Consider the following 55413-nt stretch of genomic DNA (forward strand, 5'->3'; position numbering starts at 1 on the left):
TCAGTGCCTGGGGCTACGGCGGTGCCTTCGCCCTGGCGGGCAGCATCGGTCTCGCCTCCGCGGTCCTCGCGTGCTTCCTCAAGGCGCCTGGCCGGGCGGAGCAGGGGGGCGTCCGCACGGCCACAGGCGCGGTCGCGAGGGAGGCGCTCTGAGCAGGAGGTGAGGGTTCGGCCCTGCCGCGCGGGGGGCAGAGCGCCGGGGTGTCCCCGCGCGGTGCCCACCGCACTGGGCCGCCCACACTCCTGACGACCACTTCTGGTCTCCCAACTGTCGCCCCGGTTCGCCGGGGCGACAGCGTTTTACCCGGCTCCGTTCTGCCCGAGCATCGACCCTGAGAGGCGATCGAGCATGTTGACATCGACACCTTCCGGTCCACGCCCGTCCACCGGTTCCCCTGGCCAGGAATCGGTCATCGACTCCCTGGTACGGGCCAACCGCGCCTACGCCGACGCGTTTCGCGACCCCGGAATGGATGTCCGTCCCGTCCTCGGAGTGGCGGTCGTGGCCTGCATGGACGCCCGAATCGACCTGCACGCCGCGCTCGGCCTCGAGCTGGGGGACTGCCACGCCATCCGCAATGCCGGTGGAGTGGTCACCGACGACACCATCCGCTCCCTCACCATCAGCCAGCGCGCCCTGAACACCCGAAGCGTCGCCCTCATCCACCACACGGGGTGCGGCCTGCAGACGCTGACCGAGGAGTTCCGGTACGAGCTGGAGCGGGAGGTCGGGCAGCGCCCGGCCTGGGCGGTGGAGTCGTTCCGGGACGTCGACCAGGACGTACGGCAGTCGATGCGGCGGGTGCGTACGTCGCCGTTTCTGCCGCACACCGACGACGTGAGGGGCTTTGTCTTCGACGTGGCGGCGGGTCTGCTGAGGGAGATCCCGGACCTCGACTGAGCGTCCCCGCGGCTTTGCGCCTTTCGAAGGGGAGTTGGGGGCCGTGGTCGTCCGACGCGTAGCACTGCGGACACCAATAGCATACTGTATGCAATGCAACGGTGCCTCACTGGTCCGCGATCCGCGGCCGAGGCCATCGGGACCGCCCGCCCGGGGCGGATCGGACATCGCACCTGAGGGGGCGCCCCGTGTCGTATCCCAGCGCACTGCATGACGTCCTGGACCACGTCATCGCTCCGGCCGGCGAACTGGCGCGCCAGGAAGGGAAGTTCCCGCGCGAGGCGGTCATGGCCCTCGGCCGGGCCGGGCTCCTCGGGCTGACCTGCTCGGCCGAACCTCCCGGTGGTGGCGCCGACTTGGCACGAGCCGCCGAGGTCGTCGCCCGGGTCATGCCCGTGTGCCCGGCCACGGCCGCGGTGCTCCAGTCCCACTACGCGGCGGCCACGGTGGTCGAGGCGTACGGCGGCCGGTGGCTGCGGGGTGAGGTCGCGGCCGGCCGCCATCTGTGCACCCTCGCGATGGTGGAGGACGGCGCCGGGGGAGCGGTGCGCTCGACGGCAGGGCGGACTGGAGGCGTGGTGGCGCTGCGGGCACGCAAGCGTGATGTGGTCGCCGCAGGCGAGGCGGACAGTTATGTCTGGTCGTCGCAACCTGTCGCCTCGGACGGTGGCCTGACACTCTGGGGCGTTCCGGCCCACGCTCCCGGCCTGTTCGTTCCGGCGCGCGCCACCGGGGCGCCGCTTGCCAGCGCCACGTCCACGGTGGTCGCGGACCCGGTGCGCGTCCCGGCCGAGGCGATGCTGGGGGCGGACGGCGAGGGTTTCGGGATTCTGCTCGGCGGCGTGCTGCCGTGGCTGCTCGAGCTGTGCGCAGTCGTCGGGTACGACGCGGTGCACCCCTCGCTGGGCGCGCTGGCGCGATCCGCTTCCGGGACCGCGCGCTCCGGCGACGGTCAGGCGTTCGCGGCCTCCGCCGCGATGGCTTTGCGGTAGGTGCGGGTGCGCTCGGTGTGCTTGCGCATGATCTCGCCGGCCCGCTCCGGGTCGCCCTTCGCGATCGCCTCGATGAGGCGGGCGTGCTCGTTCCAGGAGCCCTTGGAGCGGGAGTTGGCGATCGGGGTGTAGTACCAGCGCACCTTGCGCCCCACCTGTGCGATCAGCTCGGCGAGCACGTCGTTGCCGCCCACGGATGTGATGTAGGTGTGCAGGGCCGTGTTCGCGGCGACCAGGCGGTCGGTCGTACTCTCCGCCAGTGCGTCCACGCCCTCCTGTTGGAGCTGCCACAGGCGCTCGATGTGCTCGGGCTTGGCGTGCTGCGCAGCCAGTTGTGCGGAGTAGGTCTCCAACACCGTACGGACGTCGAGGAGTTGGGTCGCCTCCTCCTGTGTGGGGGCATGCACGAACGCGCCCTGGGCGGGCCTGAGGTCGACCCAGCCGTCCGTGTGCAGGCGCTGCAGCGCCTCGCGCACGGGCTGCCTGCTGACCCCCAGATGCTCGGCGAGATCCGATTCGACCAGATGCTGGCCCGGTTTCAGGGTGCCGCTGATGATCAGTTCTGCCAGGGCATCGGACACCGCCTGGCGCAGTGGCGTCGGGCGGGCGACGCGTCGGGCGGAGGCAGCCGTCAGGCCTTGGCTCATGCTTCTCCTGTTCCGCCCCCGAGCTCACCGAGTCGGCGGCTGTGCCGGCCGTAACCCCCGGGCGGACCGCGCGGCGGCCGATTCAGGATACAGGTTTTCGTATGCAGAGGGGTGTCCCGCGACGGCCTAGCGTGATGTCCCACAGGGGCGGAGGGTGGTCGAGCATCGGATCAACCCGGCGCGGCCAACAGCGAATTCGACGGACCGTCGAGGCGGATCGGTAGACGTCTCCCGTGGGATTCTGTATACAGAAGCTTGTATGCATCAGGGTTGCATGCTTCGCTAGGACTGTTTGGCCCCTTGCGCCGTGCGCGCGAGGGGAGGTCGAGGTGCCCCTGTGAACGCGAACCGTGGTGCTCGGACCGGACCCCCAGGTGCCCGTGCCCGTACCCCTTCCACGGCCCTGACGAAAGGCCGCACGACCATGAAGATCCGGACCAGTGATCCGACGGTGGAGCAGGTGGTGAGGAAGATCGCCGCCGCCCATCACGAGCAGCGTGGCGCGCTGTTGCCGATCCTCCACGCCGTGCAGGCCGAATTGGGGCATGTGCCCCAGGAGGCCGTACCGGTGCTCGCCGACGAGCTCAACCTCTCGCGGGCCGACGTGCACGGAGTGGTGAGCTTCTACCACGACTTCCGCGCCGAGCCCGCGGGCCGCCGTACCGTCCGCGTCTGCCGCGCCGAGGCCTGCCAGGCCCAAGGTGCGGGGTATCTCGTGGAGTACGTACGGCAGATGGGGCTCACCCTGGGCCGGACCGCCGAAGACGGTTCGGTCACCGTCGAGCAGGTCTTCTGCCTCGGTAACTGCGCCCTCGGCCCCGCCGTTGAGGTGGACGGACGCCTGTACGGCCGGGTGGACACGGAGCGGCTCGGCGCGCTGCTCCACGGAACCGAACAGACGCGGCGCGACGGCGTCGGCGCCACGCCCGACGGAAGCGAGGCACCCCTGTCATGACCCAGCATCCCGCACAGCCCCATGTGCGGATCTACGTCCCCCGCGACTCGGCAGCCCGGTCCGTGGGCGCCGACGAGGTGGCCACCTCAATCCAACAGGCCGCCGACAGCGCCGACTTGACCATTGATCTCGTACGCACCGGATCGCGCGGCATGCTCTGGCTCGAACCGCTCGTCGAGGTCGCCACCGAGCACGGGCGTATCGGCTACGGCCCGGTGACCCCCGACGACGTTCCCGCACTGCTCGCAGCCGGCCTGGTCGACGGGGCCGAGCACCCCCTGAGTCTCGGCCCGGTGGACGAACTGCCGTGGCTGGCCCGGCAGAACCGGGTCACCTTCGCGCGCGTCGGCGTCATCGATCCGCTCGACGCCGACGACTACCTGCGCCACGGTGGTCTCACCGGGCTGCGCACCGCGCTGAAGCTCACGCCCGCCGACGTGGTCGCCGAGGTGACCGACTCGGGCCTGCGTGGGCGAGGCGGGGCGGGCTTCCCCGCAGGCATCAAATGGAAGACCGTCCTCGACTGCCCGGGCGAGCTGAAGTTCATCTGCTGCAACGCCGACGAAGGCGACAGCGGGACCTTCGCCGACCGCATGCTCATGGAGGGCGACCCGTTCCTGCTCATCGAGGGCATGACGATCGCCGCGCACGCCGTCGGCGCCCGTGAGGGCTACCTCTACATCCGCTCCGAGTACCCGGACGCGGTCGCCACGATGCGCGCCGCCATCGACACCGCCCGCGACCGCGGCTGGCTCGGCACCTCGGTCCTCGGCACACCGCTCGACTTCGATCTGCATGTGCGGGTCGGCGCGGGCGCGTACATCTGCGGCGAGGAGACCTCCATGCTGGAGAGCCTGGAGGGCAAGCGCGGCATGGTCCGCGCGAAGCCGCCGATCCCCGCGATCGAGGGCCTGTTCGGCAAGCCGACCGTCGTCAACAACGTCCTGACGCTCGCCACCGTCCCCGTCGTCCTCGCCCAGGGCGCCAAGGCGTACCAGGAGCTCGGCGTGGACCGCTCCCGCGGCACCCAGGTGTTCCAGCTCGGTGGCAACATCGCCCGCGGCGGCATCGTCGAGACCGCCTTCGGTATCACGCTGCGCGAACTCATCGAGGAGTACGGCGGTGGCACGCGGTCGGGCCTGCCGGTGCGCACCGCGCAGGTCGGCGGGCCGCTCGGCGCCTACCTGCCGCCCTCCTCGTTCGACCTGCCGATGGACTACGAGGCGTTCGCCGCGGCCGGGGCGATGGTCGGGCACGGCGGCATCGTGGTCTTCGACGACACCGTCGACATGGCCGCCCAGGCGCGCTTCGCCATGGAGTTCTGCGCGGCCGAGTCCTGCGGCAAGTGCACCCCGTGCCGGGTCGGTTCGGTGCGCGGTGTCGAGGTGATCGACAAGATCGTGGCGGGGGAGCAGAGGGACGAGAACCTGGCGCTCCTCGACGACCTGTGCGAGCTGATGACCGAGGGCTCGCTGTGCGCGATGGGCGGACTGACCCCGCTGCCCGTGCGCAGCGCCCTTGCCCACTTCGCGGACGACTTCCTCGGTGAAGCCGCCGCCGGCACGAGGACGGAGGGCACGGCATGACACTGCTCAAGGAACCCGATCACGGCACCCCGGAGCGACCGGGGGAGGCCACGGTGGCGCTCGAGGTGGACGGCATGCCGGTGAGCGTGCCGGAGGGCACCTCGGTGATGCGTGCAGCCTCGCTCGCCGGCGTCGACATCCCCAAACTGTGTGCCACCGACTCCCTGGAGGCCTTCGGCTCCTGTCGCCTGTGCGTGGTCGAGATCGACGGCCGGCGCGGCACGCCCGCCTCCTGCACCACCCCGTGCGCCGACGGTATGCAGGTGCGCACCCAGACACCCAAGGTGGAGAAGCTGCGCCAGGGCGTCATGGAGCTCTACATCTCCGACCACCCGCTGGACTGTCTGACCTGCCCCGCCAACGGAGACTGCGAACTGCAGGACATGGCGGGCGTCGTCGGACTGCGCCAGGTGCGCTACGGCTACGAGGGGGAGAACCACCTCGATGCCGAGAAGGACACCAGCAACCCCTACTTCGACTTCGACGCGTCCAAGTGCATCGCCTGTTCCCGCTGCGTCCGCGCCTGCGGCGAGGTCCAGGGGACATTCGCCCTGACCATCGAGGGACGCGGTTTCGACTCCAAGGTGGCGGCGGGCGCGGGGGAGTCCTTCATGGACTCCGAGTGCGTCTCCTGCGGAGCCTGCGTGCAGGCGTGCCCGACGTCCACGCTCCAGGAGAAGTCTGTCGTCGACCTCGGCATGCCGACCCGCTCGGTCCTCACCACCTGTGCGTACTGCGGCGTCGGCTGCTCCTTCAAGGCCGAACTGCGCGGCGACGAGCTCGTCCGCATGGTGCCGTACAAGGACGGCGGCGCCAACGAGGGCCACGCGTGCGTCAAGGGCCGCTTCGCCTTCGGCTACGCCACGCACCCCGACCGCGTCCTCAAGCCCATGGTGCGCGAGAAGATCACGGACCCGTGGCGCGAGGTCGAGTGGGACGAGGCCATCGCCACCGTCGCGCGCCGGATGCGGGCTCTGCAGGACACGTACGGGACGGGCGCGGTCGGCGCGATCACCTCCTCGCGGTGCACGAACGAGGAGGTGTACGTCGTCCAGAAGATGGTCCGGGCCGCCTTCGGCAACAACAACGTCGACACCTGTGCGCGCGTCTGCCACTCACCCACCGGATACGGGCTCAAGCAGACCTTCGGCGAATCAGCGGGCACCCAGGACTTCCGCTCGGTCGCCGAGGCCGACGTCATCGTGGTGATCGGCGCCAACCCCACCGACGGACACCCGGTGTTCGCCTCCCGGATGAAGCGCCGTCTGCGCGAGGGCGCCCGCCTCATCGTGGTCGACCCGCGCCGCATCGATCTCGTACGCTCGCCCCACATCGAGGCCGACCACCATCTGCAACTGCGACCGAGCACCAACGTGGCAGTGGTCAACGCCATGGCGCACGTGGTGGTCACCGAGGCGCTCGTGGACCGGAACTTCGTGGCCGAGCGGTGCGAGGGCTACGAGGAGTGGGCCGCGTTCGTGGCCCGCCCCGAGAACAGCCCCGAGGCCGTCGAACCGGTCACCGGGGTTCCGGCCGACGAACTGCGTGCGGCCGCCCGGCTGTACGCGGGCGCACCCAACGGGGCGATCTACTACGGTCTGGGCGTCACCGAGCACAGCCAGGGCTCGACCATGGTCATGGGGATGGCCAACCTCGCGATGGCGTGCGGGAACATCGGCCGCGACGGCGTGGGCGTCAACCCGCTGCGCGGCCAGAACAACGTCCAGGGCTCCTGCGACATGGGCTCCTTCCCGCACGAACTGCCCGGCTACCGGCATGTCTCCGACGACGCGGTGCGCACCGTGTTCGAGGACCTGTGGGGCGCCGCCCTGCTGCCCGAGCCGGGGCTTCGCATCCCCAACATGTTCGACGCGGCCATCGACGGCTCCTTCCGCGGCCTGTTCGTGCACGGAGAGGACATCGCGCAGTCCGACCCGAACCTGAAGCATGTCACCGCGGCCCTGGAGGCGATGGAACTCGTCGTCGTCCAGGACCTGTTCCTCAACGAGACCGCCAAGTTCGCGCATGTGTTCCTGCCTGGGGCGTCGTTCCTGGAGAAGGACGGAACCTTCACCAACGCGGAGCGCCGAATCAACCGGGTGCGCGCGGTGATGGCGCCGAAGGCGGGCAAGCACGAGTGGCAGATCGTCACTGAGATCGCCACCGCCATGGGGTACCCGATGGCATACGACCACCCGAGCCAGATCATGGACGAGATCGCCTCGGTCACCCCGACCTTCGAGGGCGTCTCCTTCGCCCTGCTCGACAAGCTGGGCAGCATCCAGTGGCCGTGCAACGCCGAGGCGCCCGAGGGCACGCCCGTCATGCACATCGACGAATTCGTGCGCGGCAAGGGCAAGTTCGTCGTCACCTCGTACGTGCCGACGAATGAGCGTTCCACCCGGCGCTTCCCGCTGGTGCTCACCACCGGGCGCATCCTCAGCCAGTACAACGTCGGGGCACAGACACGCCGCACCGGCAACGTCGCCTGGCACCCCGAGGACGTACTGGAACTGCACCCGCACGACGCGGAGGACCGCGGGATCACCGACGGTGATCTGGTCACCCTCGCCAGCCGGGTCGGCCGCACCACGCTGCGCGCCCTGGTCTCCGACCGGATGCCGACCGGCGTCGTCTACACGACCTTCCACCACCCGGTCACCGGCGCCAACGTGGTGACCACGGAGAACTCCGACTGGGCAACCAACTGCCCGGAGTACAAGGTTACGGCCGTCCAGGTCGCCCTGGCACCGCGGGGGCACGAAGGGGCCACCGCGGCCGCCGAGGCCCCCGTGGGCGCCCTGACGGCGGGAGACTGACAGACATGGACGCAACTGAGCCGTCCGAGCGCCGCATGGCCAATGACATCGCCGTGAACCTCGCCCATCTGCCCACGGCGCAGGCGGCCACCGAACTGGCCGGACACATCGGCAGGTTCTGGGACCCGCGGATGCGCACCAGGCTGCGCGCGCTGGTGGACTCCGACGCGCCGGGCGTGCACCCGCTGGTCGTCGAGGCGGTGAAGCTGCTGCGCTGACGGTGGGGTCGAGGGCGCGGCCCGCTGCGGTGTGACGCAGCGGGCAATGTCTCGAACAGCCCCGCGGGGAGCCCCCGCGGGGTCCTTCGGCATGCCCGGAAGCAGTCGTCCCGCTCGGCTGCGGCGCGTAACTGCACGGTCCCCAAAGGTAGTTGAGTAATGCACTGGTCAAGCTTCATGCCGCCCCACTGGACACACGATTTCGGTTCTCCATACCGTATGCAATCACCGGTCAGGCTCCCTGCGCCGTGATCGGCAGGTCAGTTGTCTGTCATACCTCGCCACGGCCCCGAACCCGCCGCGCCGAGGACGAACCACCAGGTCACCGCCTGCACGCCGGCGGATTCCGGGATGCCGCCCCGGACCCGTGACGCGCCGACGGCGTACCCCCTACCCGCGCCCGGCGAGAGCCCGGGCGCGCACCGTGGAGGGGAGTCGCTTTCACCCACCGCACGAAGAGCAAGGCCCCAGGGGGCGCACGCCAAGCTCTTTTTCAGGCTAGGGAAGGCACACATGTCAGTAACACCGCAGGCGACTTCCTCCTCGTACCGAGAGGTCACCGATGCCAACGGACGCGTCTACCGCGTCGGGGAGAGTGACCGCTCCATCCTGGGCAGGCCTCGGGCGTGGATGGTCTGGCTCCCGTGGATCGCGATGATGGGCGTCAGCGTCTACGAGTACGGCTACAGCTCGGCGGAGTCGACCCTCGAGCACGCCCATGGCTGGACCCTCACCGAGGCCTTCTGGATCGCCAGTATCTGGGCGGTCTTCCAGGCGGGAATCGCCTTCCCCGCGGGCAGGCTCCGGGAGACCGGAAGGCTCTCCGCCAAGACGGGCATGCTCCTGGGAGCCGTACTGTCCGGACTCGGCTTTCTCTCCATCTCCCACGTCTCGAACCCCATTGTGGTGATACTCGGCTACTCGGTGCTCGGTGGCGCCGGCTCCGGACTTGTCTACGCGACCTGTATCAACATGGTCGGCAAGTGGTATCCGGACAACAAGGGCGCGCGGACCGGCTTTGTCAACGGCGGGTTCGCCTACGGCACGCTGCCGTTGATCTTCGTCTTCAGCTACTGGTTCCACGCCGACAACTACCGGCTGGTACTCGATCTGATCGCCCTGGGCATGGTCCTCCTCGTGGGTGGCTGCGGCTTCTTCTTCCGCGACCCGCCCAAGAGCTGGTGGCCGCACGACGTGGACCCGCTCAACCGTGGCGGCGGCGAGGACGCAGAGCGTGTGGCGCGACGACTGCGCAAGAACCCGCCGGCCAAGGGGCAGTTCACCCCGATGCAGGCGATCAGGACCGGGCAGCTGCCGCTGATGTGGTTCGCCCTTGTCTGCATCGGCGGCGTCTCGCTCTTCGGCATCAACTTCCAGGTCCCCTTCGCCAAGAGCCTCGGCTTCGGGCCGCTGATCGCCGCCTCTTCGGCGGGTGTGCTCGCCGTGGTCAACGGTGTGGGCCGGGCCGCCGTGGGTTGGCTGTCGGACACCCTGGGCCGCCGGCAGACCCTGACGCTGGTCCTCGTGATCGCGGGCGTCGCGCAGTTCGGCGTGCTGTGGTCCGGGCAGGCCCACAACGAGCCGATGTTCCTGATTTTCGCCTTCGTCAACGGCTTCGGCGGAGGCGCCTTCTACCCGCTGTTCGCGGCACTGGTACCGGACTACTTCGGGGAGAACAACAATGCCACCAACTACGGCCTCGTCTACAGCGCCAAGCTGGTCGGCGGTGTCGGCGGCGGTGGCTTGGCCGCGTCGGTGATCAGCGCCTGGGGCTACTCGGGCGGCTACTACCTGGCAGGCGGCATCGCCTTCCTGTCGGCTCTGATCACCCTGTTGCTGCGCCAGCCCGGCCGCCCCGCGGACCAGGAGCGGCCCCCCGTGCAGGCCGTCGGCGACAGCCGCGGGCTGACCAGCGCGTCGAACTGAGCGAACGCCCGGGCGCAACTTCGCGCCCGGGCCCGCAGATCGTGCGCGGGTGCTGACAGAGCGTTGGGCGGCGGCGGCAGTCGTCCGGCGAGGCGCCCGTGGCACAGGCCGGGCCGGACGGTGGGGTGCGCTCCCTGCTCCGTCCGGCCCGGTCGATTGGTGTGTCAGGTGCCGCAGTTGAGGTGAGCTCGGCCGGAGCCGCCGCGGTCACGCCCGGGCTCGGGGTGCCGCGGTCAGCTGCCGGCAGTAGAAGTCGGTGGTCGTCCGGGTGTGATGGTGCATCAGTTCCTCGGCCCGGTCGGCGTCGCCGGCCGCGATGCGGTCGATGATGTCGGCGTGCTCGTTCCACGCGTCCTTGCCGCGTGGCCGGGCGATGGGCATGTAGTACCAGCGCACCCGGCGGTCGACCTGCCGGATCAGCTCGGCGAGGATGGGGTTGCGCGCGAGCTCGGTGATGAAGCCGTGCAGCGCCGCGTTCGCCTCGACGATGCCGCGGGCGTCGTCAGCGGAGAGCGCGGCTATTCCGGCGGCCTGCAGTTCCCACAGCCGCGTGATGTCCGGACCGGTCGCGTACTGTGCGGCGCCGCGCGCCGAGTGGGTCTCCAGGACGGCGCGGACGCTGAGTAGCTGGGTGGCCTCCTCGACGGTCGGGCTGTGCACGAATGCGCCTTGCGGGACGCAGTTCCACCCATCCGTCGGCCTGGAGGCGCAGGAGTGCCTCGCGCACCGGTTGGCGGCTCACGCCGAGGTCCTCGGCGAGTTCGGCCTCGATCAGATGCCGGCCCGGCTGGAGTACACCCCCCACGATCAGCTCGATCAGGACGTCGTAGACGGCCTGGCGCAGGGGCGCAGGCCTGTTGACGGGTGTCGTCACGGTGGCTGGGAAAGTGCGTGGCTCGCGCATGGGCTCCCTGGTGGTGGGCTGCGGGGAGGTGCTGGTGATGGGGCGAGAGGAAGCGCGTTCAGCATATAGGCGTCTGTATGCAATCTGTGTACGTCAGGCAGGTGCGGGCTGTTCCGCCGGCCGACGTCCGGAGCCCGCTGCCGGGCTCGGGTCGCTCGCTGCCAGTTCGCGCAGGATCGCTTCCACGCTCTGTTTGGCGTCGCCGAAGAGCATGCTGCTGTTCTCCCGGAAGAACAGCGGATTCTGCACACCTGCGTATCCGGAGGCCATGGACCGCTTGAACACGACGACGTGCTCCGCCTCCCACACCCGCAGCACCGGCATCCCCGCGATGGGGCTGGCGGGATCGTCCATCGCCGCCGGGTTGACGGTGTCGTTGGCGCCGATGACCAGGACCACCGAGGTGTCGGCGAAGTCGTCGTTGATCTCGTCCATCTCCAGGACGACGTCGTACGGTACGCGGGCCTCGGCAAGGAGTACGTTCATGTGCCCCGGCAGCCGCCCCGCCACGGGATGCACCCCGAAGCGCACGGTCACGCCGCGCTCCCGCAGACGGCGCGTCAGCTCCGCCACCGGGTGCTGTGCCTGGGCGACCGCCATGCCGTACCCCGGGGTGATGATCACCTGCGTGGCGCCCACCAGCACGTTTGCGGTGTCCTCGGCGCTGATCTCCCGGTGTTCGCCCTGCTCCTGCTCGCCGCTGGGTGCGGCCTCGACGCCGAAGCCGCCCGCGATGACGGAGATGAAGGACCGGTTCATCGCCCGGCACATGATGTACGACAGGTAGGCGCCGGAGGAGCCGACCAGTGCCCCGGTCACGATGAGCAGGTTGTTGTCCAGCAGGAAGCCGGCCGCGGCGGCGGCCCAGCCCGAGTAGCTGTTGAGCATCGAGACCACGACGGGCATGTCGCCGCCGCCGATGGAGGCGACAAGATGCCAGCCCAGGACGAGCGCGAGCACGGTGACGGCGATCATCAGAGCGAGGTTCGGGCTGACGGTGAACCAGACGGTCAGGGTCACGAACGCGAACACGGCGCCGACGTTGAGCAGGTTCTTCCCGGGCAGGGTCAGCGGCCGGGACTTGATGCGCGCCGACAGTTTCAGGAACGCGATCACGGAACCCGTGAAGGTGACCGCGCCGATGAAGATGCCGATGAACACCTCGGCGTGATGGATCCGCAGCAGCGACCCGGCCAGCTCCGTGGAGCCCGGCCGCTGTGCCTCGACCTCCAAGTAGCTGTTCCAGCCGATCAGTACGGCGGCGAGCCCGACGAGGCTGTGCAGCACGGCGATCAGCTCGGGCATCTGGGTCATCTCGACCCGGCGGGCCTGCCACAGGCCGATCGCGCCACCGATCGTGCCCGCGACGGCGATCAGCGCGATCGAGCCGCCGGAGACGGAGCGCCCGGCGACGACGACGGTGGCGACGAGTGCAAGCGCCATTCCCGCGACGCCGTAGGCCACCCCCGCCCGGGCGGTGTGGTGCCGGGAGAGCCCCGCCAGGCTGAAGACGAACAGCAGTGCGGCGACGATGTCTGCGGCCTGGGCCGCCGTGGATGCATTCATCGAACCTCAGCCTTTCGAGAACATGCCGAGCATGCGTCGGGTGACGGCGAACCCACCGAAGATGTTCACGGTGGTGAGCAGGATGGCCACGAAGGCCAGCACACTGATGGCCAGGGGCGGGTGGCCGAGTTGGAGCAGCGCCCCCACCACCACGATCCCTGAGATCGCATTGGTCACTGACATCAGCGGGGTGTGCAGCGCGTGGTGGACCTTGCCGATCACGTAGTAGCCGATGACCACTGCGAGCGCGAACACCGTGAAGTTGGCCGCGAGTTGGGCGGGCGAGACGGCGATGAGCGCGAACAGGGCGAGCATCCCGAGCCCGATCAGTCCGTAGCGGCCCGCGGGTGACAGGCGCCGCGGCGGCGCCGGATCGACCGGTGACGCCGGTGAGGCGGGGGCCTTCGCGGGCGCTGCCGAGACCGCGACGGGGGGCGGCGGCCACAGCGTCTTGCCGTCGCTCACCACGGTCACCGCCCGCTGTACGACGTCCTCGAGGTCGAGGGTCAGCTGCCCGTCCCGGCCGGGGGTGAGCAGCTTCAGCAGGTTCACCAGGTTCGTGCCGTACAGCTGTGAGGCCTGGGCGGGCAGGCGGCCCGCGAGGTCGGTGTAGCCGATGATGGTGACGCCGTTCTCGGTGACGACAGCCCGATCGCTCACCGTCCCTTCGACGTTCCCGCCCTGCGCCGCCGCCATGTCGACGATGACGCTGCCCGGTTTCATCGAGGCCACTTGATCGGCCGTGATCAGCCGTGGCGCCGGGCGCCCCGGGATCAGGGCCGTCGTGATGATGATGTCGACGTCCCTGGCCTGCTCGGAGTAGATCTCGGCGGCGCGTAGGTCGTACGCCTCGGAGGTGGCTCGTGCGTACCCGTCGCCCGCCGACTCCTGTTCGACCTCGACGGGCAGGAACTCGCCGCCGAGTGACCGTACTTGGTCGGCGACCTCGCCGCGCGGGTCGGTGGCCCGGACCACCGCGCCGAGGCTCCCCGCGGCTCCGATGGCCGCGAGGCCGGCCACTCCGGCGCCGGCCACCAGCACCTTCGCGGGAGGCACTTTGCCCGCCGCGGTGACCTGTCCGGTGAAGAACCGTCCGAAGGCGTGGGCCGCCTCGATGACCGCCCGGTAGCCGGCGATGTTGGCCATCGAACTGAGCACGTCCAGGGACTGGGCCCGTGAGATGCGGGGCACGGCGTCCATGGACAACGCGGTCAGCGGCCTGCTTGCGAGCTGGGTGAGGAGTTCGGCGTGTTGTGCGGGGGCGAGCAGGCCGATGATCGTCGCCCCGTCCCGCAGCCGTCGCACCTCGTCGTGGGACGGGGCGTTGACCTTGAGGACGACATCGGCGTGCCAGGCGTCGTCCAGGCGTGCGCCCGCCTCGACGTACGACGCGTCGGAGAAGCCCGATGCGGTTCCGGCACCGGTCTCGACGACGATCTCGTAGCCGAGCCCGGTCAGGCGGCGGACGGTGTCCGGGGTGGCCGCCACTCTGGTCTCCCCGGAGGTCGACTCGGCGACCACGCCTATGCGTTGTGGTGGTGAGGCAGACATTGCTCTCCTCTTCTCAGGGGCCTTGCGGGTCCGTCGGTGGGCAGGAAGCGTCAGGAGCGGTGGAAGCGGGACGCCGGACAGGAGGCGCGCAGCTTATTGTGTGCAGTTCGCTCGACGCCAGGGTGAATCCGGGCGTGCGGTCGGGGGCGTCGCGGCCCTATCAGTTCGGGTGCGATGGGTATACAGCGGACTCGCTGACTGCATACAGTATCCAATCACACCCTTCCTCCCGAGAGGAGATGCCGTGAAGATTGCTGTCCTCGGAGCCGGCGCGATCGGAGCCTTCGTAGGAGCGGCCCTGCACCGGGGCGGTGCCGATGTCCACCTGATCGCCCGCGGTCCACACCTGCAGGCCATCCGCGAGCGCGGGGTCAGGGTCATCAGCCCGCGCGGGGACTTCGTCGCCCACCCGCACGCCACCGACGACCCCACCGAGATCGGGCCCGTGGACTTCGTGTTCCTCGGGCTGAAGGCACACTCCTATCCGTCCAGCGGCCCACTGATCGAACCGCTCCTCGGCGAGCGCACCGCCGTCGTCGCCGGGCAGAACGGCATCCCGTGGTGGTATTTCCACCGGCTCGCCGGCCCCTACGAGGGGCGCCGGATCGAGGCGGTGGACCCGGGCGGCGCGACCAGCAAGGTCCTTGCGCCGGAGCGGGCCGTGGGCTGCGTTGTCTACCCCGCCACCGTCATCGATACCCCCGGCGTGATCCGCCACCTCGAAGGCACCCGCTTCTCCATCGGTGAACCCGGCGGCGGGATCTCGGCGCGGTGCACCGCACTGAGCGAGGCGATGATCGCGGGTGGGCTGAAGTGCCCCGTGGAGCCGAACCTGCGGGACGACATCTGGATCAAGCTGATGGGCAACGTCGCGTTCAACCCGATCAGCGCGCTCACCCGAGCCACGATGGTCGAGATCTGCCAACATCCGCCGACGCGACGCCTGGTGGCCCAGCTCATGGAGGAGACGCTGGACATCGCCGCCCGTGTCGGCAGCACACCGGACATCTCGATCGAGAAACGGCTGCGGGGTGCCGAGGGGGTCGGCGACCACAAGACGTCGATGCTCCAGGACCTGGAGGCGGGCAAGCAGTTGGAACTCGACGCCATCGTGACTGCAGTGGTGGAGATGGCCGACATCACGGGCGCCGAGGCACCCAGGCTCCGAGCGGTGCACGCCGCCACGGACCTGCTGGCGCGCCGCACCGGCACGGGATGAGAGGCGGCCCGGCTCCCGCAATGACGGTGGGGGAGCCGGGCCTTCGGTGCGGGCGAGGCGCCGCCCGGGCTGCCGGGTAGGCTCGGGCAGCGCAGCCACCGCAGGTGTGTTCGACCTGGTCGGGGCGGCGACGTATGGGGTGCGGGGGACGAAGCAGGAGGCGAGCATGCTCTTCCGTCAGCTGGAGTACTTCGTGGCGGTGGCCCGGGAGAGGCACTTCGCGCGGGCCGCGGACGCCTGCTACGTCTCGCAGCCCGCACTGTCTGTGTCGATAGCCAAACTGGAGCGCGAGCTCAACGTCACACTGATCAATCGCGGCCACAATTACCAGGGCCTGACGCCCGAAGGAGAGCGTCTGGTCGTCTGGGCCAAGCGGATCCTCGCCGAGCAGGAGGCGTTCAAGGCCGAGGTGGCCGCGGTGCAGTCGGGCATCACCGGGACGCTGCGGCTGGGCGCGGAGCCCACGGCCTCGACGACGCTCGCGCTGCCGGTGACGGCGTTCTGTGCCGCGCACCCGCTGGCCAAGGTCCAGGTGCGGTCCCGCCTGTCCACCACGGAGCTCATCCGGCAGCTCCGTGCCTTCGAACTCGATGCGGCCATCGCCCACTTCGGCCCCGAGGACCGGGACGGGCTGCAGGTGACGCCGCTTTACGAGGAGCGGTACATGCTGCTCGCCGCGGCCGATCAGCTGCTGCCCCAGTCCGATACCCTGACCTGGGCCGAGGCGTCCCAGCTGCCGCTCGCGCTGCTCACCCCCGACATGCGGATCCGTCAGGTCATCGACGCCGCGTTCACCTGCAGCGGAGTCACCGTCATCCCGCAGGTGGAGACCGACTCCGTGGCCACCCTGTACGCGAACGTGGGCGCGGGTGCCTGCACCAGCATCGTGCCGCACACCTGGCTGCGGGCCCTGCCGGTCACCGGCCGGATGCGCGTGCTGCGGCTTGTCGAGCCGGACGCGCGGGCGCTCATCTCGGTCGCGATCCACGACGCGACGCCGGGCTCGCTCGCGGCCCGCGCGTTCATCACAGCGGCGGCCTCACTGCGCCTGGACGAGTTCTTCGACCAGCCGCTGCCCGCGACCGAACCGCTGGTCCGCTGAGCCGAGGCGGCTCCAGCCGGCCCGCCCGGCCGCGATGTCACCGGGCGAAACGCAGCTGGACCGCCTGCCGGTCCAGCGCTCCCTTGGCCGTGTACGGCAGCGCGGGGACGACCTGGATCCGCTCCGGCACCTCGAACGGGGCCAGCCGGTCCAGGCAGTACCTGACGATCTCCGCGGGCTCCACGTCCTCCTCCTCACGCAGCACCACCGCCGCGCCCACCCGATGCCCGTGCCGCTCGTCCGGCACCCCGAACACGGCGGCCTCTGCGACGGCGGGACAACCGCACAGTACGTCCTCGACGTGCTCGGGAGAGACCTGGTCGCCCGCCCTGGTGATCAGGTTCCTGATCCGGCCGGTGAGGAACAGGGCGCCGTCGGCGTCCAGATGCCCCAGGTCCCCGGTGCGCAGCCAGCCCCCGCCGAAACCGTGCACCGTCGCCGCCGGATCGGCGAGATAGCCCCTGGCCACGCTGGGGCCGCGCACCCAGACCTCGCCCTGCACACCCGGCGGGCACGCCTGCCCCGACGGGTCGACGACCTGGATCCGCGTCCCGGTCGGCCGGCCGACCGAGCCGTGCTTGGATGTACCGGACGGCGGCAGGGGTTCACTGCTCGCCTGATGGGCGGCCTCCGTCATGCCGTAGGCCGACAGAAGTGGCACCCCGAGGGTGCGCTCCAGGGCTCGCTGGGTCGCGGTGTTGAGCGGAGCGCTGGAACTGCGGGCGAAGCGCAGGGGCGGTGCGAGCGGCGCGGGATGTTCGCCGGCCGAACGGTCGAGGAGGATCTCGTGGATGGCGGGCACCGCGGTGAACCAGGTGGCCCCCACCGCGCGCATGTCGTCCCAGAACGTGTCGGCCGAGAAGCGCCCCCCGGCCGGGAGCAGCACGCAGCCGCCGCCGGCGAGCGTGGCGAGCAGCGCCGCGACCAGCCCGTGCGTGTGGAAGAGCGGCATGACCGCCACCGTCGCGTCCCGCGGCCCCAGTTCGTACGTCGCGCACAGCACACGCACCGCCGCGGCCACGTTCCCGTGGGTCAGCGGCACCAGGCGGGCCTGGTCCATGGTGCCGGCGGTCGACAGGATCAGTGCGTCGTCCAGGGCGAGGCCCGGCGTGGGTGTCCCGTACAGCCGTAGCGGCGCGCGCGTTGTGTCGAGTGTGACCGTACAAGGGGCGCCGGGCCTGACCCGAACCCGTACGGGCCAGGTCGGCACGCCCGCAGGTGCTTCGGGCCCGCACAGCACCGCCCGCGCCCTGAACACCCCGAGCCGCGCGCCCAGCTGACCGGGAGGCAGGGCCGGGTCCAACGGGGCGACGACCGCGCCGGCCCGGGCCGCACCCAAGAGAGACACGACGAACTCGACGGTATTCGCGGCGACGAGTCCCACCGGGTCCCCGGGCCGCACCCCGGCGGCCGTCAGCCGGCGGGCCAGGTCGTCGGCGAGCGAGGCGAGGCCGGCGTATGACAGCTCGGTGCGCTCCGCACCGACGACGAGGGCCCGCGCGTGCGGGCGCGCCCGCACGGGCCGGGACAGCAGATCGATGAGACCGGTGAGCGCGGGCGGGTGGTAGCGGTCCGGTCCACGCACGGACGCCGTGGCCACTGTGGCCATCACCGCACCTCCTCGCGCCAGTTGAGGCGAACTGCCGACACAGCTGAAACGGTCGACTGCGAGCCTGCGGGCCACGGCCCGTGAGCGTCCAATGCGTAACCGTGAACGGCTGATAGCGGCCGACTATCACCGCAGGTGCCAGAGCCCGTTCCCCCGGTTGATAAACGCTGGTTATCGGCTGGTCGCCACCAGGTCTTGGACGGGGCGAGGGTCCGGTGCGGAAGGTGGATCCACAAGCCGCACAGCATCACTTGCCCAAGGAGGACCTCGGACCATGACAGCCCCCTCACCACAGGAGACGGCGGCGAACGCCGACGCACCGGCCGAGCTCACCGACGGGTACCACCTGGTCGTCGACGCTCTGAAGCTGAACGACGTCGAGACCATCTACGGCGTGGTCGGTATCCCGATCACCGATCTGGCCCGGCTCGCCCAGGCCGAGGGCATCCGCTACATCGGCTTCCGCCACGAGAGCAACGCGGCCCACGCGGCGGCCGCGGCCGGCTACCTCACCAAGAAGCCGGGCATCGCTCTCACGGTGTCCGCGCCGGGCTTCCTCAACGGTCTCGTCGGCCTGGCCAACGCCACCACCAACTGCTTCCCGATGGTGCAGATCTCGGGGTCCAGCGAGCGCCACCTCGTCGACCTCAAGCAGGGCGACTACGAGGAGATGGACCAGCTCGCCGCCGCGCAGCCCTTCTGCAAGGCCGCGTACCGCATCAGCCGGGTCGAGGACATCGGCCGGGGGATCGCCCGTGCGCTGCGCACCGCCGTCTCCGGCCGGCCGGGGGGCGTCTACCTCGACATCCCGGCCGCCGTGCTCGGCTCCATCATGGACAAGACGGAGGGCGACAAGACCCTCAGCCGGCTGGTCGACCCGGCCCCGCGCCAGCTGCCCGCGCCCGAGGCGGTGGACCGCGCCATCGAACTCCTCGCCGGCGCCGAGCGGCCGCTGGTGGTGCTCGGCAAGGGCGCCGCCTACGCCCAGGCCGACGACAGGATCCGGGAGTTCGTCGAGTCGACCGGCATCCCGTACGTACCGATGTCGATGGCCAAGGGCCTGCTGCCCGACGACCACCCGCAGTCGGTGGCGACCGCCCGCTCCCTCGCGCTGCGCAAGGCCGACGTCGTGATGCTCGTCGGAGCCCGGCTCAACTGGCTGCTGGGGCACGGTGAGGCGCCGCAGTGGAACCCCGACGCGAAGTTCATCCAGGTCGACATCGAGCCCAGGGAGCTGGACAGCAACCAGCCGATCGCGGCGCCGCTCGTCGGCGATGTCGCATCCGTGCTCGAGGTGCTGGCCGAGCGCGCCAAGCCGGGTCAGATCTCCGCGCCCACCGCCTGGCGCGAGGAGCTCGCGGCGCGCTCCGCGCAGAATGTCGAGAAGATGGCCGGGCGTCTGGCGGCCGACCCGCACCCGATGCAGTTCATGGGCGCGCTGCGCGCCGTGCGCGACGTGTTGCACGACAACCAGCACGCGTACCTCGTCAACGAGGGTGCCAACGCCCTCGACATGGCGCGCAACGTCATCGACATGCACGTCCCGCGTCACCGCCTGGACGTCGGCACCTGGGGTGTGATGGGGATCGGCATGGGCTACGCGATCGCCGCCGCCGTGGAGACCGGCCAGCCAGTGATCGCCGTCGAGGGTGACAGCGCCTTCGGGTTCAGCGGCATGGAGCTGGAGACGATCTGCCGGTACCAGCTCCCCGTCACCACCGTGATCATGAACAACGGCGGTGTGTACCGCGGAAACGACGTCAACCCCCTCGACGACGCCCCGTCTCCCACCACCCTGATGCTGTCCGCCCGGCACGACCTCATGATCGAGGCGTTCGGCGGCAAGGGCTATCGTGCCACCACCCCCGCCGAGGTCACCGCGGCCCTCACCGAGTCGCTCGCCGCGGGCGGCCCCGCCCTGATCGACTGCGCCATCGACCCGGGCGCGGGCACGGAGAGCGGTCACATCTCGCACCTCAACCCCAAGGGCATCACGGTCGGCAACATCGTGCCGTCGAAGAAGTGACCCGCCCAGCACACCTGACAAGTCACCTCTCAACCTCCTCGAACACAACCGCCGTTCGCCGCGCAACCCATCACGAGAAGGACTCAGACATGAGTGAACAGCCGCTCGCAGGCATCAAGGTGATCGACTTCACCGGGGTCCAGGCCGGACCCGCCTGTACGCAGATGCTCGCCTGGTTCGGCGCCGACGTCATCAAGGTCGAGCGCATCAACGGCGGAGACGTGACCCGCCAGCAGTTGCGGGACATCCCGGACCTCGACGCCCTGTACTTCACCATGCTCAACTCCAACAAGCGCTCCCTGGCGATCAACACCAAGACACCCGAGGGCAAGGAGGTCATGGAGAAGCTGATCCGCGAGTCGGACATCCTCGTCGAGAACTTCGCGCCCGGCGCCATGGACCGCATGGGTCTCGGCTGGGACTACATCCACGAGCTGAACCCGCGCCTCATCTTCGGCTCGGTCAAGGGCTTCAACGAAGAATCGAAGTGGAACGACCTCAAGGTCTACGAGAACGTCGCCCAGGCCGCCGGCGGCGCCGCCTCCACCACCGGATTCTGGGACGGCCCGCCCACCATCTCCGGCTCCGCCCTTGGCGACTCCAACACCGGCATGCACCTCATGATCGGCCTGCTCGCGGCTGTCATCCAGCGCGACCAGACGGGGCTCGGCCAGAAGGTCTCGGTCTCCATGCAGGACGCCGTACTCAACCTCACCCGGGTCAAGCTCCGCGACCAGCAGCGCCTGGAGAAGGTCGGCTACCTGGAGGAGTACCCGCAGTACCCGCACGGTGAGTTCGGCGAGGCCGTGCCGCGCGGCGGCAACGCGGGTGGCGGCGGCCAGCCCGGCTGGATCCTCAAGTGCAAGGGCTGGGAGACCGACCCCAACGCCTACATCTACTTCACGGTCCAGGAGCAGAACTGGAAGCGCACGGCCGAGGCCATCGGCCGCCCGGAGTGGGCCGAGGACCCGGAGTACAGCACCGCCAGGGCCCGCCAGCCGCACATCATGGAGATCTTCGGCGAGATCGAGAAGTGGCTCGCCGACAAGACGAAGTACGAGGCCGTCGACATCCTGCGCGAGTGGGAGGTGCCGTGCGCCCCGGTCCTGTCGATGAAGGAGCTCGCCGAGGACCCCGACATGCGCAAGAGCGGCACCATCGTCGAGGTGGAGCAGAAGGAGCGCGGCACGTACCTGACGGTGGGCAGCCCGGTGAAGTTCTCCGGGTTCAAGCCGGACATCAAGGGGGCGCCGTTGCTTGGCGAGCACACCGACGAGGTCCTCGCGGACCTGGGCTACGACGCGGACGCCATCCGTAAGCTGCACGAGGGTTCCGTCGTCGCCTGACGCCGTGTCCGCCTGGTGACAGGGGGGCCAGGGGGAGGTGTCCCGCGCGCGACCAGCGTGCGGGACACCCGCGTGTGCGGACCCGGAAAGACGGCGAGGGCAGGGAACCCGGGGTTCCCTGCCCTCCCCGCGGTGCCCCGCGTTTCACACGGTCGTGGCGCGAACGTTCGCGTCGGCGAGGCGGCGGCGCAACTCCTTCTCCTGGGCACGGCGCGCGGTGACATCACGGATGACCGCGCCGACATGTCCGGCGCCGCCCTGCGGATCCGGCAGGAGGCACACGCTGAACTCGATCGACAGGCTCGACCCGTCGGCCTTGAGCGCGGGCACGGTCAGCAGGTCGCTCGCGCCGTAGCGGGTGGTGCCCTTGGCCATCGCCGCGTGGAAGCCGTCCCAGTGCGGGCGCCGGTGCCGCTCGGGGATGATCAGGTCGAGACTCTGTCCGAGCACCTCGCTCTCCTTCCACCCGAAGATCCGTTCCGATCCGCTGTTCCAGAACTGGATGAGCCCCTCGCTGTCGACGATGACGATGCCGTCGGGCGCGTGGATGGTCATGTGCGCGAGCAGTTCGGGGTGCGGGACTGTCATGGCTCCTCCGGGTGGCGCGATGCAGGTGTACGGCCGGTCGTAAGTATACTGAATACAATCTCCATCGAGAGGTGTTCTGAGAGGTAACGAAGATTTGCTGTCGTGCAGTTGACGAACCTGACCAAGTCGGGAACCCGGGCGCCTTGAAGGGTCCTGGATCCGGCAGCTCGCCCGCCCATCGCCCGTACGTGGGGGCTGAGTAGGGTCGCAACCAGCAGTTGCGCCGTGGCCCTGTTCGGCCTCCTGCGCGGCATGCACCTGTACGGCGAGGGCGTGTGGTGGCATGAGCCGGGACAGGCCCACTGGCTGTGCCGACCGTCGCCCCCATCCACGGCGATCGTGCACGACCTCGACGACCGAAGCCTGCTCCGCACCAGGGTTCTCGGCGGCATCATCAACGAGTATGGAGAGAGTGCAGAATTCGACGCATCCCGCACTTCTGAAGCACGGGATGCGCCACATCGTCCAGAACCGACGACGAGAACGGCGTCGTCACCGCCACCTTGACTCCCAGTTCCTGGGAATGTGAGTGATGTGTGATGGCGCAGTGCCTGGCCGGAGAGCGTCAGCCCAGCCCCAGCCGGGGTATCTCCCGTCCCGCGGAGCGGTCCATCACCATCAGCAAACCGGCCCCGCGAGTCCTGTCGTAGGCCGCCTCGTCTATGACGCCCAGCTGGAACCAGATCGCTTTGGCGCCGATCGCCACGGCCTGGTCGGCGATGCGTCCGGCGAGGGCGGAGTTGACGAACACGTTCACCACATCCACCGGGAAGGGGACCTCCGCAAGGGAGGCGTAACCCTGCTCGCCGTGCACCGTCTCGGCCTTTGGGTGCACAGGCACCACCCTCTTGCCGATGTGCTGCAGCTTCTCGGCCACGCGATAAGCGGCCCGTTCGGGGTTGTCGGACAGGCCCACCACGGCCCAGGTGTCTCCGGCAGCGGTGAGAATCTTCCTTATTGCCGCGTCATCGCCGTAAAGCGTCATGTCCGGCACCACCGTGCGGTGGTGAGTTCGGCACCAGTTACCGCCAACCGCATGATCATGGGGAACGCCAGGTCTGTGGACTTCGTCAGTCGCATGAGTAGACGTTAGCCAGTTTGAATACTGTATGCAATAGTGCCGCTTCGAGCAGCAGGGGAAGGGTCGCCTCATCCGCGAGGAGTCTTCAGCGACCCCGACCTCGGTATGCCCCACCGCGGGGCCTTCCCCGAAGCGCACGCCTCCTGGGCGCCGGCCGCCGACGACCGGTTCGCATTCTGCGGCCCGGCATCGTCGATCGTGAGCCGGACGAGGCGAGTGACTGGCTCTGCGTACAGGGGCACGGTGGCCGCGGCGACCGGGCTCCGCAGGGGCAGATTCTGATCGGTGGGGAGTCGGCCCAGTTGGCTCCCCATGTCCGGACTCCACTCCCGGAGAGACGTGTTGAGGGGCGCCAAGAGTCGCCGTTGCCAAAGCCCGCGCAACGCAGAGCGATTTCGACCATGCGTACGTGAGCGACCACCACCGCGGGCCCGGACTTTTGCACCACGTCAATCCGCGGATCGGGCTACGCGAGGCCGACTTCCTCTCCCTCGCCTACTTCACCAGATCCCTTGAGACCCCACATTCCACTGGCTGACATCGGACGGGAGATTGGCAGGCAGTGCTTCATGAGATGTCCCGACAGCACCTCTGGGCTGCGAGGACGACTGGAGGGACGGCCAGGTAGAAGAAGTTCGGGCTGCTCGCTCGTGGCAATCGGTCCCCTCGACCAGTCCGGCCGGTGTCCTTCGGTAACAGCTCGCAACGGAGTTCGCTGAACTGCGCGACGGGCTACGCAAGAGCCGCGAGGAATGCCGCGCTCTTCAGGATCGGGTCGGCGTCGCGGCGGTGGACGCAGCGTACCCGCCGCCGTCGTCACCGAGCCCTCCTGGGCAACGGCCAGGGCGTACTCGAACTGACGAAGGCTCATCGGATCCCGTCCCCTCCCTGCGGTGGACCGCAGTCCAACCCCGTTGCCATCGTTGCAGGTGTTACAGCACGGGAAGCGGCGCGTTTACTCCATGTCCGTCACCGACCATACGCAGGTGGCGTCGTCTGAGGTGGGTCCGGCCCACCGCATGGTCCACCACGGTGGATGCCCTCGCCCACGGAGACGACGTAGCCGTCCCCGTGTTCCTGGCGGTCCCGACACCGGCCACCAGGTGGTCGCCCAGTTCCTGGCGCACGGTTTCGCCGGAGTGGTCAAAGAATGGCTCGGCGATCCGGAGGTCACCCGGGAAGACCTGGTCGACGCCGCCGTGGCGTGCGCACCAGCCTGGTGGGCGTCGGCCGGCCAGGACCTGGACGCCGGCACATGGGCGTAGGCGCGGACGTACGGCGCGGCTGACAGGTCAGTCGATGGCAGTGCCAGGGCCCGCCTGGCGAAGGCAGCGTTCGAGACGTCGCAGAAACCCTTCGAAGGACTCGTCTGCGGGCCACGTCTCGTAGGCGGTGTTGGTGGCGGCCAGCGCGAGGTTCATCTGCAGGATCGCGGTCACGTCGTCGGAGGGGGTGACACGGGCGGCCACCCACTGCCTCAGGTCGGTGAAGAACTGCGCACCGAAGCTCTGCGCCGTCTGGGCGAAGGCGGGCGACTGCGCCTTGAGGCGGCGGTGCAGCGGCAGCACGTCCCGCAGGCTCTCGCAGAACCCCGACATGATCACGGTGAGCGAGTCCCAGAGCGGCTCGTCCGTGGGGCGGTCGCTCATCAGGGCCTGCCAGTCGCGGCGCTCCTCGGGGTCCTGGTCCACGACCACGGCCTCTTTGCCGGCGAAGTAGTTGAAGAAGGTGGCGCGCGAGATGTTTGCCGCGGCCGCGATCTGCTCGACGGTTGTGGCTTCGTAGCCCTGTTCTTCGAAGAGCCGCAGCGCGGCGGACCGGATGGCGCGCCAGGTCGCCAGTTTCTTGCGCTCCCGCAGGTTCATGGTTCCTCCCATGAGTCCCACCCTACGTGCCGATTCCTGGACGGATGCATTTTTGGACTAGTCTAACTTTCTGGGTTACAGTGAAGTCGGCGCCGGGGCAGCCCCGGAATGCCGTCCTAAGGAGGAGTCATGAGCAAGGTCTGGTTCATCACCGGTACGTCCCGCGGCCTCGGCCGCGCGTTCGCCGAGTCGGCGCTGGAGCGCGGCGACAAGGTCGCCGCGACCGCCAGGAACGCGGCCGCACTGGACGATCTGGTCACCAAATACGGTGGCGACTCGGTCCTTCCGCTGGCGCTCGACGTCACCGACAAGGCCGCTGTCACCGCCACAGTGGCCGCCGCGCACGAGAAGTTCGGCCGTCTCGACGTCGTGGTCAACAACGCCGGCTACGGACTGTTCGGCATGGTCGAGGAGGTGACCGAGCAGCAGCTGCGCGACCAGATGGAGACGAACCTCTTCGGTGCGTTCTGGGTCACGCAGGCCGTACTGCCGATCCTGCGCGCGCAGCGCAGCGGCCACATCGTGCAGGTCTCGTCCGTCGGCGGCGTCGCTGCGTTCCCGTCACTTGGTGCGTACCAGGCGTCCAAGTGGGCGCTCGAGGGCTTCAGCGATTCCCTCTCCCAGGAAGTCGCCGGGGCGGGGATCAAGGTCACCATCGTCGAGCCGGGCGGCTTCGCCACCGACTGGGGCGGCTCCTCCGCCGCGCAGGCCGAGCCGAACTCTGCCTACGACCAGGTCCGCGAGGCCATCGCGGCCCGCATGGGCGAGGCCCGGTACGCCGAGCCCGGCGACGCCGGCGCCGCACTACTGCACATCGTCGACGCCGAGAACCCGCCGCTGCGCGTACTGTTCGGCACCGAACCCATCGAGATCCTCGAGCCCCTCTATGCCGAGCGCCTTCAGACCTGGGCCGCGTGGCAGCACGTCTCGCGGATCGCGCAGGGCTGACCGACCGCGCCGGGCCCGGCCATGTCAAGGCGGTCCCATAGCCGAGTTCGTACCTTGGCTCGCTCACCCGGCGGGCAACTTCAAGACCGCCGAGTAATCCGAAGTCAGTCGGTTGCGGCGATCAGGGACACCGGGATGCGCCGCCTGATGCGCGGTCTCGCCGCGCTGCTGCGCGCCGGCCACTTTCGCGATCTTGCATCGGGAAGCGTCCTGCCCGGACAGGTGCGGGAGGGGCACTGCAACTGCTTCCGTAGGCGAAGGCGCAGCAGGTTCGAGCACGCGAAAAGCTGATCGAAGACCGCGCCTACGTATCCGGGCGGGTCCTGACGCCGCACGGCACCCGCACGGCACCGCAGCGTCGAGCAGCCGGGCCGGGGGCCTCCTGGCACACCTCGCACCGGTCGGCCTGCGCCCGGCAGCCCGCCCTTTCCCCAGTGCCCCGGCCGGCCCCGCTGTGCCAGGACATGCCCCGGACGCGTCCCGGGAGCCCTCCCCCTCACCGAGACGCCGAACACGGTCGGCGACCAAACCGCACGCACCGTGCGGCCCTCGGCCCTCTCCATGTACGTCAGATACGTCCGTCATGCATGCCACTCACGTCAGGAGACATCTCATGTCCGCACCTCAGACACCCCATACGTATGGAGCGACCACCACTGCCGCCGAGGTGATCGACGACGTCGACCTGCACGGCCGCCGCGCCGTGGTCACCGGAGCCAGTTCCGGGATCGGCGTGGAGACGACCCGGGCGCTCGCCGCGGCAGGCGCCGACGTCACTCTGGCCGTCCGGAACACCGACGCGGGTGTCCGCGTGGCGGCTCGCCTGGAAGCAGAACTGCCATCCCACTCGGGAAAGTTGACGGTCAGCCGGATCGACCTGGCCGACCGGTCGACGGTAGCGGCATTCGTGGCGGCCTGGAACGGCCCGCTGGACATCCTGGTCAACAACGCCGGAGTGATGTCCCCGCCGGAGATCGCCCGCACAGCCGACGGCCGGGAATGGCAGTTCGCCGTCAACCACCTGGCGCACTTCGCTCTCGCCACCGGCCTCCACCCGGCGCTCGCGGCGGCGAACGGCGCACGAGTCGTCTCGCTGAGCTCCATCGGCCACCTCTTCTCCCCGGTGGTCTTCGACGATCTGGACTACCGCTTCCGCCCGTATGACCCGTGGACCTCGTACGGGCAGTCCAAGAGTGCCAACTCCCTGTTCGCCGTCGCCGCCGCCGAGCGGTGGGCCGATGACGGCATCACCGCCAATGCCGTGATGCCGGGCAACGTCGGCGACACCGGCCTGGCCCGGCACGCGGACATGGAGGTCGTGGCCGGTCTGATCGCCTCGGGCGAACTCGCCTTGCCGCAGGGCAAGACCGTGGAGCAGGGCGCCGCCACCTCGGTGCTGATGGCCGCCTCGCCGACGGTCGAAGGGGTCACCGGCCGCTACTACGAGGACTGCGCGGAGGCCAAGCCGGTCAGCGAGCGAGCCGGTGCCATCGCCGGCGTCGCGCCGTACGCCCTCGACCGGGACAACGCTGCCCGGCTGTGGGCCGTGTCCGAGGCCTTCATCCGCTAGCCGACGCCGCTGCGGCAGCCGCGCCCCGAAGCCAACGACCCGTACACGTCTGCAGCGGCCATGTCGCGGGACGGCCGGGCCTCACGATTCCGTGGACCGTGCCCCGGCCCCGCGACCGGGGCGGCCCTCGGACCCGGCAACTCCGCCGCACCGACGCGATGTTCGCCGCCCGGACGGCTGAGGGCTTCGCAGCCTTGCTGCCACACCACATCGAGGACGCGTACAGGAACGCGGCCATGCCGCGCCTGGACGGCGGCCACCGCATGTCCGTCCGCCAACCACTCACCCCCAGGAACACCATGACTGGCAACACCCGTCCGACCACCCCGTTCGACCGCGAGACCACGCCGACAAGGTCCTCGCCGGCGTCGACCTGACCGGCAAGCGCGGCAGCGTCACCGGCGGAGCCTCCGGCATCGCCATCGAGACCGCCCTCAACCCTGGCGGCATCCGCACGCCGCTCCAGCACCACCAGCAGAGCATGGACCTGGACCCGGCGACCGAGGAGATCTTCGACAACTTCCCCTGGCGCACCCCTGAGCAGGGCGCCGCGACATCCGCACTCCTGGCCGCGTCACCGCTCGTGGACGGGGTCGGTGGACGCTGCTTCGAGAACCGCAACGAAGCCCTTCCCCACGACCCCGCAGCGGCCGCCGACAGCCCGGAGCCGTCCGGCGTGGCTTCCTATGCCGTGGATCCCGAGTCTGCCGAGCGCCTCCGGGACGCGTCCCGGCAGATGCTCCCCCTATGAAGCACCTGCACGGCACCAGAGTGAGCGTTATGCGGTCCGCTTGCTCGCATACACGGATGGCGTCAGTCCTCGAACCCGGTCTTCCTCGTCCACTGCGCCTTGTCACAGACCAGGGCCCGGAACTCCTCGGCGAGTGCCTTCTTGAGCAGGGGGTCGAACTCGATCGGGCGGACCGCGGCTCACGCGGCAGCCCGGCGCCTGGAACAGCCCGTGGCGGCTGTCCCGGGGAGGTCTGGCTCGGGTGACTGTCGTGAGGTGTTACCGAACAGGTGAAGGTGCTGTCGTGGACGCGAGAGATCGCACTCCGGCGCCACGGGGTACTGCCCTGATCCCTTGATCCATACTGCGTCTTTTCGTCCGATCACTTCATTCATAGGTCACCCCGCACCTGTGTGTGCATCCGGCACAACCATCCGTGCCGCTCGGTGGTCACATCAAGTGGGAGTAAACCGCTCCCAGGGACACAAGGGGGAAATATGGGAAGCGTGCGTAATATCGCGGTTGTCGGGGCGTTAACCACACTGGTGGCGGGTGCCACGGCCGTGTTCGGCACGACTGCCTCTGCCGCACCCAACGTCACACCGCAGGGCGTCTGCGGCAGTGCGTACAAGACCGTGAACTCGGTGCCCGTCGGCTCGCTGGGTACCGTCTATCTGACGTACAACTCCTCGAACGGCAAGAACTGCGTCGCGACCATCCGTACCAACCCGGGCACGGCCAAGGACATGTCCACGTACATCTACGTCCCCGACACCGACGAGTGGGCCGGGGACTCCGGGAAGTTCACGTCGTACGCCGGGCCGGGCTACGTCTACGGCAAGGGCCACTGCGTGAGTTGGGGCGGCAACATCGCCAACGTGTACGTGTCGGTGGAAAACTCCAACTGTGCAGCGCTCAAGGAACACCGGGTCACCGAAATCCGCTGATCCGGCTCATCACCCAGCCGCAAGGTCCCGCGCCGCCGCTACCCGGAATCCGACCGCCATACCGCTGACGGTTGCCGGGAAGGTATCCATGAGCCGCAGGCGGCGCGGGATCTTGTAGTGGGTCGGCCTGCCACGGCAGAAGCGGGGCCCTACGTGTTTGGTCAAGGTCGGAGGCCAGTAGGTCTTGTACTCGAAGGCGGAACATCCGGTGAGTGCCACGACTGCGGCCGCGCCGGCGAGGGCAGCGGCGACGGCGGGAAACCTGCTGAGTCGGAGGGCAGTGGTGGGTCTGCCCGTCCTGCGGTACATGGTCACGGTGGTCTCCAGCCATTCGGGTTGCCCCACTCTCACCGCCGGCATTCGGCGAGACCCGAGTACCCGTACTCAGAAACGACTGTGCGGATGCTCAATGCGCCGCAATCCGGGGCGGGACATCGGCGCCCCGCCACGTGTCGTAAAGGATCTTGACGGCCGCGCTTTCCGCCAAATCGGCTGACCAACGTCCAGGGCATGGCCAAGGCTGAATGGCAATCGCTCAGCGTTCAAGGGCACAGGACACTGCTCCTCAGCCTCAGTGCAGCGCCGGCCAGCGCATGGGCCGAGGCGCTCATCGACTGGTATCGCAACCGGCGCCGCCGCGGCTGACGCCGGAGGAAAGGAAGCCTGCCCCCACCGGCACTCGTTCCTTGATTCGCTGCGGGGCGCAGCCGTGATGTTCTCAAGTCGGCTCCCTTGCCCTGGTGGCAGCAGACTGAAGGGACGGGGGCACCGTATTTTCAGCAACTGTTTCTGAACCCGGAGCGTCGGGGGGCGGTGGCCGGCTCGAGGCGATAGACAGGAGGGATGACCGAGGGTGAGCCGAATGTCGACGGCCCCGGGCAGGCTCAGCCCGAGCGGTGTGACCTGTGTGGGGTTCCCGATGCCGGTGGGTGAGGTTGAGTCATGCACGCCCGACAGGTACGACGGCTTGGCATCGGGAGGGCTCATGGAACGTGATCAACCGAAACCTCCGAACATCGCTGACCTGCATGACTTCCTGGACCACCAGCTCGACCAGATCTCAGCGCAGCTCCGGGGGCTGGCCCAGACCAGGGACCGGTTGCAGGCGCTGCTGGACGCGGTCATGGCAGTCAGTCGGGAGTTGGAGCTGCCAGTGGTGCTGGACCGGATCGTCACGGCTGCCATGAACCTGGTCCAAGCCCGCTATGGGGCGCTGGGCGTCCTCGATGAGCAGGGCACGGGCCTGGCGCACTTCATTCCCGTGGGTCTGAGCGAACAGGAACGGGCCGACCTGGGCGGTGTCGAGTTTCCGCACGGGCGGGGTCTGCTCGGGACCCTGATCCGCCGACCCGAACCGCTCCGGGTCCAGGAGATTTCCTCCCACCCGCATTCCGCAGGCTTCCCACCCGGCCACCCGCCGATGCGCAGCCTTCTCGGGGTGGCGATCAGCGTCCGGGGTGAGGTCTACGGGGACCTTTACTTGGCCGACCGGCGTGACGGGGAGCCCTTCGATGCGTACGACGAGGACATCGTCGTTGCACTTGCCGGGGCCGCCGGAGTGGCCATCGAGAACGCGCGCCTGTTCGAGCATGCCCGGGCAGGCAGTGAGCTGTTCCAGCGTCTGCTGCTGCCGACGCTGTCCGACCTGCGACCGTACGAGGGCGCCGCCGTCTACCGGCCGGCGACCACCCCAGCACGGGTCGGCGGTGACTGGTACGACGCCTTTCTGCTCCCGGACCGGGCGTGCGCAGCCGTCATTGGCGACGTCTGCGGCCATGACCTGAAAGCTGCGGCAGCCATGGCCCAGACCCGCAACATGCTGCGCGCCCTTGTCTACGACCGTCGCACTCCGCCCAGCGCAGTCCTCACACAGCTTGACCGCACTCTGCACGCCATCACCGACAACCCCCTCACCACCGCCTGCCTGGCCCGCATCGAACCCGAAGGTTCCGCCTGGACCCTGCGCTGGAGCACCGCAGGCCACCTCCCCCCTCTGCTCATCGCCCCCGGTCGGCGGCCGAAGTACCTGCATACCGATCCCGGGATCCCTCTCGGAGTGGACGCCGACCAACCCCGCCCTGACCACACCCACCCACTCTCCGCCGGCTCCACCGTGGTTTTCTTCACCGACGGACTGGTCGAGCACCCCCAGCACTCCATCGACACCGGCCTCGACGCCCTCGCCCAATCCGCGGCCACCCACGGAGACCTGTCCCTGGACGACCTCTGCCAGGCCCTTGTCGACCACCACCCCAGCGACGGCCACGACGACATGGCCATCCTCGCCCTGCGCACACCCCTGCCGACGTAACCCTTCCCCCGAATACGAAGGTCACTGAGTAATGATCAAACAGGACTGCCCTTCGGAATCGGTGGGTAAGGCGTCGGCGCTCGGAATGCCGATTGGGCGTGTTCCGACTTCGACCGGCCGCGGGGGCTGGTGCATCTGCGGGGCTGGGCGACCGCGTGCGCGTCCCGACCCTGCGCAATCACGAATGGCCCCGACCCGCACTCCATCGGCCCTGCCTGCTGCTACGTGACAGCACGATCGCGGCCCAGAGGTTACGCGGGTCGCATGCGGAAAGGCTGAGACGTGGACCTCAACGAACTCCAGCGCCGTGCCCTGCGCATCCATGACCTCTACGACGAGTTGAACCTGAGCGAACGCGGCCGGACATGGACACGCGAGGAGTTCATGCTCGGCTTCGTCGTTATCTAGGGTTGTCAAGGTGATCTTGCAGGTCAGGGCGTAGTCACCTCTTCTGGCACATGAGGCAAGGACTCGTATCTGTCCCGTGTGGACTCCGTAGAAGCACTCGACCCTGATGGGGATCTCTGAAATCGGCCGGTGCCGCTCGTCGCCTCAGTCGGTTCAGTGCTCAACGGAGTGAGGAGCTTCGACGAGCACTGCGCGAGTGCCGGCCAGGATCACCGGCTCGTGAAGTGTGCGGGTCGTCCCGGACGGACAGGATGCCATCGCGGATCCCCGGGGGCAGCCGTCTACGCTCTCGGCATGCAACGCAGCGATGTTACGCGGGACGACGGCACGTGGGTGGGGCTGTCTCTGGACGTACAGGATCGCCACCAGCCGGGGCTGTGCGTGTTCACTGCTGGTGCGCAACTGCTCGTCTCCCAACTGTCGCAGCCCGTGTTGCTCGCCGCCGTTGGCGAGCAACAAGAGGGCGTGGACTTCTGGCGCACCGACGGGTACCGCTCCTTCATCCCGCCCTTGCGTGCCGATGTGGCTCGTGCTCTGGCGGGCAGCCGTGAACGGTGGGCTCACCGCTTTGCGCAGTACCTCATCGACTCGCAGGGCAGCCCGTTGCACGAGGGCCGGTGGCTGCTCTCGTGCGAGACTCCGCTCCGGCGCTGGCGCCACGCCGACACTTCGCATGCCGAGTACTGGAGCTCGATGCTCGTCGACGGCCATCCCAACGGATACGTCGACTGGTTCCTCCACTCTCATTCGTGGGAGGTCTTGCCGCTACGACCGATGCCCGATGCCGATGACAGCCGGGTCAAGGCATACCGCAAGCAAGCCCGTGAAGGGACTCTCCCGCCCGTCTTGTTGTGGTGGGTCAGTGGCCTGGACTGCCATCTGATTTTGGACGGTCACGCGCGCTACGCCGCGGCTGTGGCCGAGTCCGTGGAGCCTCCGCTGTTGCAGCTCCACCGCACGGTCTCGCGCGATGACCTGGCGGCGCGCACCGAGGAAGCCGTGGGCTTCTACGAGAACGAACTGGCGCGCTTCGCCGAACTGCGCGCCGTCCACGGCCCCGCAGTCCCGGACGGCGCCGCCGCCGCCGGCCCACAACTCGTTCGCCTTCTTCATGACCTGAACGCCGCGGAACAGCCGACCTGGGCGTGGCCCCTGCCCGGCGGGGAGAAACAGTGGTGTCACATTGCCCGCGAGGTGACAGCGAGCCAGAGCTGGCCCCGCGTCTGATTCCTGCCGAATTCCTTGCGCCAACCGTGACGTCTGGGCATACCGCCGTACCGTCAGCGGGCGGTCCGCGCTCAAGTTGGCCGGAACCACCCCTGGACCTGGCTGGCTATCGCGGGTAACTCCCTTGTGGTGCCCGTCCGTAGGTCAAGCGCCAGATGCCTGGGGAGATCTATCGAGCAGGTGTGAGGACGCCTCTGAGTAGGGGGTGGCCGTTTTCAAGGCTCTGTCTGCAGTTTCGTGGCCCGTTCAGAGGTCGTTAAGTCCGATCTTCCTCGGTTCGTGATCGCTCGATCGTGGTACTGATCGTCGCGCGGGCCGCCTGCTGGGCATGTCCATGCTGAGATGCGGGGCATGGAGCGAAAGCCGTACCCGAGTGACTTAGCGAATGAGCAGTGGGCGTTGATCGAGCCGATGATCACGGCCTGGAAGCAGGACAGGGTGGCGCGGTCGGGATCCCGGGGCCTGCGATCTGAGGGAGGTCGTGAATGCGATCTTCTATCAGAACCGGACGGGCTGCCAGTGGCGCTATCTGCCCCATGACTTCCCGGCCTGGTCGGCGGTTTTTTACTACTTCACGCTGTGGCGCGAGGAGGGGCTCGACCAGCGGATCCAGGAACTCCTGCGCTGCCAGGTGCGGGAGAGAGCCCGGCGATTAGGGGACCCGTCCCTCGTGATCATCGACACCCAGTCCGTGCGCGCGGCCGCGGGTGTTCCGAAGACCACGACGGGACTGGACGCCAACAAGAAGGTGTCGGGCCGCAAGCGGGGACTGGCCGTCGACGTACTGGGGCTGATCATCGGCGTCGTCGTGCTGGCCGCCTCCGCCCACGACAACGCCGCCGGCACCGCCCTGCTCGACCAGGCGGCCGAGCGGTGTGGGATGCGCCTGGAGAAGGCCCTGGTCGACCAGGGCTTCAAGGATGAAGTGCTCATCCACGGCGCCCTGCTGGACATCGACGTCGAGGTCGTGCGCCGCAACCCCGAACACCAGGGCAAGGGCTTCGTCCCGCACCAAGAGGTGGATCGTGGAGCAGGTCAACGGCACGTTGATGTTGCACCGCCGCCTGGCCCGCGAGTACGACCGCCGCCCCGACACGTCCGCCTCACGCGTGTACTGGGCCTCGATCGCGAACATGGCCCGCCGCCTCACCACACCGAGCCCTGCCTGGCGCGAGAGTCTCGGGCTGGCCGCGTGAACGTCATCGAGCTCCTGGCAGACCTCCACGCCCAGCACGACGAGACCACCGCCCAGGCCGGTGAACTACGCGACCAGATCGAGCACTTGACCGCCACCCTGGCCGAGACTGAGGCCCGTCTGGCAGACCTGGCCACCACCCGGAAGGTCATCGCCGAACTCGCACCGGCCGGGACCGAACCCCATCCACCCGAGACGAACACCGCCTACCAGGCCATCGTGAACGCCTTCAACCAGCACCCCGACCAGGCATTCAGAGCCCGTGAGCTGCACGAATTCCTCGGCATGCCCACCGACGAGGCGACCGTCAACATCACCCGCAGCCGCCTCGGACGCCTCACACGCCAGGGCTTCCTCACCCAACCCGGACGAGGCCGCTACCAGAAACGGACTTAACGCCGCACTTCGCGGGCTGGAATCGGCACAGCCGACGGCCGCCACTCTCGCCTGAGCAACCCGAACACCCACGAGTCGGAGACCTCGCCGTTCACCACGCAGTCTTCCCGCAACGTCCCTTCACGCACGAACCCGATCTTCTCCAGGACGCGGGCAGATGCCACGTTGCGCGTATCGGCCTCGGCCTGAACTCGATTCAGGTCCAGCGTGTCGAATGCCCACTGCAGCAAGGCGTGCGCGGCCTCCGTCGCGAATCCGTGGCCCCACATCTCATCGTCGAGGACGTAGCCCAACGACGCGCTGCGATAGTCCTCGTCCCATCCGGTCAGACCGCACCAACCGACGAAGGCCCCGTCAGAAGCACGGTCGATGGCCACCCGCGCCCCGGTGCCTTCGTCCGCCATCTTCCGGCACATCGCGACGAAGCGTTCGGCGCGGGCCCGTTCGGTCCACGGCGACGAGTCCCAGTAGCGCATCACGTAGGTGCTGCTATGCAGCGCGAAGAGTAGGTCCGCGTCGGCGTCGGTGAAGGGCCGCAGTCGCAGGCGAGCGGTGTTCAGTATGGGGGTGGCCAAAGTCATGCGCACCATCTTGCGTCCTCATGGGGCGGACAGAGTAACGAATATCCGATCCCTGTCCGGTCCTCACGACCAAGGCACCGCCTATCAGTAGATCGTGCACGGCACGACTACTCGACCTGCCCACCGACGCCCCAGACATGAACGTCCACCGCAGCGGCCTCGCCCGCCACGGCCTCCTCACCCAACCCGGACCGGGCCACTACTAGAAACGGACTTAACGACCTCTCAGAAGGACCGGTAGATCCCCTCGGGATCATCGTGAGCCCATGCCGCGTACTCCTCGAAGCCCAGGTTGCCGATGCTCAGGTTCGCGTGGACATCGTGGAGCCCTGCGGGGATGGCGCGGAATTCGCGGCCGAACTCGGTCAGCCGTTCGTAGTCCTCTTCGTCCACGCAGTCCTCCCGCGTCAGCGTGGTGACCGCCAGCAGCGGGTGGCTCTCGGCCTGCATGGTTGTACGGTCGGCGAGAAAGACAACGGCCAGATTGTCGTCGCCGCGGACCGCAGTCAGCACCTGGCCAACGGTTGCTCCTGCCCAGGCTGGATCGTCGATGAAGTGGACGTGTGCCTCGTACTGCCTGTCTCCCCAGGGCTTGGTCAGCGCCGCCGCCACGTCCTGCCACGTCTGGTCGTCGAGGTAGTCGGTTCTGACGACCAGGGCATCGAACTCATCACGGTCGGTGACGGCGGGCGACGCTCTCATGGATCCTTCTCCTCGGTGACGATCGGTGAGCCGTGCCCGACTGTCTCATGGGCGGTTTCGAGGTTCTGTCCGCACTTCCATGAAGCCGGTAATCAGGAGCTCGGCGGAGTAGGCCAAGGTCGGCCGTCAGGTGCCAGGGAGGGGCGGCCGGCGAGGACATAGTCGCGGTATTCATCACCTGCTATGGACTGGTTCACCCAGCGTTCGCGTACAGCTCCAGTCTGGTCTGCGGCAGCGTCCAGTGCGGCTGCTGGGTCGCTCGTGGTTGCGACCAAGAGGCCGAAGTCCTCTTCATCTTTGTCGAACAGTGCAGGCAGGGAATCCAAGTCGTAGGTCCGGGGTTCGGTGTCGAGAACGGCGTGGAGGTAGATCTCGTAGTTGCCCTCGGCAGGCCGTACCTCGACGTAGGAGACACCAAGCCGGTCAGGGGTTCCAGACGGCCCGAGGAACTGCTCGATGGAACGTCCCCGCTTGAGGGCACCGAGGAGGAATGGCTCTGCCAGGTATCGCACGCCGCAACACTACGGCGTGATGAGAATGCGGGTCCGTAGGAGGTCCAAGGATGCCCGTCCGTACGTGGCCCTTTTCAACGCCTTGACCCGATTCACATGCCCTTCGACGACTCCTGAACTCCATGGGAGGTTGAGGCTGGCCGTCACTGCGTCGAGGTCTTGTCCCAGGAAGCTGCCGAACGACCGGGGCGGTCCGATCGCGGAGTGTTCTGCCTCTCGGATCCATAGCTCGAGCATCGTGCCGCAGCGGTGCCGCACCAGGTCAGCGAAGGACCGCGCGAGGTTGCAGGCTTCGGTGATGTCGGGGCATGCGATTCGAACGCCGCAACCTCAGCCAAGTGGTTTCAATTTGGAGCGGCATCGGCGAACACGGCGCGGCGACACTCCCCGCAGGCAGTGGGCATGCTCGGCCTGTACTCGGCTGGCACCGATCCGGTAGCGGCGGTGGTGTTCCTGTCGCTGATGGGCGGTGCGCTTGGGCCGGTGTTCATGGCTACGCAGAACGCGATGCCGCACTGCGCACCGGGCCGCACAGATATCGCACTCGCAGCCAACTCCGGTTCATACAACGCCGGCATGGCGGCAGGCGCCGCGCTCGGAGGACTGATTCTGCCGCTGGCCGACGTGCCGAACACCTTCCTGGCCGGTGGGCTGCTGATGCTGACCGTCGGGGCCTGCGCGGTGCTACTCGGCGGGTGGCTACAGCGAATGCCACGGAGTCCGCCAAGCAGGAGCGGCGTCAATGGGTGATTGGTGCGTTCTGGTCCCTCATCATCTGCTTTAGGGACGCCCGGAGCCCGCCGAGGCTGTCCTGAGCATCTTCCAACTCGGCTCGCAGCGTGTCTGCCTCAGCGCGTGCGGCGGTGAGTTCGCTGTCGCGCTGATGGAGCTGAGTGGTCAGTTCCTGGATGCGGGCGACCAGCTCGGCGACGGGCGCCTGCTCGACTTGCTGTCCGAGCCCCCGCTGGACCGCGGCCTTGAGCCGGTCCCGTTCCTCCCGGACTTTTCGGAGCTCGGCGCGATTTAGCTCAAGATCGGTTGCAAGGCTGGCCGCACTGGCGGTCGAACCGGTTTTCCGATCACGCGCTGTCGCGCTGGCCTGGCCCTTTCGGGCGGCCTCAATGTGCTCACGGACGCCTTCGGCGTAGACGAGCCAGTTCGATACTCCGGCCGCGCGGGCAACGGAGAGGAAGGTGATCTCCTCGCCCTTGGCCTTCATCTCGTCCAGGGCCGCGAGGACTCTGCTCCGCTTGGTCAGGCTGTCCCGCTTTCGGGCTTCCCGCAGCACATCAGCCGGCGCCCGTTTCGCCGTCACGACGTACCGTCCACGGTGCGACGCACGACCGGCATGGGAAGGGCGACCGGGCCGGCGGAAGCAGAGGCCCCGGCACGGAGCCTGCGCAGGACGCGGCTCGCTTCCTCAACCTCACGGCGTTCGTCGTCGGGCATGCTCTTCATCGTGGCCTTCATCTTCTCGATGACGTCAAGGTAGCCACCAATCTCGGCCTCCATGCCCTTGATCGTCCAGGCGGCAGTTCCCATCATGCGCGCCACTTCAAGGTTCGCCTTCAATGTGCGCACCTGGTCTTCGATCGCTGGAAGGTGGGACGGGTCGGGCCGGTAGGACGCGCAGCCTGAGCACTGGAATCGGATGGGGCAGGCTCGACCGCCGGCCTTGACGTTGGACGGCTCGATGCAGTTACCGAAGGGCACGGCGACCGATCGCAGCTCGTAGGCGGCTTCGGAAGCCATGGGGGCGGCATGCCCGTGCCGGTCCATGCTGTGCAGCCTGAGCACGTCCACGGCTTCGCGCTTCATTTTCGACGAAACGCGGTAGTACGCGGCTGTGGTGGCGGCCGATTTGTGGTCCATGAGCGCCTGCAGGACGTGCGGGGCCACTCCGGCGTCTGCGTACCTCTGGCAGAAGGTGTGCCGGAAGGCGTAGGGAAAGATCCGCTCACGGTCGAACGGCAACGGGGCGCCGTCAGGCCCCATCTTGCCCTGGCGGACCCACCTGGTGATCGCCGAGTGACGGAGCATGTGGGGGCGGGCGGTGAAGCCGGCTCGCTTCGCGAGCCGCTTGAACAGCTCGTATGTGCTCGGGTACTTCATGGCCTGCCCGAGTGGGCGGGCGAACAGGTTGACGAACACCATGTCGCAGTCCGCGGCCTCGGGTATCCGATCGCGTTCCCAGGCGTAGTCGGCGTACAGCTTGCCGATGTCGTCGCCGACGGGAATCCAGCGTGGCTTACGAGCTTTGGCGAGGGCCCCGTTGGAGTTCTGGCGGCGCCGTACGTGGATGTGCGGTCCGGCGACCGGACAGCCGAGCATCTTCGAGCTCGACAGCAGGTGCATGTCCTCGCGGCGGAGGCCCAGTGCCTCGCCGATCCGGATTCCGGTTACGGCAAGGAGTGAGACCAGGAAGCGATCCCTGGCGTGGGTGGTGCACTCGATGAGGTGCTGGACGTCGTCATCTGTGAGGTACTCGTAGCCGGGTACCGCGATCTTGAACTTGATGGTTCTGACATTCACCGTGGCCAGTTGGCCGTCCTCGCCCGCGTCGTAGCCGGTCGGCAGGTAGCGGAGAAGCTTCGGAGTGGCCAGCTTCGCCACCAAGTCGTCGGCCACCACACCGGTCGTGGCTGCGTGGCGAAGGAACTGACAAACCGTCCCAAGGATCGCGTTCGCGGTGCCCTTGGAGCGGAATGCAGGTTCGGCTCGGGCTGTGCGGCTTCTGGGCGGAAGAGGTTCATCGACCAGCCAGCGGAGGAACGCGGCAAGCTGTCTGAGTGTCGGAGCGGCCCATTCGATGCCGCTGTCGTAGCAGTACGACAGGTACAGGGCGATACGGCCGGCGTAGTTTCTCTCGGTATTCACCGAGGCGTCCTCCTGGTCACGGAGAGAAGCCAGGTACTCCGAAGCTTCTCGGTGCAACTCGTAGGCGGACGTTACGACGACCCACATCGGGGAGCCGTCGGACGGGGACAGGGCCTTCTCCGCGAAGAACGCCCGAGACGGTGGGGCTGGAGCTTGAGACATCACTTGAACCCTGCTGATACCTGTGAGGCACGTGCACATCAGAGCAGGTGCCTCACATGACAGAACTGTTGACGAAGCCCAAGATATTCGTCGGGGACGTCGGCGATCTGGCAAAGATCGTCATGGCACAGGAAGGTGTGCGGGACATGCCGGGCGGACGTGCCGCTCTGGAGCACGAACTCGCGGACTGTCTGTGGTCCGTGTTGATCCTCGCGCACCGGTACAACGTCGATCTGAACGCCGCGTTCCTGCGCACGATGGACGGACTCAACCAGTCGATCACCGCGCGGGGCAGACGCGATGCGGACCAACGTGAACGTGGCCAGGATGACACCGTCTGAGAGGGGCGATCGTTTTCCGCTCGCGATGGAGGTGCTTCGTGACAACCCGCTGGCCGAAGGCGACATATGCGAGGGCGACCTGCTGTGCGCGGTCCTGACCAGGAACTCAGCGGTCTGGAGCGCTCATCCGGAGCTTGCCAGGCAATTGACCTTCATCGTCGGTGGCTCCTCCCACCTCTCGCCGGACCTGCGAAGCGAGGTCGAGGGGTTGGTAGGCGCTGTCCAGAATTCGGTCCTGGCTCAACTTCCGTGCAGCGGCAACCCTCCGTCACTGTCCTGTGTCACCGAAGATTGATCCTTGTCAGCGGAGTCTGATCACCCGCAAGTTCGCGCCACCGAAAGTTGGTTGAGTGATACAGGGCGCGGCGCCGCCCACTCCTCAAGCCGAGAACGCTGATTCCTGCCAGTCCGGGGCATGCGCGCACGCGGCCGCCAACTCGTCAGAGACACATGCAGCGCGCCGGCCAGGGCCGCGACGGTGAAGAAGGCGAGGCTCGGGGCCCGGTCGGTTTCGATCGTGCGCAGAGTCTCCGCGGAAACCCCCGCCGCGGCCGCCGCCTCCGCCATGCTGCGGTTGCCGCGCGCCCGACGCAGCAGCGCGCCGAACCGCTCGGGCCGCGGTCCCGTTCCCACGGTGTCAGACGAGTCTTCGCCGTGACCGTGATACTAATACCGGTATAAGTATTGGGTCGACGTGCTGCCGGGAGTCAAACACATGGTGGAGATCAAGACCGATGCCGCATTGGACGCGATGCGGGAAGCCGGGCGTGTGGTGGCCCGCTCCCTGGCCGCAGTCCGAGAAGCAGCCGGCGTGGGGGTGTCCCTGCAAGAGCTGGACGAAGCGGCCCGGTCAGTTCTGGCCGAGGCCGGAGCCGGCTCCCCGTTCCTCGGATACCGGCCGTCCTTCGCCCCGGTCGCTTTCCCGGCCGTTATCTGCACGTCCGTCAACGAGGCCGTGTCGCACGGCATCCCCACCGGCTACCGGCTGCGCGACGGCGACCTGGTGAGCATCGACTGCGGCGCCGAGCTCGACGGCTGGACGGGCGACGCGGCCATCACCTTCACCGTCGGAACGCCACGCCCCGGCGACCTCGATCTGATCGACGCCACCCAGCAAGCCCTCGACGCCGGCATTGCCGCCGCCCAGGTGGGCAGTCGCATCGGCGACATCTCCCACGCCATCGACACCGTCGCCCGCAAGGCGGGCTGCGGCATGCCCGCCGACTTCGGCGGCCACGGAATCGGCCGCCACATGCACGAAGACCCACATGTCCCCAACCGCGGCCGCCGCGGCCGTGGCTTCCCCCTCCGCCACGGCCTGGCCCTCGCCATCGAACCCATGCTCATGGCCGGCGGGAAGAACACCTACCGCACCGACATCGATGGCTGGACCCTGCGCACCACCGACGGCAGCAGGGCCGCCCACATCGAGCACACCGTCGCCATCACCGACCAGGGTCCCCGTATCCTGACCCTGCCCTGACGCTCTCCCAGACGCTGCCGGATCCGGGACCGGACCATTCGATGCCCGACGGCACGCCCCATCCGTTGCGCCCCCGTCGCGCAGCGGACCGGATCACGATGGAGTACGACGACGCACTCGATGCCGCGCGCGGCGCCATGCGACGGGACATGGAACGGGGCACTGTCCTCCGGAGCCCTCTCCGGACAGGACATGGCCGGCGGGTGTACCCCTCTCCAAGTTGACCGGCGCGCCTCCCCGGTAGGGCATCGCTTCATGGTGCTGTTTATCCGTTTGGACCCGGGGTACCCGGCCTCGGCGGCAAGGGCGGCGACGCAGGCCGCGCTCTCAGGAGGCAGAGTCCTATGATCCGAGGCGGAGAAGCAGTCACCGGAACGGTCACGACAAAGGTCCCCGCGAGACTGGACCGCCTGCCGTGGTCGCGATGGCACTGGATGATCGTGATCGGCCTGGGCACTGTCTGGATCCTCGACGGCCTGGAAGTCACCGTCGTCGGGAACATCGCCGGCCGGCTCTCCGAAGCCGGTAGCGGCCTGCCGATCAGCAGCGCTCAGGTCACGGGCGTCGCGGCAGCGCTCTACGTGGCGGGCGCCTGCTCCGGCGCTCTCTTCTTCGGCTGGCTCACGGATCGTTACGGCCGTAAGAAGCTCTTCCTGATCACTCTCACCGTCTACCTCGCGGCGACCGCGCTCACCGCCATCTCCTTCTCCGTCTGGTGGTTCTTCCTCTTCCGCTTCCTGACCGGGTTCGGAATCGGCGGCGAGTACGCGGCCATCAACTCCGCCATCGACGAGCTGATCCCCAGCAGGTTCCGGGGCCGCGTCGACCTGATCATCAATGGCACCTACTGGCTGGGTGCGATGGGTGGTGCTCTCCTGTCGGTCCTCGCACTCGATACCGACATCTTCCCCAAGGATGTCGGCTGGCGGCTGACGTTCGCCCTCGGCGTCGTTCTGGGACTGGTCATCCTTCTGGTACGCCGTCATGTGCCGGAAAGCCCGCGGTGGATGTTCATCCACGGACAGTCAGAGGGAGCGGAGAAGCTCGTCGACGAGGTGGAAAGGGAGATCGAGGAGGAGACGGGCCGCCCGCTCCCCGAGGCGGAGAGCGAGATCACTGTCGAACAGCGACGCAGCGTCGGCTTCATCGAGATCGGGAAGACCGTCTTCCGGGACTATCCCAAGCGTGCGACGCTCGGCTTTGCGCTCTTCGTCGGACAGGCGTTCCTCTACAACGCGATCACTTTCGGCTTCGGCTCGATCCTGGTCACGTTCTTCGACGTCTCCACCGGAACAACCGGCTACTTCTTCGCCGCCATCGCGTTCTGCAACTTCCTGGGCCCCCTGTTCCTGGGCCGTCTCTTCGACACCTGGGGCCGCCGGCCGATGATCGCGGGTACCTACATCCTCTCCGGAGCTTTGCTGTTCCTCACTGCCTGGCTGTTCGATGCCGGACGGCTCGACGCCATCACGATGACGCTGTGCTGGTGCGTCGTCCTCTTCTTCGCGTCGGCGGGTGCGAGTTCGGCCTACCTCACGGTCAGTGAGATCTTCCCGATGGAGACACGGGCCATGGCGATCGCCTTCTTCTACGCGATCGGGACGGCGGCCGGCGGTATCTCCGGCCCCCTGCTCTTCGCGGGCCTGACGCAGAGCGGAGTCGTCAGGGACGCCGCACTCGCGTTCTGTGTGGGGGCGGCCCTGATGGTGATCGCGGGTCTGGTGGCCGTCTTCTTCGCGGTGGCGGCAGAACAGAAGTCGCTGGAACAGATCGCTACGCCGCTTTCGGCGGTCCCGTCACAGGACCGCGCTCTGCGCCGTGGAGCTGACGAGGAGAGGCCGGGGTCCCCGCCGGGCACACCAGCGGGGTGACGCCCCCTCAGGCAGATGATGCAGCGACCCGGAGTTCGCACCTGGCTCCGTTCGCATTGCCCTGGGAACGGGTCGTCGCCGGATGTCGACGGCCACGTAATTCCCCACCAGCAGCACCAACCTTCCCGCCCGAACGTTCGGGCGGGAGGTATCGCCTCAAACGCCTACGGCGCAGATGCTGACTCGGCTCAGTCCCACCAGCCTTCGTCGGTCTGCCGGCGCTGTACCCACCCCAGGAAGCCTCAGGGTCTGTCCGCGGGAACCGGGTCGGTCCGACGCCCGCGACCATCCACACGGAGCCTCGCTGCGGTGCCTCTGTCACCAGGAGCCAGTACGACTGGACATCCTGCGCGCCGAGCACGATCGATACTTGCGGGACGAGCGCGGCATCCAGTGCATTGCACCCGTTGGCGACTTCGGCGTCGTCGGCCTTCACCGCCGGAGGTAGGCGAAGGCGCTGATGGCCGTGTTCGGGGTCATCGGGGCGAGCGGTGAAGTGGCAGCGGGCTCGGGCATGACGGCTCCTCTCGTACGGGCCGCCTCGCTGGTCGCGGTGGCTCAAGATCGAGTCTGGGAGCGCGTGCCTGTTGATGGAGTCCGTTGCCGGGCGGGGAGAGATCTCCTCCGGGCTGTCCTCCGACAATGAAGGTGGACCGTTTGCTATCGAGGCTGGACCGGCTGTGATGGGCGGGTCAGGCTCCGGAGAGTTCTGATTGAGAGTATCGAGGCCAGGCCTGGGCCGGGGGACTACGTGTTGTCCTCGGCATCCGCCGACTTCGGCAGCAGGCTGTGCATCATCGCACAGTCGTGCGGGCCCTCCAGGCCCTTGATGGCCCGGGTGACGGCTTCGGCCAGCGTGTCGGAGGCTTCTCGGAGGAGCTGCCGTGCCTTGTCGGTGAGCGTCACCTGGATGCCCCGTCGGTCGCCGCAGGCGGTGCTGCGGGTGATCAGTCCGGCGTGCTGGAGGCAGGCGACCTGGTAGGTGAGCCGGGTCTTCGGGCGGCCGAGGCGTTCGGCGATCTGCGTCATGCGAAGGCCGGTGGCGGGCCCGTCGGCCAGGAGGCACAGCACGAGGAACTCGTCGTGGGAGACCCCGAGCGTCTCCTTCACGCGGGAACGCAGCTGCTGCTCGATCGCGCCGGCCGCGGCCAGCAGCCCCATCCAGGCCCGCAGTTCGGGCGGCAGCAAGGAGGACTCGCCGGTCGCGTCACGTCCGGGCGGATCGGCGGGGACGGGGAGGGTGACCATGGTGTCCCAGTGTACCTGTTGTTCAAATTTGGAGTATCGGCTAGCCTCCAGTCATCCAAATTTGGATGACTGGAGGGGAGGCGTCGCGCCCCGCCTCCGGTCCACTCACCTCAGGCATCCCATCAGGAGGACCGCATGTCCATGGCAGTCGAAACCGGCACCTGGCGGCTCGACCCCGCCCGTTCCACTGTCGGCGTCCGGCACAAGACGATGTGGGGCATGGTCACTGTGAAGGGCACCTTCACCGGTCTCACGGGTGAGGGTGAGGTCGGCCCCGACGGCTCCGTCAGCGGTTCGATCACCTTGGACGCCACCTCCCTGGACACCAAGAACGCCAAGCGCGACACGCACCTGCGGTCCGCCGATTTCTTCGACGCGGACCGGCACCCCGAGCTCACCTTCGCCGTGCACAGCGCGACCCCCGGCGACGACAAGACGGTCCAGGTCGACGGTCAGCTGACCGCGCGGGGCATCAGCCGTCCACAGTCTTTTGCCGCGCACCTCACCGAGGCGAGCGCCGACGCGGTCACGCTCACGGCGGAGTTCACCGTGGACCGGGAGCAGTTCAGCATGGGCTGGAACCAGCTGGGCATGATTCGCGGCCGCACCACCGTCACCGCATCCCTTAGCTTCGTCCGCGCGACGTCCTGAGAGGGGTTCGCCGAGCCGAGGCACGGCTGTCGGCGTATCAAGTCGGCCGCCAGGTTGGTGTGCTGCGTCGGCGTGCCGGGGTTGCGTGAGGACGCGGCCGCCCGTCGGCCAAGGGTGCGATTCACTCTGGTGACGGTGCCGCTCCCACTGCACCCCCGCACCTGCGGAGCACGGTGGCGGTCCGGTGTCGCCGGGGCGCGGGCAGGGCGGCCGCCCGCAATCGGCGAGACCGTCCCGCCCGGGTAGGAGGGACCGCCCTGGCTGGGTTGGCGGGGAAGCGCCCTGCCCCCGGTCAGTCGGACCGTGCCGTCGGCACGAACCCAAGCGGACCCGTACACAGGTGCACGGCATGCCGCAGCTCGCCCTGACCGGCCCTGTTCGAGGCACGTGGGGCTCCGAACTGGCCCCGGTCGTGAAGGCTTTGGGTATCAGTACCTCCGAGACCTGACCCGCCCGTCACGGCCGGTCCGACATCGAGAGCTTCAAGCTCTACGCACTGCGCGGAGCCACGGCAACCTTCTACGCCGCTGCGCTTGCCCGCGACCTGGACGTGGTCGATAGCCAGGTCCACATGGGCATCGACGACGAACTGTCCGCTCCGCACGTGTGGGTCGGCGGCGCCGAGGTGCCCGAGCCCCTCCACCAGCCTACGTGCGGTGCACTCGCTCCTCTCGAACTGGTGGAAACCCTCCAAGGTCGTCTCGCGATCGTTGTGCCGCATGAGGTCACCGCCCGCGTCCGTACGGTCGCAGACTTGCAGGATGCGGTGGCCCAGCTGGTGGCTGCCGCACTCTTATCCGCACCAACCGCAAGGACCCGATCGTGAGCGAACGCGTCATCGCCCCCAAGAACCGCGGCTTCCTCTTCCTCGACTCCCACCCGGTCGGCTGCCGTCAGCTGGTGGCCGACATGTGGCAAGCGGTCCCCGCCGTGCAGTCCGGCGGAGACGGGCCGGTGGCGCTCGTCATCGGCTCGTCCGCCGGTTACGGGCTCGCCGCCACGATCGCCGGGCTCGCCCGTGCCGGGATCCGTGGCATCGGGGTCTGCTTCGAGAAGGCGCCCGGGCGACGCACCGGCACGGCCGGCTGGTATCGCACCGCGGCCACCGCCGAACTGGCCCGCAAGCATGGCCGGGACATGGTCTTTCTCAACGGCGACGCCTTCTCCGACGCGATGAAGGATCAGGTCGCCGACCTGCTCAAGCAGCGGTACGGGCGCCTGGACTACCTGATCTACTCGGTGGCTGCACCGCGCCGCACCGACCCGGACACCGGCGTCACCTACTCCTCCGTCCTCAAGCCGATCGGCGAGCCCTATCGGACCAAGACCCTCGCCTTCGACAACACCGGCATCCCGGAGGTGACGGAGGTGGAAACCGCGCCGGCCGCGGGCGACGACATCGAGCAGACCACGGCGGTGATGGGCGGCACGGACTGGGAGCGGTGGATCGACCACCTGGCCGGGCGGGACCTGCTCGCCGACGGGTTCACCACCGCAGCCCTTTCCTACATCGGCTCACCGCTGACCGCCGGCATCTACCGGCAGGGCACCATCGGCGCGGCCAAGGCCCACCTCGAATCAACCGCCCGCACCCTGAACGAACGCCTCGGCAAGCTGGTCGGCGGCCGCGCGCTCACGTCCGTCAACGGGGCGGCCGTCACTCAGTCGTCCACCGCCATCCCCGGCATCGCCCTGTACGTCGGACTGCTGCGCGGCGTCCTCGGCGAGGGCATGGTCCCGCCGATCGACCAGCTCGCCGACCTGTGGGACCAGCTCACCGGCACCCGTCCCCTGAGCCTCGACGACGACGGTCGGGTACGCCTGGACACCTGGGAACTCGCCCCCTCGGTACAGGAGGCCGTCGCCGACCGCTGGACCAACGCCACCACCAGCAGCATCGGCGACCTCGCCGACCTTGACTGGTTCCACGCCGAAGTCCAGCGCCTGTACGGCTTCGCCGTACCCGGCATCGACTACACCGCACCCGCCGACACCGACATCCCCTGGCCGGATCCGGCCGCCTGACACCCTCTGGAGGAACGCCTTGCGCCTGCCTGGCGACACAACCCTCCGAGCGGCAAGCCGAACTACTCCTGGGGGAATGCCGGGACCCGGACGCCGACCGGATCGAGTGCGAGCTCCTGACGGCGGGGGAGAGCCCGGCCGCCGCACAACGGGCAACCGTCCTCGGTCGCCCGGTCGGTGACATCGCCTCGCCCCGACTCGCCCTGGACCTGGTGTTCGGGACGCCGCCGACCGCGCACGCGCCGTGGGCCCGGGCCGACGACGCCACCCGCCGCGTGCTGGAGGGCTGCCAGGAGGTCGCCCGGGACGGAACGCTCGCCCAGGTGGAGGACTCGGTGGCCCGGGTGCGATGGGGGAGCGGCGGCGGCCGCCAGGCGCCGGTCCGGGACGGGCTGATCGTCCGCGTGTTCCGCCACTGCGAATCACGGTCCGGACGGCCGCTCCTGCACGTCCCTGCTGTGCTTTCCGTCAAGGTCCGGCGGCCGGACGGGGCCTGGGGGAACCCGGCGACCCCCGACCTGTCCGATCCGCGCGAGGTTACCCCTGGCAAAGGACCGGTCATGGAGACAACTGGCATCGATCCTGCGTTGATCGCCTGGCAGTCCACCCGCCGCCGGCAGATCGAGGACGACTGCAACGGCCGGGTCCAGCAGTACAGGCGCGACCACGGCCACGAACCAGGGGAGCGCGCCCGCTACAAGCTGGGTCGGATCGCGGCGGACAGGACCCGGCCGACCGAAGAACTCCCGCGCCCGCTGACCGCGCCTGGTCGGCTGCGACCGCCGGAGTGCGCAGACACTCCCGCGACACCACCCGCCCGCTGACCACCCTCGGCATCATGTGGCCAAACCAGCCGTTACGCCGCTGTCTGCCGGGCCGCGTAGAACCGGTTTCGCCCGGCGGTCTACGCCGGGATGAGGACAGTAAGCCATTCCGCTTCACGTGGCCGGTACCCGTAACGATTCCTCAGCCCCGACACGATCGCAGGGACGTGGCCGGCTCCGTAGACGATGGCCACTCGGATCGGGTCGTCGGCGCGTTCCGCGTGGATCTCGCCGAGCGCGTCGAGCAACCGCTGGTCGCGCCGACCGGTCATCGCGTGCGCCACAGGATCGTCGGCCATCATCTCCGCCCGCAGCGTCGACGGCAGATCCTCGACTTCCAGGTCTTCATCGAGGAAGGCGCGCGGACCGCGCAGCGCGAACACCAGGCCCATCACGGGAGCCGCGACCATGAGCAGCAAGTACGTCCACCGCGGCAGAGTCTTCAGGTCCGCGATCGCCTCCGCGGCGGTCACATCCGGGTTGATGACCTGCACGGCTTCGGGCAGGAGCAGCTCTTCGCGCTGCTCCTGCAGGCCGTTGCGCCGCCGGCGTGGGGTGAACCGGTAAGCAAGTGTGAGGGCACTCACTCCGACCGATTTCCCTCGGATTCCCTCGATGACTATGAGGTCGCATTCCCTGAGCCTGATGCGGACCTGGGAGTAGAACGTCGGCGAAGCCACATGGAGCATCGGGAAGATCACGAATTCAAGCGGCGTCCCTGTCCGCCTCATGGTGATCACGGCAGATCGGACGGCGTACCCGGTCACCTCGATGATCTGCATGATTCCCCCGCGAACCTCGCCCGGTTTCTCTTGCACCCGTACCAGGACACGAGCCCGCCCAGGGCCGTGGTTCCCTCCCGCGCAAGCTGCCGCCGGACTGCACAGACACTCCCGCGACACCACCCGGCCGCTTCGGCGGCTCGGACGGCTCATGACGTGTGGGCGAGCCTGCCGCGGCGCACCCCGGATGAATGTTGCACCCACAGTTGGCTGCACAGTTGTCTGCACAGGGGGGTCCAAAGGTGCGCCAGAGGTACTGCCGGAGGCGTGAAACCCTCTTGTGTGATCTTGAGTGTTCTTCCTGGTCAGTGCCCTTGGGCAAGCCCCTGTCGTACGCCGACTCTTCTTTCTCCGCGATGGTCGGAGGAAGAGGCTTTGTCGTCTGACGGCCCGGCGCGGCCCGCTACCGCTGTCGTCCCGTCCTCGCTGCTCCGTCCTCGCTCCCCCGTCCTCTCTTCCGCGTTCCGTGCCCGGTGTTGCTGCCGGCCGGACCCTGCTTCTTCTACTCGCGTGCCCGGCGCGGCCTGGCGACGCCGGCCGTAGATGAGCGCGCCTCGCCGCTGCTCCACGAGGCTAGGCAGGGCGGGCACAGCGGCGGCGCATACCTGTCACAGTGTTTGAAGCCTCGCCCTCCCCCGTCGGTGAGGCTTCTCACCTGTACGTCGTCGTCGGGCGACTGCACCGGGCCCGGAATCACGAAGCCGCCCCGCCGGGGGGCTGTTGGTGCGTAGCGCCAGCTTTACGGCTGTGCGGTCCCGATTGTGCGCGTCCCGCTGAAGCCAGGTCCGACTGCCTCACGCAGCTCGACACCGCAGTACCGGATGGCGTTCGGGGACGGGATACGGGCTGTCATCCGATCGGGGCAGCGGTCTGCGGCGCGTTGTCACCGCTCCAACGCACGACTCCCGAGGCCGCTCGTAACAACGGTGCGCATGGGAACGCCGCGGAAGGCTTGGATGAGGACGACCGCGGAACCGGCGGTCACGCACTGGTCGGCGAGGTTGAAGATCCCTGACTCGCCGAGCTGGATGAAGTCCAGCACAGCGCCACGACCGAATCCCGGGGTGCGGAATATGCGGTCGGCGAGGTTGCCGCCGGCGCCCGCGAAGATCAGTCCGAGACCGACCGCCCAGCCGGTGGACCGGATGGAGGGGGCGACTCGGGCGATGAGGACGAGTACGACGATCGCGAGGAGTGTGAATACCAGGGTTGCGCGGGGTGCGAAGGAGCCGGCCGCTCCGGAGTTTCGGAAAGCGGTGAAGGTCACCGCACCGCCCAGGGGGTGCCTGGGTTCATGACCCTCAACGACAACCGCGGCGATCGCCTTCGTGATCTGGTCAGCGGCGAATCCTGCCGCCGCGATCGTCCACAGCAGATACATCCGCCGCACCGCCCACCTCCTGATCGCCGACCGTTCTTCACCGAGCGTACGCGCAGCCATCGATGACGAAGGAAGCGCCTGGGGAGGTGCCACGGCGACTTGGAGTCCGAAGGAGGTACTGACCCGGCCTCGCCGTACCGCTCGCCGAAGGCGCGCTACCGAAGGGCCGCCATCAGCCCCCGCGCGGGCCGGCAGACCGGGCCTTGCTCGGCAGCAGGGCGGTGCGCGGTCTGGGGCGCTGTGCTCCCCGCCCAGCCGCCCCTCGCGGCCGTACTCCGCCTACCGGCGTGTCCGCGAGCTGTTCGTGGTTTCCCGCGGACCCGCGATCGCGGCGAGCTGCAGCTTGGTCTCGTCCGCGCTGCCGGGCAGGGCGGTCATGATCACAATCCTGAGCTCGGAGTCACCGTCGGTCAGTTTGTCGCAGTCCACGGTGACCGGCCCCACCGATGGGTGCTCGATCGTTTCGTGGTCCTCCCGGTGAGCGGCCACTGCGCCGCTCGCCCACAGGTCGGCGAACCGTTGGTTGCCTTCGCTCAATACGCGGATCAACTCTGCCAGGCGCGCGTCGCGCGGGAAGCGGCCGGTGGTGCGGCGCAGGTCGGACACGACGGCGGCGTCGGTGGCGTCCCGGTCCGCTTCGGTCACAGGCCATAGCCCGAGGCGAACAGGATCTGTACGTACCGGGAACCTCTCGCGGGCGAAATTGCGCAGCTGCGGTGGCACCGACGAGGGATCGCCGAACAGCGCAGCCTAACTGCGGTTCCACCAGATCAGCTGCCGGTTTGCCGTGAACACGGCGACGGCGACGTCCCCGAGCCGGGTTTCCGGCACTACGCATCCCGCGACGGCCAGCCGCTGCTGCATGACCATCTCGTCCTGTCGGTCAAGGTCCGCCGCACCGGCGGCCAGTGGGGCACACTCCACACCCGCACCCCTCGAGCACACTGCCGTCCGAGCTGTACAACTAGCGTGTCTTCGAAGGGATCTGCACCGACCTGAACCTCGCCGCCACACCATCTGGGTGCTGGCGGCCTGGCCCGGCCCGCCACCGGCCGGCACCACGAATACGCCTAGGAGTACCGGTGGGCTCGTTCCGATAAGCCGTCACAACTGTTCGGCGTCGAAGATCGTCCTCGAGTCCAGGATTCCGCCGGCGTTCTCCTCTGCCCACCGGGCCAGAGCTTGGACGATTTTCAGCAAGCTGAGTCCGCGCGAGGTGAGGGCGTAGTCGACGCGTGGGGGCTTGGTGTTGTGGACGGTCCTCGTTACGAGCCCGTCGCGCTCCAGTCTGCGCAATGTGGCGCTGAGCATCCGCTGGGTGATGGGACTGCTGAGGCGGCGCAGTTCGTTGAAGCCGCGTGTGGTGTCGGCGAGCTTGCAGATCACGACTACGGACCACTTGTCGCCGATCCGTTCCAGCACGTCGCGGATGAGGTCACGGCCTTGTTCGCACAGAGCGGGGTCTGTGCCGCCGAGATCCGGGATCGACTGCGTCATGGCAGTAAGTATACGAGCGAAACCGGGTACGGCTCGGGAACCAGGTACGGGTCACGCCGGATCGCTCGGGGGTGGTTCCCCCCGGGATACCTGCGCACTTCGAAGTGCCTTCTTGTCGCTTTTCGTGTAGTTCGCGAGACTCGATGCCAGGTACGAAAGACGTACTTGGTATTCATCGGTTACTGCTCTAGGGGGCGTGACGTGCAAGCAGTTGGACTGTACGAGTTCGGCGAACCGGACGTACTGCAGGTTATCGATCTACCGGATCCGCATCCCGGGCCCGGTGAGGTGCGTGTGCGTGTTCACGCAGCCGCGGTGAATCCGGCGGATGCACTGCTGCGAGCAGGTGCGCATGTGGAAAGTCTCCGGGAGTTTCCGGGCCCGTATGTTCCCGGCATGGACATCGCGGGCGTGATCGACGAGGTCGGCCCGGCGACCGGGACCGGACTTAGCGTAGGCGACCCGGTCATGGCGATGCTCATGCCCCTGGGGACTGCCGCCGGCGGCTACGCCGAGTACAGGGTGCTGCCGGCCGGCTGGGTGGTTCGTGCACCAGCGGGCTTTGACCACGCGAGTGCGGCAACCCTGCCCATGAACGGACTCACCGCATTGCGGACGCTCGACCTTCTGGCCCTCCCGGCGGGATCGGTCCTCGCCGTCGTCGGGGCTGCCGGGACACTCGGTAGCTACCTGGTGCAGCTGGCCAAGCATGCGGGACTCACCGTGATAGCCGATGCCGCACCTGCTGATGAAGAACTGGTCCGCGGATTCGGCGCGGACGAGATCGTGGCCAGAGGATCCAACGTCGGCGACCATCTCCGCGCCCGGTATCCCGACGGCGTGGACGCGGTCGCCGATGTCGCGCTGCTCGGTCAACAACTGTCCGAAGCCGTCCGCGACAGCGGCACCTTTGTCCGCTTCCGCAGTGCCGAGGAACCCGGCGGCTACGAGCACGGGAACAGCGGCAGGATCACCGTGCTGACGACGTTTGTCCCCGACTACTTCGGGCGCACGGACAAGCTGAACCAGATCCGGGAACTCGTCGAGGCGGCCGTCCTCATCCCGCGCGTCGCGCAGACCTGTTCCCCCGCCGAGGCTGGTAACGCGCACCGCCGAATGGCGGCCGGCGGCGTCCGCGGCCGACTCGTCATCACCTTCTGAATCTCACCCAACTCCAAGAAACCCCGGAGTAGTCAGCATGTCAGCACGTTTCACCAACAAGGTCTTCCTCATCACCGGCGCCACCTCCGGCATGGGCCGGGCCGCCGCCGAGCGAGTCGCCGCCGAGGGTGCAAAAGTCGTCCTCGCGGCCCGTGGCAAGGAGGCCGGCGACGCGCTGGCCGCCGAACTGCGTGCCGGCGGAGCAGACGCCATCTTCGTACCCACCGACGTGACCGCCGAGGCCGAGGTCGCGGACCTGGTCCAGCAGGTCGTCGACAGGCACGGACGCCTCGACGGGGCCTTCAACAACGTCGGCGCGGCCACCGCCGTCGGCCCTCTCACCGACATCGACGGCAAGGCCTGGAACGCCGACCTGACGCTCAACCTCAGCAGCGTCTTCTTCAGCCTGAAGTACCAACTGCCAGCGATGCGAGCATCCGGCGGCGGCGCGATTGTGAACAACGCCTCCAACCTGGCAATCACCGGAGCCCCCGGCATGGCCTCCTACAGCGCCGCCAAGCACGGCGTCGTCGGGCTCACACGGTCGGCCGCCCTCGACGTGGCCGCTACCGGCGTACGTATCAACGCGCTTGTCACCGGCGGCGTCGACACCCCCCTGCTCCGCAACAACATGGGCCTGCCGCCGGAAGAGGCCGTCCGCGTGGCCGGAGCGTTGCACCCGATCGGGCGGATCGCCCAGCCGGATGAGATCGCGGCGTTCGTGGCCTTTCTCCTCAGCGACGAAGCGACGTTCATCACCGGAGCCGCGCTCGCCATCGACGGCGGCATGACCGCTGCATGACAGATGCCGGACTGTGCTGCACGCGGAGTTCCCCACAGCGCCAGCAGGCCGGTCGCGCTGCAGGCCCGGGGCTGTGCGCAAGGCCTCGGCGACGAACGAGGACACCCCGCGTACCGAGCCACTCGCGCCCTTGCGCAGGCGGGTGGCGGCGATCACCGGCGTGCGAGGGGCGCGCAGAGCACGGCCGGCAGTGCGTTCAAGCCCTTGACCTTGGGGTATCCGTAGCCGGCACCCTGCTTGGCATAGCCGTGGGTGCGGCGGATCGTGTCGTCGATGTCCAGGTAGGCCACCGTTGCCGCTCCGGGCAGGAGCAGGGTGTGGGAGGCGAGTTGCGGCCCCAACCGGCGGGCGACCGCCTGTAGTTGCTTCACCTGCCCGTGCGTGGATGCGCGCAGGAACGACCCGAGGGTGGAGGGCGCGCGGACCCCGCCGAAGAGGCGGTCCATCGCGCCGTGCCGCAACCGGTCCATATCCGCGTTGCTGTCCGTACCCGCCGCCATCCCCGTACCAAGGCCATGACCTTCGCGGCGGGGAACCCCCCCACCCCGTCGGCCGTGACCGGCGTACGCACCAGCTCAGCGATCAGGCTCGGCAGCCCGCACCGTTCGGCCAGGCGCACCAGCGGCTCCAGGCCGCCGTACGCCACCAGAGTCGAGCCAACACGGACAGGACCGCTGCGGGGGCATAGGAAGATTGCATGTAGGTGCTTTGCTGTACTTACCGGATGGAACCCTAGAGAAGTCCCATCCTCGGAGGTCACAAGGCATCTCCTTGAATTCGGGCGTCACACTCCGCAGACGTCAACCGGTGCATCCGAGCTCAGTATTCGCTCTTGATCACGAAGAAGGAGCCGCGGATCACGCCGGCCAGCTTTGACTTTTGACGCGCGAACTTGAAGCGCGAAGCCAACTCCTCGGGAACCTCCATGCCCTCTGAGAGCTTGAACCCGACTGCGCGCTTCGCCCCTTCTTCGATGCCGTACATCACGTTGACCGACAGGCCGGACTCGTAGAACACGTAGGCCATCCGAAAACCGTCCACCTCGAAGGAAGTCACCTCGAGCGGGCGGGCGGAGAAGACGATCTCGCGCTCGTGGGCGAGGATGCGGTTCACCCAGTCGAGCGTCTCGGGTGCCTCGCTTGCCGGGCTGACGGTGAAGACGTGATCGTACTTGTTCTTGTAATAGCGCGCCTCGTTGGCGCGTAGTCCAGCGAGAGACTCCGCGAACGGGGACGATTCCAAGCCGACGGTGGACACATTCACGAAGTCGACGATGTACGGCATGGACCCTCCTGATGGCGATCTATCAAGGAGACTGTAGTGCCACTCCCGTCGGGCGCACCTGGGGGACACGATGTCTGGAGGGGGAAGAGAAGGGGACCAAAGGATCGCACCTGCAAGATGCCCTGTCCCTTGCACACGCCCTTAGAACGCCTAACGAATGATCTTCGAGGTGGTTGGATCACTCCGAGATCGATGATCTGAGGGTGTGAAGTGGCTCGGCCGAAGCCGTGGGACATCGAAGACGAGTTGTGGGCGGTGGTCGAACCTTTGCTGCCCAAGGTGGAACGTCGCGTTCGGCACCCGGGTCGCAAGCGGCATCCGGACCGATTGGCCTTCCAGGGCATTCTGTTCGTGCTACATACCGGTATTGCCCTGGGAACACCTGCCGCAGGAACTTGGCTTCGGATCGCCGCGGTGGGAAGTAGCTGCCGAAGCAACCCGGCTGCAACAAGCGAATGTGCAAGGCCGCCGACCTTGTCCGACACGTCACCCGCACACCGGCGCGGGACACCACGTTGTGGAGCGACGGCTGAGCACGGAGGCCGTGGCAGGGCCATTGATTGTCATGAGGTCCATGAGCCGGTGTCGCAGCGTGGG

At 68.4% G+C, this 55413-nt stretch carries 54 protein-coding genes and 6 pseudogenes; 37 read left to right on the forward strand and 23 right to left on the reverse strand.

What is annotated here, in order from left to right:
* The 3 genes and pseudogenes from ACIA8E_RS36600 to ACIA8E_RS36610 all read left to right on the forward strand — a co-directional run.
* Nucleotides 1-152 (forward strand): annotated as a pseudogene (locus tag ACIA8E_RS36600) (MFS transporter); the annotation flags it as partial.
* 196 nt (nucleotides 153-348) lie between these two features.
* On the forward strand, nucleotides 349-900 hold the full coding sequence (locus ACIA8E_RS36605) for a beta-class carbonic anhydrase (RefSeq protein WP_399305021.1): 552 nt from the start codon (nucleotides 349-351) through the stop codon (nucleotides 898-900).
* Between the two features lie 188 nt (nucleotides 901-1088).
* A complete protein-coding gene (locus ACIA8E_RS36610; RefSeq protein ID WP_399305024.1) occupies nucleotides 1089-1892 on the forward strand; it encodes an acyl-CoA dehydrogenase family protein in 804 nt (267 codons plus the stop codon).
* Here ACIA8E_RS36610 and ACIA8E_RS36615 read toward each other — a convergent pair.
* On the reverse strand, nucleotides 1853-2539 hold the full coding sequence (locus ACIA8E_RS36615) for a GntR family transcriptional regulator (RefSeq protein WP_399305027.1): 687 nt from the start codon (nucleotides 2537-2539) through the stop codon (nucleotides 1853-1855). The genes ACIA8E_RS36610 and ACIA8E_RS36615 overlap by 40 nt on opposite strands.
* Before the next feature lie 424 nt (nucleotides 2540-2963).
* Between ACIA8E_RS36615 and ACIA8E_RS36620 the strand changes: the two genes are divergently transcribed.
* From ACIA8E_RS36620 to ACIA8E_RS36640, 5 genes are all read left to right on the forward strand, one after another.
* Nucleotides 2964-3494, forward strand: coding sequence for a formate dehydrogenase subunit gamma (locus tag ACIA8E_RS36620; RefSeq protein WP_399305030.1), 531 nt, complete (start codon nucleotides 2964-2966; stop codon nucleotides 3492-3494).
* Entirely contained in the window at nucleotides 3491-5080 is a 1590-nt protein-coding gene (locus tag ACIA8E_RS36625; protein WP_399305032.1) for a formate dehydrogenase beta subunit, read from the forward strand. Before ACIA8E_RS36620 ends, ACIA8E_RS36625 begins: the two co-directional genes overlap by 4 nt.
* The gene (gene fdhF / locus ACIA8E_RS36630) at nucleotides 5077-7899 is read left to right on the forward strand and encodes a formate dehydrogenase subunit alpha (protein WP_399305035.1); all 2823 of its coding nucleotides are present in this window, start codon (nucleotides 5077-5079) and stop codon (nucleotides 7897-7899) included. Before ACIA8E_RS36625 ends, fdhF begins: the two co-directional genes overlap by 4 nt.
* Nucleotides 7900-7904: 5 nt before the next feature.
* Nucleotides 7905-8117 (forward strand): formate dehydrogenase subunit delta, encoded by a 213-nt coding sequence (locus ACIA8E_RS36635; RefSeq protein ID WP_399305038.1) that lies wholly within the window; start codon nucleotides 7905-7907, stop codon nucleotides 8115-8117.
* Between the two features lie 513 nt (nucleotides 8118-8630).
* Nucleotides 8631-10043, forward strand: a complete 1413-nt coding sequence (locus tag ACIA8E_RS36640; protein WP_399305041.1) for an OFA family MFS transporter — start codon at nucleotides 8631-8633, stop codon at nucleotides 10041-10043.
* Nucleotides 10044-10250: 207 nt separating this feature from the next.
* On the opposite strand, the pseudogene ACIA8E_RS36645 reads toward ACIA8E_RS36640, so the two are convergent.
* From ACIA8E_RS36645 to ACIA8E_RS36655, 3 genes and pseudogenes are all read right to left on the reverse strand, one after another.
* Nucleotides 10251-10947 (reverse strand): annotated as a pseudogene (locus ACIA8E_RS36645) (GntR family transcriptional regulator).
* 93 nt (nucleotides 10948-11040) lie between these two features.
* Nucleotides 11041-12513 carry a Re/Si-specific NAD(P)(+) transhydrogenase subunit beta gene (gene pntB / locus ACIA8E_RS36650; protein WP_399305044.1) on the reverse strand — a complete coding sequence of 491 codons (1473 nt, stop codon included), beginning with the start codon at nucleotides 12511-12513 and terminating at the stop codon, nucleotides 11041-11043.
* Nucleotides 12514-12519: 6 nt separating this feature from the next.
* Nucleotides 12520-14064 (reverse strand): Re/Si-specific NAD(P)(+) transhydrogenase subunit alpha, encoded by a 1545-nt coding sequence (locus tag ACIA8E_RS36655; RefSeq protein ID WP_399305046.1) that lies wholly within the window; start codon nucleotides 14062-14064, stop codon nucleotides 12520-12522.
* A gap of 244 nt (nucleotides 14065-14308) precedes the next feature.
* On the opposite strand from ACIA8E_RS36655, the gene ACIA8E_RS36660 reads away from it, so the two are divergent.
* Entirely contained in the window at nucleotides 14309-15283 is a 975-nt protein-coding gene (locus ACIA8E_RS36660) for a 2-dehydropantoate 2-reductase (RefSeq protein WP_399305049.1), read from the forward strand.
* Nucleotides 15284-15449: 166 nt separating this feature from the next.
* Nucleotides 15450-16385: a LysR family transcriptional regulator gene (locus ACIA8E_RS36665; RefSeq protein WP_399305052.1), complete on the forward strand. Its 936-nt coding sequence runs from the start codon at nucleotides 15450-15452 to the stop codon at nucleotides 16383-16385.
* A 37-nt stretch (nucleotides 16386-16422) separates the two neighbouring features.
* On the opposite strand, the gene ACIA8E_RS36670 is transcribed toward ACIA8E_RS36665, so the two are convergent.
* Nucleotides 16423-17994 (reverse strand): FadD7 family fatty acid--CoA ligase, encoded by a 1572-nt coding sequence (locus ACIA8E_RS36670; protein ID WP_399305055.1) that lies wholly within the window; start codon nucleotides 17992-17994, stop codon nucleotides 16423-16425.
* A gap of 274 nt (nucleotides 17995-18268) precedes the next feature.
* On the opposite strand from ACIA8E_RS36670, the gene oxc reads away from it, so the two are divergent.
* Nucleotides 18269-20020 carry an oxalyl-CoA decarboxylase gene (gene oxc, locus ACIA8E_RS36675; RefSeq protein ID WP_399305058.1) on the forward strand — a complete coding sequence of 584 codons (1752 nt, stop codon included), beginning with the start codon at nucleotides 18269-18271 and terminating at the stop codon, nucleotides 20018-20020.
* Between the two features lie 89 nt (nucleotides 20021-20109).
* The gene (frc, locus tag ACIA8E_RS36680) at nucleotides 20110-21366 is read left to right on the forward strand and encodes a formyl-CoA transferase (RefSeq protein WP_399305061.1); all 1257 of its coding nucleotides are present in this window, start codon (nucleotides 20110-20112) and stop codon (nucleotides 21364-21366) included.
* 144 nt (nucleotides 21367-21510) lie between these two features.
* On the opposite strand, the gene ACIA8E_RS36685 is transcribed toward frc, so the two are convergent.
* Nucleotides 21511-21954: a PAS domain S-box protein gene (locus ACIA8E_RS36685; protein ID WP_352272673.1), complete on the reverse strand. Its 444-nt coding sequence runs from the start codon at nucleotides 21952-21954 to the stop codon at nucleotides 21511-21513.
* A 565-nt stretch (nucleotides 21955-22519) separates the two neighbouring features.
* Nucleotides 22520-22939: a CoA-binding protein gene (locus ACIA8E_RS36690; protein ID WP_399305064.1), complete on the reverse strand. Its 420-nt coding sequence runs from the start codon at nucleotides 22937-22939 to the stop codon at nucleotides 22520-22522.
* Nucleotides 22940-24138: 1199 nt separating this feature from the next.
* Here ACIA8E_RS36690 and ACIA8E_RS36695 point away from each other — a divergent pair.
* The gene (locus ACIA8E_RS36695) at nucleotides 24139-24300 is read left to right on the forward strand and encodes a hypothetical protein (RefSeq protein WP_399305067.1); all 162 of its coding nucleotides are present in this window, start codon (nucleotides 24139-24141) and stop codon (nucleotides 24298-24300) included.
* Nucleotides 24301-24327: 27 nt separating this feature from the next.
* Here the strand turns inward: ACIA8E_RS36695 and ACIA8E_RS36700 are convergent, their stop codons facing one another.
* Nucleotides 24328-24912, reverse strand: coding sequence for a TetR/AcrR family transcriptional regulator (locus ACIA8E_RS36700; RefSeq protein WP_399305070.1), 585 nt, complete (start codon nucleotides 24910-24912; stop codon nucleotides 24328-24330).
* 117 nt (nucleotides 24913-25029) lie between these two features.
* Here ACIA8E_RS36700 and ACIA8E_RS36705 point away from each other — a divergent pair, with 117 nt between their 5' ends.
* From ACIA8E_RS36705 to ACIA8E_RS36755, 11 genes and pseudogenes are all read left to right on the forward strand, one after another.
* Nucleotides 25030-25848: an SDR family NAD(P)-dependent oxidoreductase gene (locus tag ACIA8E_RS36705; RefSeq protein ID WP_399305073.1), complete on the forward strand. Its 819-nt coding sequence runs from the start codon at nucleotides 25030-25032 to the stop codon at nucleotides 25846-25848.
* Between the two features lie 613 nt (nucleotides 25849-26461).
* On the forward strand, nucleotides 26462-27418 hold the full coding sequence (locus ACIA8E_RS36710; protein WP_399305076.1) for an SDR family NAD(P)-dependent oxidoreductase: 957 nt from the start codon (nucleotides 26462-26464) through the stop codon (nucleotides 27416-27418).
* A 98-nt stretch (nucleotides 27419-27516) separates the two neighbouring features.
* Complete coding sequence (locus ACIA8E_RS36715) at nucleotides 27517-27795, forward strand: hypothetical protein (RefSeq protein WP_399305078.1); 279 nt, start codon at nucleotides 27517-27519, stop codon at nucleotides 27793-27795.
* 104 nt (nucleotides 27796-27899) lie between these two features.
* Nucleotides 27900-28169, forward strand: a complete 270-nt coding sequence (locus tag ACIA8E_RS36720; RefSeq protein WP_399305080.1) for a hypothetical protein — start codon at nucleotides 27900-27902, stop codon at nucleotides 28167-28169.
* 476 nt (nucleotides 28170-28645) lie between these two features.
* Nucleotides 28646-29095, forward strand: a complete 450-nt coding sequence (locus ACIA8E_RS36725; RefSeq protein WP_399305083.1) for a spore-associated protein — start codon at nucleotides 28646-28648, stop codon at nucleotides 29093-29095.
* A 510-nt stretch (nucleotides 29096-29605) separates the two neighbouring features.
* The gene (locus tag ACIA8E_RS36730) at nucleotides 29606-29740 is read left to right on the forward strand and encodes a hypothetical protein (protein WP_399305086.1); all 135 of its coding nucleotides are present in this window, start codon (nucleotides 29606-29608) and stop codon (nucleotides 29738-29740) included.
* A 340-nt stretch (nucleotides 29741-30080) separates the two neighbouring features.
* On the forward strand, nucleotides 30081-31406 hold the full coding sequence (locus ACIA8E_RS36735; protein WP_399305089.1) for a PP2C family protein-serine/threonine phosphatase: 1326 nt from the start codon (nucleotides 30081-30083) through the stop codon (nucleotides 31404-31406).
* Nucleotides 31407-31688: 282 nt separating this feature from the next.
* Entirely contained in the window at nucleotides 31689-31814 is a 126-nt protein-coding gene (locus ACIA8E_RS36740) for a hypothetical protein (RefSeq protein ID WP_399305092.1), read from the forward strand.
* 294 nt (nucleotides 31815-32108) lie between these two features.
* Nucleotides 32109-33041, forward strand: coding sequence for a hypothetical protein (locus tag ACIA8E_RS36745; RefSeq protein WP_399305095.1), 933 nt, complete (start codon nucleotides 32109-32111; stop codon nucleotides 33039-33041).
* A 351-nt stretch (nucleotides 33042-33392) separates the two neighbouring features.
* Nucleotides 33393-34237 (forward strand): annotated as a pseudogene (locus tag ACIA8E_RS36750) (IS5 family transposase).
* Nucleotides 34234-34632, forward strand: coding sequence for a hypothetical protein (locus tag ACIA8E_RS36755; protein WP_399305098.1), 399 nt, complete (start codon nucleotides 34234-34236; stop codon nucleotides 34630-34632). The pseudogene ACIA8E_RS36750 and the gene ACIA8E_RS36755 overlap by 4 nt, the downstream one beginning before the upstream one ends.
* On the opposite strand, the gene ACIA8E_RS36760 is transcribed toward ACIA8E_RS36755, so the two are convergent.
* The 4 genes from ACIA8E_RS36760 to ACIA8E_RS36775 form a co-directional block, all read right to left on the reverse strand.
* A complete protein-coding gene (locus ACIA8E_RS36760) occupies nucleotides 34629-35213 on the reverse strand; it encodes a GNAT family N-acetyltransferase (RefSeq protein ID WP_399305101.1) in 585 nt (194 codons plus the stop codon). The genes ACIA8E_RS36755 and ACIA8E_RS36760 overlap by 4 nt on opposite strands.
* 225 nt (nucleotides 35214-35438) lie before the next feature.
* Nucleotides 35439-35915, reverse strand: coding sequence for a DUF6924 domain-containing protein (locus ACIA8E_RS36765; protein ID WP_399305104.1), 477 nt, complete (start codon nucleotides 35913-35915; stop codon nucleotides 35439-35441).
* 92 nt (nucleotides 35916-36007) lie between these two features.
* Nucleotides 36008-36427, reverse strand: coding sequence for a hypothetical protein (locus ACIA8E_RS36770; protein ID WP_356397652.1), 420 nt, complete (start codon nucleotides 36425-36427; stop codon nucleotides 36008-36010).
* Nucleotides 36428-36436: 9 nt separating this feature from the next.
* Complete coding sequence (locus ACIA8E_RS36775) at nucleotides 36437-36742, reverse strand: transposase (protein ID WP_399305154.1); 306 nt, start codon at nucleotides 36740-36742, stop codon at nucleotides 36437-36439.
* 75 nt (nucleotides 36743-36817) lie between these two features.
* On the opposite strand from ACIA8E_RS36775, the pseudogene ACIA8E_RS36780 reads away from it, so the two are divergent.
* Nucleotides 36818-37177 (forward strand): annotated as a pseudogene (locus ACIA8E_RS36780) (MFS transporter); the annotation flags it as partial.
* On the opposite strand, the gene ACIA8E_RS36785 reads toward ACIA8E_RS36780, so the two are convergent.
* Complete coding sequence (locus ACIA8E_RS36785) at nucleotides 37167-37742, reverse strand: DUF6262 family protein (protein WP_399305106.1); 576 nt, start codon at nucleotides 37740-37742, stop codon at nucleotides 37167-37169. The pseudogene ACIA8E_RS36780 and the gene ACIA8E_RS36785 sit on opposite strands and share 11 nt — an antisense overlap.
* Entirely contained in the window at nucleotides 37739-39505 is a 1767-nt protein-coding gene (locus ACIA8E_RS36790; RefSeq protein WP_399305109.1) for a tyrosine-type recombinase/integrase, read from the reverse strand. The genes ACIA8E_RS36785 and ACIA8E_RS36790 overlap by 4 nt, the downstream gene beginning before the upstream one ends.
* A 17-nt stretch (nucleotides 39506-39522) precedes the next feature.
* Between ACIA8E_RS36790 and ACIA8E_RS36795 the strand changes: the two genes are divergently transcribed.
* Both ACIA8E_RS36795 and ACIA8E_RS36800 read left to right on the forward strand, forming a co-directional pair.
* Nucleotides 39523-39807: a hypothetical protein gene (locus tag ACIA8E_RS36795; RefSeq protein ID WP_399305111.1), complete on the forward strand. Its 285-nt coding sequence runs from the start codon at nucleotides 39523-39525 to the stop codon at nucleotides 39805-39807.
* A 25-nt stretch (nucleotides 39808-39832) separates the two neighbouring features.
* Nucleotides 39833-40102 carry a contact-dependent growth inhibition system immunity protein gene (locus tag ACIA8E_RS36800; RefSeq protein ID WP_399305157.1) on the forward strand — a complete coding sequence of 90 codons (270 nt, stop codon included), beginning with the start codon at nucleotides 39833-39835 and terminating at the stop codon, nucleotides 40100-40102.
* Nucleotides 40103-40186: 84 nt separating this feature from the next.
* Here ACIA8E_RS36800 and ACIA8E_RS36805 read toward each other — a convergent pair.
* Nucleotides 40187-40448: pseudogene (locus tag ACIA8E_RS36805) on the reverse strand (helix-turn-helix domain-containing protein).
* 74 nt (nucleotides 40449-40522) lie between these two features.
* Between ACIA8E_RS36805 and map the strand changes: the two are divergent.
* Nucleotides 40523-41290 carry a type I methionyl aminopeptidase gene (gene map / locus ACIA8E_RS36810; RefSeq protein WP_399305114.1) on the forward strand — a complete coding sequence of 256 codons (768 nt, stop codon included), beginning with the start codon at nucleotides 40523-40525 and terminating at the stop codon, nucleotides 41288-41290.
* A 344-nt stretch (nucleotides 41291-41634) separates the two neighbouring features.
* Complete coding sequence (locus ACIA8E_RS36815; RefSeq protein WP_399305117.1) at nucleotides 41635-43161, forward strand: MFS transporter; 1527 nt, start codon at nucleotides 41635-41637, stop codon at nucleotides 43159-43161.
* Between the two features lie 747 nt (nucleotides 43162-43908).
* Here ACIA8E_RS36815 and ACIA8E_RS36820 read toward each other — a convergent pair.
* Nucleotides 43909-44409, reverse strand: a complete 501-nt coding sequence (locus ACIA8E_RS36820) for a MarR family winged helix-turn-helix transcriptional regulator (protein ID WP_399305120.1) — start codon at nucleotides 44407-44409, stop codon at nucleotides 43909-43911.
* A 135-nt stretch (nucleotides 44410-44544) separates the two neighbouring features.
* Between ACIA8E_RS36820 and ACIA8E_RS36825 the strand changes: the two genes are divergently transcribed.
* The 4 genes from ACIA8E_RS36825 to ACIA8E_RS36840 all read left to right on the forward strand — a co-directional run bounded on the left by ACIA8E_RS36825 (nucleotide 44545) and on the right by ACIA8E_RS36840 (nucleotide 47909).
* On the forward strand, nucleotides 44545-45060 hold the full coding sequence (locus ACIA8E_RS36825) for a YceI family protein (RefSeq protein WP_399305123.1): 516 nt from the start codon (nucleotides 44545-44547) through the stop codon (nucleotides 45058-45060).
* A 571-nt stretch (nucleotides 45061-45631) separates the two neighbouring features.
* Complete coding sequence (locus tag ACIA8E_RS36830; RefSeq protein WP_399305126.1) at nucleotides 45632-45886, forward strand: hypothetical protein; 255 nt, start codon at nucleotides 45632-45634, stop codon at nucleotides 45884-45886.
* Nucleotides 45883-47085 carry an enoyl-[acyl-carrier-protein] reductase FabV gene (gene fabV, locus ACIA8E_RS36835; protein ID WP_399305129.1) on the forward strand — a complete coding sequence of 401 codons (1203 nt, stop codon included), beginning with the start codon at nucleotides 45883-45885 and terminating at the stop codon, nucleotides 47083-47085. Before ACIA8E_RS36830 ends, fabV begins: the two co-directional genes overlap by 4 nt.
* Nucleotides 47086-47114: 29 nt before the next feature.
* On the forward strand, nucleotides 47115-47909 hold the full coding sequence (locus tag ACIA8E_RS36840) for a relaxase domain-containing protein (RefSeq protein ID WP_399305160.1): 795 nt from the start codon (nucleotides 47115-47117) through the stop codon (nucleotides 47907-47909).
* An 80-nt stretch (nucleotides 47910-47989) separates the two neighbouring features.
* Here ACIA8E_RS36840 and ACIA8E_RS36845 read toward each other — a convergent pair whose 3' ends face one another.
* From ACIA8E_RS36845 to ACIA8E_RS36860, 4 genes are all read right to left on the reverse strand, one after another.
* Nucleotides 47990-48691, reverse strand: coding sequence for a hypothetical protein (locus ACIA8E_RS36845; RefSeq protein WP_399305132.1), 702 nt, complete (start codon nucleotides 48689-48691; stop codon nucleotides 47990-47992).
* An 883-nt stretch (nucleotides 48692-49574) separates the two neighbouring features.
* Entirely contained in the window at nucleotides 49575-50132 is a 558-nt protein-coding gene (locus tag ACIA8E_RS36850) for a signal peptidase II (RefSeq protein ID WP_399305135.1), read from the reverse strand.
* Nucleotides 50133-50351: 219 nt separating this feature from the next.
* The gene (locus ACIA8E_RS36855; protein ID WP_399305163.1) at nucleotides 50352-50816 is read right to left on the reverse strand and encodes a hypothetical protein; all 465 of its coding nucleotides are present in this window, start codon (nucleotides 50814-50816) and stop codon (nucleotides 50352-50354) included.
* Nucleotides 50817-50822: 6 nt separating this feature from the next.
* Nucleotides 50823-50996, reverse strand: a complete 174-nt coding sequence (locus ACIA8E_RS36860; RefSeq protein WP_399305138.1) for a hypothetical protein — start codon at nucleotides 50994-50996, stop codon at nucleotides 50823-50825.
* On the opposite strand from ACIA8E_RS36860, the gene ACIA8E_RS36865 reads away from it, so the two are divergent.
* Nucleotides 50931-51071: a hypothetical protein gene (locus tag ACIA8E_RS36865; protein WP_399305166.1), complete on the forward strand. Its 141-nt coding sequence runs from the start codon at nucleotides 50931-50933 to the stop codon at nucleotides 51069-51071. The genes ACIA8E_RS36860 and ACIA8E_RS36865 overlap by 66 nt on opposite strands.
* Nucleotides 51072-51176: 105 nt before the next feature.
* Here ACIA8E_RS36865 and ACIA8E_RS36870 read toward each other — a convergent pair whose 3' ends face one another.
* Nucleotides 51177-51569: a winged helix-turn-helix transcriptional regulator gene (locus tag ACIA8E_RS36870; RefSeq protein WP_399305141.1), complete on the reverse strand. Its 393-nt coding sequence runs from the start codon at nucleotides 51567-51569 to the stop codon at nucleotides 51177-51179.
* Between the two features lie 201 nt (nucleotides 51570-51770).
* Between ACIA8E_RS36870 and ACIA8E_RS36875 the strand changes: the two genes are divergently transcribed.
* Together ACIA8E_RS36875 and ACIA8E_RS36880 are read left to right on the forward strand one after the other, a co-directional pair.
* A complete protein-coding gene (locus tag ACIA8E_RS36875) occupies nucleotides 51771-52730 on the forward strand; it encodes an NADP-dependent oxidoreductase (RefSeq protein ID WP_399305144.1) in 960 nt (319 codons plus the stop codon).
* Between the two features lie 37 nt (nucleotides 52731-52767).
* Nucleotides 52768-53532 carry an SDR family oxidoreductase gene (locus tag ACIA8E_RS36880; RefSeq protein WP_399305147.1) on the forward strand — a complete coding sequence of 255 codons (765 nt, stop codon included), beginning with the start codon at nucleotides 52768-52770 and terminating at the stop codon, nucleotides 53530-53532.
* Nucleotides 53533-53684: 152 nt separating this feature from the next.
* On the opposite strand, the gene ACIA8E_RS36885 is transcribed toward ACIA8E_RS36880, so the two are convergent.
* On the reverse strand, nucleotides 53685-54032 hold the full coding sequence (locus ACIA8E_RS36885) for a hypothetical protein (protein ID WP_399305149.1): 348 nt from the start codon (nucleotides 54030-54032) through the stop codon (nucleotides 53685-53687).
* 319 nt (nucleotides 54033-54351) lie between these two features.
* Nucleotides 54352-54816 (reverse strand): phage tail protein, encoded by a 465-nt coding sequence (locus tag ACIA8E_RS36890; protein ID WP_399305151.1) that lies wholly within the window; start codon nucleotides 54814-54816, stop codon nucleotides 54352-54354.
* Nucleotides 54817-55026: 210 nt separating this feature from the next.
* Between ACIA8E_RS36890 and ACIA8E_RS36895 the strand changes: the two are divergent.
* Nucleotides 55027-55225 (forward strand): annotated as a pseudogene (locus ACIA8E_RS36895) (transposase); the annotation flags it as partial.
* Between the last annotated feature and the right edge of the window lie 188 nt (nucleotides 55226-55413).

The sequence above is a fragment of the Streptomyces sp. NPDC051664 genome (assembly GCF_044453545.1).
Classification (GTDB): domain Bacteria; phylum Actinomycetota; class Actinomycetes; order Streptomycetales; family Streptomycetaceae; genus Streptomyces.

Coding starts and splice junctions, on each gene's coding strand:
- ACIA8E_RS36605 (WP_399305021.1), top strand. CDS start 349: ATGTTGACATCGACACCTTCCGGTCCACGCCCGTCCACCGGTTCCCCT.
- ACIA8E_RS36615 (WP_399305027.1), bottom strand. CDS start 2,539: ATGAGCCAAGGCCTGACGGCTGCCTCCGCCCGACGCGTCGCCCGCCCG.
- ACIA8E_RS36620 (WP_399305030.1), top strand. CDS start 2,964: ATGAAGATCCGGACCAGTGATCCGACGGTGGAGCAGGTGGTGAGGAAG.
- ACIA8E_RS36625 (WP_399305032.1), top strand. CDS start 3,491: ATGACCCAGCATCCCGCACAGCCCCATGTGCGGATCTACGTCCCCCGC.
- fdhF (WP_399305035.1), top strand. CDS start 5,077: ATGACACTGCTCAAGGAACCCGATCACGGCACCCCGGAGCGACCGGGG.
- ACIA8E_RS36635 (WP_399305038.1), top strand. CDS start 7,905: ATGGACGCAACTGAGCCGTCCGAGCGCCGCATGGCCAATGACATCGCC.
- ACIA8E_RS36640 (WP_399305041.1), top strand. CDS start 8,631: ATGTCAGTAACACCGCAGGCGACTTCCTCCTCGTACCGAGAGGTCACC.
- pntB (WP_399305044.1), bottom strand. CDS start 12,513: ATGAATGCATCCACGGCGGCCCAGGCCGCAGACATCGTCGCCGCACTG.
- ACIA8E_RS36655 (WP_399305046.1), bottom strand. CDS start 14,064: ATGTCTGCCTCACCACCACAACGCATAGGCGTGGTCGCCGAGTCGACC.
- ACIA8E_RS36665 (WP_399305052.1), top strand. CDS start 15,450: ATGCTCTTCCGTCAGCTGGAGTACTTCGTGGCGGTGGCCCGGGAGAGG.
- ACIA8E_RS36670 (WP_399305055.1), bottom strand. CDS start 17,994: ATGGCCACAGTGGCCACGGCGTCCGTGCGTGGACCGGACCGCTACCAC.
- oxc (WP_399305058.1), top strand. CDS start 18,269: ATGACAGCCCCCTCACCACAGGAGACGGCGGCGAACGCCGACGCACCG.
- frc (WP_399305061.1), top strand. CDS start 20,110: ATGAGTGAACAGCCGCTCGCAGGCATCAAGGTGATCGACTTCACCGGG.
- ACIA8E_RS36685 (WP_352272673.1), bottom strand. CDS start 21,954: ATGACAGTCCCGCACCCCGAACTGCTCGCGCACATGACCATCCACGCG.
- ACIA8E_RS36690 (WP_399305064.1), bottom strand. CDS start 22,939: ATGACGCTTTACGGCGATGACGCGGCAATAAGGAAGATTCTCACCGCT.
- ACIA8E_RS36700 (WP_399305070.1), bottom strand. CDS start 24,912: ATGGGAGGAACCATGAACCTGCGGGAGCGCAAGAAACTGGCGACCTGG.
- ACIA8E_RS36705 (WP_399305073.1), top strand. CDS start 25,030: ATGAGCAAGGTCTGGTTCATCACCGGTACGTCCCGCGGCCTCGGCCGC.
- ACIA8E_RS36710 (WP_399305076.1), top strand. CDS start 26,462: ATGTCCGCACCTCAGACACCCCATACGTATGGAGCGACCACCACTGCC.
- ACIA8E_RS36720 (WP_399305080.1), top strand. CDS start 27,900: ATGGACCTGGACCCGGCGACCGAGGAGATCTTCGACAACTTCCCCTGG.
- ACIA8E_RS36725 (WP_399305083.1), top strand. CDS start 28,646: ATGGGAAGCGTGCGTAATATCGCGGTTGTCGGGGCGTTAACCACACTG.
- ACIA8E_RS36730 (WP_399305086.1), top strand. CDS start 29,606: ATGGCCAAGGCTGAATGGCAATCGCTCAGCGTTCAAGGGCACAGGACA.
- ACIA8E_RS36735 (WP_399305089.1), top strand. CDS start 30,081: ATGGAACGTGATCAACCGAAACCTCCGAACATCGCTGACCTGCATGAC.
- ACIA8E_RS36745 (WP_399305095.1), top strand. CDS start 32,109: ATGCAACGCAGCGATGTTACGCGGGACGACGGCACGTGGGTGGGGCTG.
- ACIA8E_RS36760 (WP_399305101.1), bottom strand. CDS start 35,213: ATGACTTTGGCCACCCCCATACTGAACACCGCTCGCCTGCGACTGCGG.
- ACIA8E_RS36765 (WP_399305104.1), bottom strand. CDS start 35,915: ATGAGAGCGTCGCCCGCCGTCACCGACCGTGATGAGTTCGATGCCCTG.
- ACIA8E_RS36790 (WP_399305109.1), bottom strand. CDS start 39,505: ATGTGCACGTGCCTCACAGGTATCAGCAGGGTTCAAGTGATGTCTCAA.
- ACIA8E_RS36795 (WP_399305111.1), top strand. CDS start 39,523: ATGACAGAACTGTTGACGAAGCCCAAGATATTCGTCGGGGACGTCGGC.
- ACIA8E_RS36800 (WP_399305157.1), top strand. CDS start 39,833: ATGGAGGTGCTTCGTGACAACCCGCTGGCCGAAGGCGACATATGCGAG.
- map (WP_399305114.1), top strand. CDS start 40,523: ATGGTGGAGATCAAGACCGATGCCGCATTGGACGCGATGCGGGAAGCC.
- ACIA8E_RS36815 (WP_399305117.1), top strand. CDS start 41,635: ATGATCCGAGGCGGAGAAGCAGTCACCGGAACGGTCACGACAAAGGTC.
- ACIA8E_RS36820 (WP_399305120.1), bottom strand. CDS start 44,409: ATGGTCACCCTCCCCGTCCCCGCCGATCCGCCCGGACGTGACGCGACC.
- ACIA8E_RS36825 (WP_399305123.1), top strand. CDS start 44,545: ATGTCCATGGCAGTCGAAACCGGCACCTGGCGGCTCGACCCCGCCCGT.
- ACIA8E_RS36830 (WP_399305126.1), top strand. CDS start 45,632: ATGGGCATCGACGACGAACTGTCCGCTCCGCACGTGTGGGTCGGCGGC.
- ACIA8E_RS36845 (WP_399305132.1), bottom strand. CDS start 48,691: ATGCAGATCATCGAGGTGACCGGGTACGCCGTCCGATCTGCCGTGATC.
- ACIA8E_RS36850 (WP_399305135.1), bottom strand. CDS start 50,132: ATGGCTGCGCGTACGCTCGGTGAAGAACGGTCGGCGATCAGGAGGTGG.
- ACIA8E_RS36870 (WP_399305141.1), bottom strand. CDS start 51,569: ATGACGCAGTCGATCCCGGATCTCGGCGGCACAGACCCCGCTCTGTGC.
- ACIA8E_RS36880 (WP_399305147.1), top strand. CDS start 52,768: ATGTCAGCACGTTTCACCAACAAGGTCTTCCTCATCACCGGCGCCACC.
- ACIA8E_RS36885 (WP_399305149.1), bottom strand. CDS start 54,032: ATGGCGGCGGGTACGGACAGCAACGCGGATATGGACCGGTTGCGGCAC.
- ACIA8E_RS36890 (WP_399305151.1), bottom strand. CDS start 54,816: ATGCCGTACATCGTCGACTTCGTGAATGTGTCCACCGTCGGCTTGGAA.